49 protein-coding genes, 1 pseudogene and 1 riboswitch (2 of these 51 running past the window's edge) are annotated in these 57,671 nt (G+C 63.9%); of the genes and pseudogenes, 24 read left to right on the top strand and 26 right to left on the bottom strand.

Annotation, left to right across the window (positions count from 1 at the left end; all coding sequences use genetic code 11):
• Together GJB56_RS27530 and GJB56_RS27535 are read right to left on the bottom strand one after the other, a co-directional pair.
• Positions 1-78, bottom strand: partial view of a lysylphosphatidylglycerol synthase transmembrane domain-containing protein gene (locus GJB56_RS27530; protein ID WP_113682188.1) — the beginning only. Its footprint begins 1,029 nt before the window's first position; only the first 78 of its 1,107 coding nucleotides appear in the window; its start codon is at positions 76-78; its stop codon lies off the left edge, out of view.
• Between the two features lie 9 nt (positions 79-87).
• The gene (locus GJB56_RS27535; protein WP_003945952.1) at positions 88-1,566 is read right to left on the bottom strand and encodes an adenylate/guanylate cyclase domain-containing protein; all 1,479 of its coding nucleotides are present in this window, start codon (positions 1,564-1,566) and stop codon (positions 88-90) included.
• A gap of 192 nt (positions 1,567-1,758) precedes the next feature.
• On the opposite strand from GJB56_RS27535, the gene GJB56_RS27540 reads away from it, so the two are divergent.
• Genes GJB56_RS27540 through GJB56_RS27555 form a run of 4 tightly spaced genes read left to right on the top strand, consistent with a single transcriptional unit; the run spans position 1,759 to position 5,551 of the window.
• Complete coding sequence (locus tag GJB56_RS27540; RefSeq protein ID WP_019747101.1) at positions 1,759-2,937, top strand: AI-2E family transporter; 1,179 nt, start codon at positions 1,759-1,761, stop codon at positions 2,935-2,937.
• On the top strand, positions 2,930-4,153 hold the full coding sequence (macS, locus tag GJB56_RS27545; RefSeq protein WP_020906401.1) for a MacS family sensor histidine kinase: 1,224 nt from the start codon (positions 2,930-2,932) through the stop codon (positions 4,151-4,153). The genes GJB56_RS27540 and macS overlap by 8 nt, the downstream gene beginning before the upstream one ends.
• 28 nt (positions 4,154-4,181) lie before the next feature.
• On the top strand, positions 4,182-4,814 hold the full coding sequence (locus GJB56_RS27550; RefSeq protein ID WP_047269712.1) for a response regulator: 633 nt from the start codon (positions 4,182-4,184) through the stop codon (positions 4,812-4,814).
• Positions 4,815-4,831: 17 nt separating this feature from the next.
• Entirely contained in the window at positions 4,832-5,551 is a 720-nt protein-coding gene (locus GJB56_RS27555) for a DUF1707 SHOCT-like domain-containing protein (protein ID WP_029254571.1), read from the top strand.
• 4 nt (positions 5,552-5,555) lie between these two features.
• Here GJB56_RS27555 and GJB56_RS27560 read toward each other — a convergent pair whose 3' ends face one another.
• On the bottom strand, positions 5,556-6,008 hold the full coding sequence (locus GJB56_RS27560) for a MaoC family dehydratase (RefSeq protein WP_021333131.1): 453 nt from the start codon (positions 6,006-6,008) through the stop codon (positions 5,556-5,558).
• Positions 6,009-6,043: 35 nt separating this feature from the next.
• Entirely contained in the window at positions 6,044-6,571 is a 528-nt protein-coding gene (locus GJB56_RS27565) for a cupin domain-containing protein (RefSeq protein WP_021333132.1), read from the bottom strand.
• A 150-nt stretch (positions 6,572-6,721) separates the two neighbouring features.
• On the opposite strand from GJB56_RS27565, the gene GJB56_RS27570 reads away from it, so the two are divergent.
• Together GJB56_RS27570 and GJB56_RS27575 are read left to right on the top strand one after the other, a co-directional pair.
• A complete protein-coding gene (locus GJB56_RS27570) occupies positions 6,722-7,294 on the top strand; it encodes a TetR/AcrR family transcriptional regulator (RefSeq protein WP_019747106.1) in 573 nt (190 codons plus the stop codon).
• A 138-nt stretch (positions 7,295-7,432) separates the two neighbouring features.
• Entirely contained in the window at positions 7,433-9,280 is a 1,848-nt protein-coding gene (locus GJB56_RS27575; RefSeq protein WP_113682189.1) for a DUF2339 domain-containing protein, read from the top strand.
• On the opposite strand, the gene GJB56_RS27580 is transcribed toward GJB56_RS27575, so the two are convergent.
• Genes GJB56_RS27580 through trmB form a run of 3 tightly spaced genes read right to left on the bottom strand, consistent with a single transcriptional unit; the run spans position 9,255 to position 13,649 of the window.
• The gene (locus GJB56_RS27580) at positions 9,255-12,176 is read right to left on the bottom strand and encodes an MMPL family transporter (RefSeq protein WP_021343022.1); all 2,922 of its coding nucleotides are present in this window, start codon (positions 12,174-12,176) and stop codon (positions 9,255-9,257) included. The genes GJB56_RS27575 and GJB56_RS27580 overlap by 26 nt on opposite strands.
• A gap of 10 nt (positions 12,177-12,186) precedes the next feature.
• A complete protein-coding gene (locus GJB56_RS27585; RefSeq protein WP_003945733.1) occupies positions 12,187-12,894 on the bottom strand; it encodes an NYN domain-containing protein in 708 nt (235 codons plus the stop codon).
• Positions 12,891-13,649, bottom strand: a complete 759-nt coding sequence (gene trmB / locus GJB56_RS27590; RefSeq protein WP_019747110.1) for a tRNA (guanosine(46)-N7)-methyltransferase TrmB — start codon at positions 13,647-13,649, stop codon at positions 12,891-12,893. The genes GJB56_RS27585 and trmB overlap by 4 nt, the downstream gene beginning before the upstream one ends.
• Before the next feature lie 199 nt (positions 13,650-13,848).
• Between trmB and GJB56_RS27595 the strand changes: the two genes are divergently transcribed.
• From GJB56_RS27595 to epsC, 6 genes are all read left to right on the top strand, one after another.
• Complete coding sequence (locus GJB56_RS27595) at positions 13,849-14,745, top strand: GTPase domain-containing protein (RefSeq protein ID WP_047889129.1); 897 nt, start codon at positions 13,849-13,851, stop codon at positions 14,743-14,745.
• Positions 14,746-14,926: 181 nt separating this feature from the next.
• Entirely contained in the window at positions 14,927-16,078 is a 1,152-nt protein-coding gene (locus GJB56_RS27600) for a hypothetical protein (protein ID WP_223257925.1), read from the top strand.
• A gap of 133 nt (positions 16,079-16,211) precedes the next feature.
• On the top strand, positions 16,212-16,550 hold the full coding sequence (locus tag GJB56_RS27605) for a DUF6802 family protein (RefSeq protein ID WP_020906411.1): 339 nt from the start codon (positions 16,212-16,214) through the stop codon (positions 16,548-16,550).
• A gap of 277 nt (positions 16,551-16,827) precedes the next feature.
• On the top strand, positions 16,828-18,657 hold the full coding sequence (locus GJB56_RS27610; RefSeq protein WP_029254577.1) for a phosphoenolpyruvate carboxykinase (GTP): 1,830 nt from the start codon (positions 16,828-16,830) through the stop codon (positions 18,655-18,657).
• A gap of 170 nt (positions 18,658-18,827) precedes the next feature.
• Positions 18,828-19,763, top strand: a complete 936-nt coding sequence (cysK, locus tag GJB56_RS27615) for a cysteine synthase A (protein WP_113682190.1) — start codon at positions 18,828-18,830, stop codon at positions 19,761-19,763.
• A 5-nt stretch (positions 19,764-19,768) separates the two neighbouring features.
• Positions 19,769-20,347: a serine O-acetyltransferase EpsC gene (gene epsC / locus GJB56_RS27620; protein ID WP_019747116.1), complete on the top strand. Its 579-nt coding sequence runs from the start codon at positions 19,769-19,771 to the stop codon at positions 20,345-20,347.
• Positions 20,348-20,405: 58 nt separating this feature from the next.
• On the opposite strand, the gene GJB56_RS27625 is transcribed toward epsC, so the two are convergent.
• Genes GJB56_RS27625 through GJB56_RS27635 form a run of 3 tightly spaced genes read right to left on the bottom strand, consistent with a single transcriptional unit; the run spans position 20,406 to position 22,651 of the window.
• The gene (locus GJB56_RS27625) at positions 20,406-20,714 is read right to left on the bottom strand and encodes a hypothetical protein (RefSeq protein ID WP_019747117.1); all 309 of its coding nucleotides are present in this window, start codon (positions 20,712-20,714) and stop codon (positions 20,406-20,408) included.
• Between the two features lie 28 nt (positions 20,715-20,742).
• Complete coding sequence (locus tag GJB56_RS27630; RefSeq protein ID WP_113682191.1) at positions 20,743-21,702, bottom strand: cation diffusion facilitator family transporter; 960 nt, start codon at positions 21,700-21,702, stop codon at positions 20,743-20,745.
• Positions 21,703-21,712: 10 nt separating this feature from the next.
• Positions 21,713-22,651, bottom strand: coding sequence for an alpha/beta hydrolase (locus tag GJB56_RS27635; RefSeq protein WP_113682192.1), 939 nt, complete (start codon positions 22,649-22,651; stop codon positions 21,713-21,715).
• A gap of 148 nt (positions 22,652-22,799) precedes the next feature.
• On the opposite strand from GJB56_RS27635, the gene GJB56_RS27640 reads away from it, so the two are divergent.
• The 5 genes from GJB56_RS27640 (at position 22,800) to GJB56_RS27660 (ending at position 27,160) form a co-directional block, all read left to right on the top strand.
• Positions 22,800-23,312: a TetR/AcrR family transcriptional regulator gene (locus GJB56_RS27640; RefSeq protein ID WP_229756998.1), complete on the top strand. Its 513-nt coding sequence runs from the start codon at positions 22,800-22,802 to the stop codon at positions 23,310-23,312.
• Between the two features lie 16 nt (positions 23,313-23,328).
• Positions 23,329-23,464, top strand: a riboswitch (cobalamin riboswitch).
• A gap of 117 nt (positions 23,465-23,581) precedes the next feature.
• Positions 23,582-24,589, top strand: a complete 1,008-nt coding sequence (locus GJB56_RS27645; protein ID WP_003945625.1) for a FecCD family ABC transporter permease — start codon at positions 23,582-23,584, stop codon at positions 24,587-24,589.
• Positions 24,586-25,404, top strand: coding sequence for an ABC transporter ATP-binding protein (locus GJB56_RS27650; protein WP_019747122.1), 819 nt, complete (start codon positions 24,586-24,588; stop codon positions 25,402-25,404). Before GJB56_RS27645 ends, GJB56_RS27650 begins: the two co-directional genes overlap by 4 nt.
• A gap of 86 nt (positions 25,405-25,490) precedes the next feature.
• A complete protein-coding gene (locus GJB56_RS27655) occupies positions 25,491-26,462 on the top strand; it encodes an ABC transporter substrate-binding protein (RefSeq protein WP_230091089.1) in 972 nt (323 codons plus the stop codon).
• On the top strand, positions 26,459-27,160 hold the full coding sequence (locus tag GJB56_RS27660) for a (2Fe-2S) ferredoxin domain-containing protein (protein ID WP_019747124.1): 702 nt from the start codon (positions 26,459-26,461) through the stop codon (positions 27,158-27,160). The genes GJB56_RS27655 and GJB56_RS27660 overlap by 4 nt, the downstream gene beginning before the upstream one ends.
• 1,144 nt (positions 27,161-28,304) lie before the next feature.
• Here GJB56_RS27660 and GJB56_RS27665 read toward each other — a convergent pair.
• The 5 genes from GJB56_RS27665 to GJB56_RS27685 form a co-directional block, all read right to left on the bottom strand.
• Positions 28,305-29,750 carry an aldehyde dehydrogenase gene (locus GJB56_RS27665; RefSeq protein WP_003945530.1) on the bottom strand — a complete coding sequence of 482 codons (1,446 nt, stop codon included), beginning with the start codon at positions 29,748-29,750 and terminating at the stop codon, positions 28,305-28,307.
• Positions 29,751-29,754: 4 nt separating this feature from the next.
• A complete protein-coding gene (locus GJB56_RS27670) occupies positions 29,755-30,924 on the bottom strand; it encodes a hypothetical protein (RefSeq protein WP_113682194.1) in 1,170 nt (389 codons plus the stop codon).
• 1 nt (position 30,925) lies between these two features.
• Positions 30,926-32,113 (bottom strand): phosphotransferase family protein, encoded by a 1,188-nt coding sequence (locus tag GJB56_RS27675; RefSeq protein WP_113682428.1) that lies wholly within the window; start codon positions 32,111-32,113, stop codon positions 30,926-30,928.
• A gap of 139 nt (positions 32,114-32,252) precedes the next feature.
• Positions 32,253-33,140 carry an ROK family protein gene (locus GJB56_RS27680; RefSeq protein ID WP_113682195.1) on the bottom strand — a complete coding sequence of 296 codons (888 nt, stop codon included), beginning with the start codon at positions 33,138-33,140 and terminating at the stop codon, positions 32,253-32,255.
• A gap of 4 nt (positions 33,141-33,144) precedes the next feature.
• Entirely contained in the window at positions 33,145-33,915 is a 771-nt protein-coding gene (locus GJB56_RS27685; RefSeq protein ID WP_113682429.1) for a class I SAM-dependent methyltransferase, read from the bottom strand.
• A gap of 173 nt (positions 33,916-34,088) precedes the next feature.
• Between GJB56_RS27685 and GJB56_RS27690 the strand changes: the two genes are divergently transcribed.
• On the top strand, positions 34,089-35,303 hold the full coding sequence (locus GJB56_RS27690; protein ID WP_019747129.1) for a glycosyltransferase family 4 protein: 1,215 nt from the start codon (positions 34,089-34,091) through the stop codon (positions 35,301-35,303).
• On the opposite strand, the gene GJB56_RS27695 is transcribed toward GJB56_RS27690, so the two are convergent.
• A complete protein-coding gene (locus GJB56_RS27695; RefSeq protein ID WP_113682196.1) occupies positions 35,250-36,989 on the bottom strand; it encodes a hypothetical protein in 1,740 nt (579 codons plus the stop codon). The genes GJB56_RS27690 and GJB56_RS27695 overlap by 54 nt on opposite strands.
• 33 nt (positions 36,990-37,022) lie before the next feature.
• Here GJB56_RS27695 and GJB56_RS27700 point away from each other — a divergent pair, with 33 nt between their 5' ends.
• Positions 37,023-38,249, top strand: coding sequence for a lipopolysaccharide biosynthesis protein (locus tag GJB56_RS27700; RefSeq protein ID WP_031331334.1), 1,227 nt, complete (start codon positions 37,023-37,025; stop codon positions 38,247-38,249).
• Here the strand turns inward: GJB56_RS27700 and GJB56_RS27705 are convergent.
• Positions 38,230-39,186 (bottom strand): ABC transporter substrate-binding protein, encoded by a 957-nt coding sequence (locus GJB56_RS27705; protein WP_113682197.1) that lies wholly within the window; start codon positions 39,184-39,186, stop codon positions 38,230-38,232. The two genes, GJB56_RS27700 and GJB56_RS27705, sit on opposite strands and share 20 nt — an antisense overlap.
• Before the next feature lie 169 nt (positions 39,187-39,355).
• Complete coding sequence (locus GJB56_RS27710; protein ID WP_019747133.1) at positions 39,356-40,489, bottom strand: DUF3068 domain-containing protein; 1,134 nt, start codon at positions 40,487-40,489, stop codon at positions 39,356-39,358.
• A gap of 288 nt (positions 40,490-40,777) precedes the next feature.
• Here GJB56_RS27710 and GJB56_RS27715 point away from each other — a divergent pair.
• Positions 40,778-41,707, top strand: a pseudogene (locus GJB56_RS27715) (acyltransferase family protein); the annotation flags it as partial.
• Between the two features lie 71 nt (positions 41,708-41,778).
• Here the strand turns inward: GJB56_RS27715 and GJB56_RS32015 are convergent.
• From GJB56_RS32015 to GJB56_RS27735, 4 genes are all read right to left on the bottom strand, one after another.
• A complete protein-coding gene (locus tag GJB56_RS32015) occupies positions 41,779-46,113 on the bottom strand; it encodes an alpha-(1->3)-arabinofuranosyltransferase (protein WP_113682198.1) in 4,335 nt (1,444 codons plus the stop codon).
• Between the two features lie 43 nt (positions 46,114-46,156).
• Positions 46,157-46,330, bottom strand: a complete 174-nt coding sequence (locus GJB56_RS27725; protein WP_003945488.1) for a DUF2613 domain-containing protein — start codon at positions 46,328-46,330, stop codon at positions 46,157-46,159.
• Positions 46,331-46,459: 129 nt separating this feature from the next.
• On the bottom strand, positions 46,460-47,548 hold the full coding sequence (locus GJB56_RS27730) for an isochorismate synthase (protein ID WP_020906430.1): 1,089 nt from the start codon (positions 47,546-47,548) through the stop codon (positions 46,460-46,462).
• A gap of 45 nt (positions 47,549-47,593) precedes the next feature.
• Positions 47,594-48,061, bottom strand: coding sequence for a universal stress protein (locus GJB56_RS27735; protein ID WP_003945900.1), 468 nt, complete (start codon positions 48,059-48,061; stop codon positions 47,594-47,596).
• 101 nt (positions 48,062-48,162) lie between these two features.
• Between GJB56_RS27735 and GJB56_RS27740 the strand changes: the two genes are divergently transcribed.
• Both GJB56_RS27740 and GJB56_RS27745 read left to right on the top strand, forming a co-directional pair.
• Positions 48,163-49,341, top strand: coding sequence for a glycoside hydrolase family 3 N-terminal domain-containing protein (locus tag GJB56_RS27740; RefSeq protein ID WP_021343060.1), 1,179 nt, complete (start codon positions 48,163-48,165; stop codon positions 49,339-49,341).
• Between the two features lie 72 nt (positions 49,342-49,413).
• Positions 49,414-50,013 carry a TetR/AcrR family transcriptional regulator gene (locus GJB56_RS27745; protein WP_113682199.1) on the top strand — a complete coding sequence of 200 codons (600 nt, stop codon included), beginning with the start codon at positions 49,414-49,416 and terminating at the stop codon, positions 50,011-50,013.
• 99 nt (positions 50,014-50,112) lie between these two features.
• On the opposite strand, the gene GJB56_RS27750 is transcribed toward GJB56_RS27745, so the two are convergent.
• Positions 50,113-50,976 (bottom strand): MaoC/PaaZ C-terminal domain-containing protein, encoded by an 864-nt coding sequence (locus GJB56_RS27750; protein WP_021343063.1) that lies wholly within the window; start codon positions 50,974-50,976, stop codon positions 50,113-50,115.
• The gene (locus GJB56_RS27755; protein ID WP_113682200.1) at positions 50,976-52,322 is read right to left on the bottom strand and encodes a 3-oxoacyl-ACP reductase; all 1,347 of its coding nucleotides are present in this window, start codon (positions 52,320-52,322) and stop codon (positions 50,976-50,978) included. The genes GJB56_RS27750 and GJB56_RS27755 overlap by 1 nt, the downstream gene beginning before the upstream one ends.
• 130 nt (positions 52,323-52,452) lie before the next feature.
• Here GJB56_RS27755 and GJB56_RS27760 point away from each other — a divergent pair, with 130 nt between their 5' ends.
• On the top strand, positions 52,453-53,808 hold the full coding sequence (locus tag GJB56_RS27760; protein ID WP_113682201.1) for an acetyl-CoA C-acetyltransferase: 1,356 nt from the start codon (positions 52,453-52,455) through the stop codon (positions 53,806-53,808).
• Between the two features lie 294 nt (positions 53,809-54,102).
• Complete coding sequence (locus GJB56_RS27765) at positions 54,103-56,430, top strand: VanW family protein (RefSeq protein ID WP_113682202.1); 2,328 nt, start codon at positions 54,103-54,105, stop codon at positions 56,428-56,430.
• A 4-nt stretch (positions 56,431-56,434) separates the two neighbouring features.
• Here GJB56_RS27765 and GJB56_RS27770 read toward each other — a convergent pair whose 3' ends face one another.
• Both GJB56_RS27770 and GJB56_RS27775 read right to left on the bottom strand, forming a co-directional pair.
• A complete protein-coding gene (locus GJB56_RS27770) occupies positions 56,435-57,418 on the bottom strand; it encodes an LLM class F420-dependent oxidoreductase (RefSeq protein ID WP_195849569.1) in 984 nt (327 codons plus the stop codon).
• An 85-nt stretch (positions 57,419-57,503) separates the two neighbouring features.
• On the bottom strand, positions 57,504-57,671 hold the end of the coding sequence (locus tag GJB56_RS27775) for a hypothetical protein (RefSeq protein ID WP_019747143.1). It continues 321 nt past the right edge of the window; only the last 168 of its 489 coding nucleotides appear in the window; the start codon falls outside the window, past its right edge — the gene reads right to left on this strand; it ends in the stop codon at positions 57,504-57,506.

Here is a 57,671-nt window from a genome sequence, read left to right on the forward strand (position 1 = left end):
CCCTCTGGCCCGACTGGTCTCGGCCACGGGCGAGCGTGGTCGTCTCAGTCGCCGTGGGGTGTTTCCAGGCTGAGCCATCGACTCACCCTAACCAATTTGATCCGGATCGACCTCTGGATACTTTTCGGGCCACGCCAGATGCGTCAGTCGTCGGCGCCCACGCAGTTGGACTTGCTCGCCGAGTTCCCACTCGGCCTGTTCCTCTTCGTCGGCGAAATACAGCGCGCTCGTCGACGCCAGCACCCGGCTGGGCCGAAGTTTCGCGAGCTCGGTGAGCCGTGATGCTTCGTTGACCGGATCGCCGATCACGGTGTACTCGAAACGTTCGGCAGCACCGATGTTGCCGGCGACCGCGAGCCCCGCGCTCACACCGATACCGACGTCCAGGCCGGTGATGTCGTTGAGCTTGAACCGCAGCTCGCGAGCCGCCGCGAGAGCTGCCGTCGGAGCGTCGGGTCGATCGAGTGGTGCACCGAAGATGGCGAGTGCCGCATCTCCCATGAACTTGTTGACAAAACCGTGGTGGCGATCGATGACGTCGACGACCACACGGAAGAACTCGTTGAGCAGCTCTACCACTTCGCCCGGCGGGCGCTCGGCCGCGGCACCGGTTGACCCGACCATGTCGACGAAGAGAACTGCCACGAATCGAGTTTCGCCGCCCAGCTCGGTACCGAACTTCAGCGCGCGGCGGGCCACGTCCTCGCCGACGTGCTGGCCGAAGAGCTCACGCAGCAGGCGACGCTCGTCGGACTCTTTCATCATGCGGTTGAATCCGACCTGTAGTCGGCCGATCTCACTGCCGTCGAACACCTCGACGCGTACGTCGGTGGCGCCGCGCTGCACTCGCTCGATGGCGCGTCGCAGTTGTCGGATCGGATCGGAGATCTGAGTAGCCGTCAGCATCGACAGTGCAAAGGCCTGCACGATCGCCATGATCGAGATGAGCAGGATCGCCCACGCGAGTGAGTCGGGGGAGAACTCGAGATCGGTCGTGAGCTGCGTCGAGCACAGCAAGATGATGCCTGCGACGGGCATCAGCGTGCCGAGACCCCAGGTCATCGCCAGCCGGGTTCCGACGCCCGGCGCCATGGTCCGATCGAATTCACCCTCACTCAAGGCCTGGGCGGCGACCGGACGCAAAATGCGCTCACCGAGCATGTAGGTGAACCCGAAGGTCGTGGTCGCGGCCATACAGACCGTCACGATCACCGCGATCGCGAGTCCTGGCATCTCGGTGATGGTCAGGAACACGAAGATGATGCCGCCCAGAATCCACAGCACCAGGTGGACGATGGCCTGGCGAAGCGGCGCGTGAAGTGCCGCCATCTGCTCGGACCTCGTCGGAGGACCACCGCGCAGCCGCCAACGGATGACCGACTTCAACATCATTGCCGCCGCGGTGAGGCTGACGGCACCGGCGAATGCCAGGTAAACGCCGAAGATCGCGAAGTTGCGGACACGGTCGGCAACTATCGCGTCGGACTCTTGGATCGGAACGCCGTACCGGACGAAGGCAAAGACCAGCACCGCGCCGATCAGATTGGCTGCGAGCATGGAGAGCATATAGAGGGGCCACCGGCTGCGGATGGTCACCGCTATTGCTCTGTATGAGGCCCGCACAGGGTTCAATTTAGCTGGCAGAGCTCGAAGTGTTGGTACGCGCGTCCGATTATTGGTCCGCTCACCTGTGTCGGCCGGTCCGGTTAGGCTCGCGAGGTGAACGCAAACAGGGGGCGTGCGGAGCGAGCTTCGAGGATGAACAAACCCATCTCCGCCGACGCTCGGGCGGTGCACCCGGGCGTGCGCATCGCGGCGGAATGGTCGTGGCGCCTCATCGTGATCTTTGCCGGGCTACTGGTTCTCGGATATGTGGTTCTGCGCCTCGAGACCGTGCTCATCCCGGTGGGGCTGGCTCTACTGGCATCGGCTCTGTTGATTCCGGTTGTCGATCGGCTACAGGTGTGGGGAGTTCCTCGCTCGGCAGCTGTGATCGTCGTTCTGCTTGCCTCGATCGGACTGGTCGCGGGAATCATGACGTTTGTCGTCGAGCAGTTCATCGACGGGTTGCCCCAGCTCACCGACCAGTTCACGGCCAGCGTCACGCAGATTCAGAACTGGCTCACCAGCGGACCGCTGCATTTCAGTGAGGACCAGATCCGCCAGGCTGGTGATTCGGTCGTCAAGTCGGTGCAATCCAATCGTGAGTCCCTGACCAGCGGCGCCTTGACCACAGCGACGGTCATCGGCGAGATCTTCACCGGGGCATTGCTGACGCTGTTCACTCTCATCTTCTTCCTCTACGGCGGCGACCAGATCTGGCAGTTCGTCACCCGGATCGTTCCCACCGACGCTCGTCGTCGCGTGCGGATCGCCGGTTCTGCAGGTTTCGGGTCGCTGATCGGTTACGTGCGGGCCACGGTCGCGGTTGCCGCCGCCGACGCGATCGGTATCGGTGCCGGCCTGGCGATTCTCGGGGTGCCGCTCGCCCTGCCGCTGGCGTCGTTGGTGTTCATCGGCGCGTTCATCCCGATCGTCGGTGCATTTCTGACCGGTTTTCTCGCGGTGCTTGTCGCTCTGGTCACGAAGGGTTTCCTGACGGCACTGATCGTCCTCGGCATCATCATCGGCGTCATGCAGCTCGAAGCGCACGTGATGCAACCGCTGTTGTTGGGTCGCGCTGTTCGCCTGCATCCGCTGGCAGTCGTTCTCGCCATTACAACGGGCATCGTCCTCGCCGGAATCGTCGGCGGGCTCTTGGCTGTTCCGATCGTCGCGGTCCTGAATACCGCCATTCGTTCCCTCCTCGCCGACGACCCGGACATCGCGTACGCCGAACTGCACGTCGAAGATCCGGAGACCCCACTGTTCCCCGCCGAACCCGACGAGCCGCGCGCCGAGCCTCGCATCGTGAACCCCACTCCTCCCGATGACTGAGCCCACCCGCCGTCGCCGGCTGCACTATCAGCCGACCGTTCGCGAGGCGTCGGGCGTCGACACCGACCCTGATGCCCCGCTGTGGCGGGCGGCGCAGGCATTTCGCCTCGTCACGCTGGTGTACGCGATCAGCTACCAGTTCGCTTCGGCCTCCGACTACACCAACTCCCGGCTCAGCTGGTTCTTCGTCGCTCTGATGGCCGTGTGGACCGGGGTGTCGGCGCTGTTGCTCGGAACTTCCGGTGCTCTGTTCGGTAAGACGCTTCCGAGGTACCAGGTGGTGATCGCCGATCAGGTGGTCGTCATCTTGCTGATGGCGTCGACGAGGCTGGTCTCCGACCACGAGTGGTATCAGAATCACCAGACGCTCCCCACCACGCTGTGGGCCACCAACGCGGTCATCTCCGCGGCAATTCTCGGCGGGCCGTGGCTCGGTATGGCGTCCGGAGTTGTCATCTCGGCGGCCAGCGCGATCATCCGCGACCAGGTCAACCTGGACCTCTGGCGCGATGCGACGGCTCCCGTGCTCGTCTCGGTTGGTCTGGCGTTGGGCTTGGCCACCACCACCGCTCGGCGCTCGCATCGACAACTCGAGCAGGCCGTACGTCTGGCGGCGGCTACCGAAGAGCGCGAACGTTTGGCACGCGAAGTACACGACGGTGTCCTGCAGGTTCTGGCGATGGTGCGCCGGCGAGGAGCCGCACTCGGCGGCGAGGCAGCTGAGCTGGCCGCGCTGGCAGGCGAGCAGGAGGTCGCGTTGAGAATGCTGATTTCCGAGCAGGTTTCGGGTGCCGCGGCAGATGTCGGCGGACAGACAGTGGATCTGTGTCCGCTGCTGACCACGCAGGCCAGCACGTCGGTGTCGGTGTCGACGCCCGCGCACCCCGTCGTGATCGAGCGTGATCGAGCCATCGAACTGGCAGCCATCGTCGACAATGCCCTGTCCAATGTCGGGCTTCACGCCGGTCCTGCGGCGAAGGCGTACGTATTGCTCGAAGATCTGCCGGACGAGGTGATCGTCAGTGTCCGCGACGACGGCGTCGGAATCCCCGAAGGTCGCTTGGCGCAGGCCGAGGCCGAAGGCCGCATGGGAGTATCGAAGTCCATTCTCGGTCGAGTACAGGTGCTCGGCGGAACTGCAGTCCTGCAAACGGGGCCGGGGGAGGGCACCGAATGGGAGATCAACGTTCCGAAGGGGAAGAGTGAGCGTGGCTGACGAAAAGGGCGAGAATCCGGTGACGGTGATGGTCGTCGACGATCACCCGATGTGGCGCGACGGTGTCTCCCGGGACCTCGAAGCCGCGGGCTTCACCGTGAGCGCCACGGCGGAGGGTGTCGAGAGTGCGCGCCGCCGAGCCGCCGCCGTGCAACCGGCCGTGGTTCTGATGGACATGAACCTGCCGGACGGAAACGGTGCCGACGCCACCACCGCGGTGCTCGAGGTTTCGCCGAAGAGCAAGGTACTGGTGCTTTCGGCCTCCGCCGAGCGTGACGACGTCCTCGACGCGGTCAAAGCCGGAGCGTCGGGTTACCTGGTCAAGAGTGCTTCGGTGGCGGAACTTCTCGAGGCCGTGCGAGCGACTTTCGACGGACAAGCCGTCTTCACACCCGGCCTCGCCGGATTGGTGCTCGGCGAGTACCGCCGGATGTCGACGGCACCGGCCGACGATCGCGCACCCGAGCTGCCTCGGCTCACCGACCGTGAGACCGAAGTGCTCCGTCTTGTCGCCAAGGGGCTGAGCGCAAAACAGATCGCCACGAGGCTCTCGCTCAGCCACCGGACCGTCGAAAACCATGTGCAGGCAACGCTTCGGAAGCTTCAGTTGGCCAATCGCGTCGAGCTCACGCGATACGCAATAGAACAAGGTCTCGAATAACGTTTATCCTGGAAATCATGGAGGCCAGGAATCTACGCGTATCCGATGCCGAACGAGAGCACGTCGGCGAGCTGCTGCAGAAAGCTGTCGGTCAAGGGATGCTCTCGCTCGGTGAGTTCACCGAGCGCATGGACACTGCCTTGGCTGCAAAGACGCGAGGTGAGCTCAACTCGGTTCTCGCCGATCTTCCGGGCATCACGCTGATCTCCGACTACGACCCACCCGCGTATCCCAATGCAGGTCAGCCGATGTACCAAGGCCAGCCGTATCCTGCGCCGACGTACCAACCCCAACCGCCGCCGGTTCACCCGAGCCCGCCTTACCGCGCTCCCGTCGGCGCTCCGGTTGTCGGTAACTACGGAACGGCAAATGCTGCCGTGATTCGTGGACGAATGGCGACGGTGACGCGAAACGGCGCATGGATCGTTCCTCCCGCTGTCGTGGTCGATACCAGAATGTCCAGTGTGACTATCGATTTCACGCGCGCTGTGATGCAGACGCAGGTCGTGAACATCTCGATCGACGACTACGCCAGTTCGATTTCACTGATCGTTCCCGAAGAGGCGACGGTGGACATGAACGGTGTCGAGGCAGTCGGAGGAAGCGCGTCGAACAAGGTTCGTTCCGGCCCGCAGATGGGCCCGCTGCATCTGGTGGTGCACGGCAAGGTGCGATTCGGCAGTGTCACCGCGAAGCATCCCTTCGGTACCACGATCCGAAAGATGTTCGGCTCCTGACCTTTCAGTGATACGCGCGGGTCAACATCTCGGCGACGCACACGGGTTTGTCACCGTGTTCTCGTTCGAATGTCTGCGTCACCGTGATCTGGACGCCGCCATTGATCGGTTCGACTTTGCTCAACGTCGCACGCATGCGGACGCGAGAGCCAACCGGAAGCGGAGCAGGCAACCTGACCTTGTCGAATCCGCAGTTGAGAGCAAACGCAAAACCCTCGAGCGAGAACATCGCATACGAGAACATGGGTCCGAGTGAGAGCGTGTAGTTGCCGTGTGCGATCGTTCCACCGAACGGTGACTCCTTCGCGCGATCCTCATCGACGTGGATCCACTGATCGTCGCCGGTGACCCGGGCGAACTCGTCGATGGACTCCTGCGTGACATCGTGCCAGTCGCTGACGCCCAACTCTTGGTTCAGGTTGGCGCTGAGGTCTTCTGCTCCGGTGAGTACAAGCATGAATCTTCCTTTGATCGGTAGGTGCTGGCAGTCGGTCAGTGACTTTCGATGCCGAATCCCACACCGTGCGTCTGTGCGATCTCGGCGGTGGCAACGAGATCGAATTCGATCCCGAAATCTGCTTCTACCCGCGCTGCAACCGATTCCGCGGCGGAACCTGCTTCGGCCAGTAGTTTCGGCATCAGTTCGAACAGGTCTTCCATCCCTCCGGGCGTGATGATTTCGAGAATCCGTGCTGGAGCGTCGTCGGGATTCCACACGGCGTGCCACTGGCCACGCGGTTTGAAGATCATGGCGCCAGTCTCCGCGTAGACGACCTCGTCTCCGACCATCGCTGCGACGCGGCCACTTTGAACCACCGTGTACTCGTCTTCGCGGCTGTGGCGATGGACCGGTGAGGTCATCGAATGCGGAGCGATGCGGTGTTGTACAAGAGAGAATCCTCCCTCGGTTTGTTTGCTTCGAACCATCATCCGGACGCCGGTGGAAGCGAGAGTCCCGGCAAGATCTACGTCCGGCCCGAGGACGGTCGTCGTGGTGTGGTTTGCGGAATTCGGTGACATCGATTTGGTCCTTTGCCGTCGTGAGCGTCGTTGGCTGCGCTCCGGTTTCGATTCTCGAATCATGTACCAATCGGTCTAGTGATGCAAGGTTTTGGCTATTTATGCACTTCAAGTGTTGTCGATATGTGTACTGATCGGTATGTTGAACTTATGTCTACGAGGGATTTGTTGGTCGATGCCGCTGCCGACTTGTTGCAGCGGAAGGGGTACGCGGGAACGGGTGTGTCGGAAGTGCTCTCGGCGAGCGCGACCACCAAGGGGTCCTTGTACTTTCACTTTCCCGGTGGCAAGGAAGAACTCGCAGGCGAGGCTCTGAGGCGACGCGGTGAGGCAATGGCCGATTTCATCCGGCATCTCCTGGAGAGCTCACCCGATGCCGCCACCGCGATCTCGGCATTTGCTGCCGCACTGGCTGCGCGTTTGTCGGATTCGGACTACGAACGTGGATGCGCCCTGGCTACGGCAACACTGGATGCCGCAACCGAATCCGAGGTCATCCGTGGTGCTTGTGCGGACGGGTACAACTCGTGGCTGGGGCTGCTGGCTCAGCGCCTCGAAGCCGACGGTTGGTCCCGCGAAGACGCAGAGTCCGAGGCAATTCTCGCTTTGTCCGCACTCGAGGGCGCGCTTGTCCTCGCTCGGGCGCGTCAGGATCCCGCTCCGCTTCACACTTCGGGTCGGTTGCTCTCCGAACGATTGCGGAATGCAGCGCCTCGGCGATAGTTCCCTGTCGGTCGATGATGCAGTCGGTCGATGGTGCCGTCAGTCGAAGGTGTCCTCAGTTGAATACGAGAACTCCCCCAGGCTGATCGAGTAGTACTACTCATCTGATCGGCTCGGCCACGCAGCAAGCTCGTAGCCATGACCACACCGAGCTCTCCCGCCGTCGATCCGCGACTGGTGACCGCCCTCTCGGCCGAGTGCGACAGCATCGGCCGGCAGTTGCGCCACATGGGCCAGAACCTGTCGATCCTGCAGACTCAGCTGGCCTCGGCTACTGTTCCCCCGCCCATGCCGGTAGTTCCGGCACCCGCAGCTCCGGCGCCACAGATGCCGCCAATGCGTCCTCAGCAGAACGTGCCCACCTGGCAGCCGCCGACGTATCCGGTTGCCGCACCTCGCCAGCCCTGGTGGCAACGCGACGGTGTCATCAGTCGACTCCTGGCCGCGGCCGGTGTTGCCGTCACACTGATCGGCGTCGTGATGCTGCTGGTACTTGCAGCGCAGGCCGGATTCTTCGGACCGCCGCTGCGGGTGCTCGGTGGCGCACTCCTTTCCGGCGCCTTGGTGTTTGCCGGGGTGCGGGTCCACGGACGCCCAGGCGGCAAAGTGGGAGCGATTGCTCTGGCCGCCACAGGTTTTGCGGGAATGTACCTCGACGTCGTCGCTGCCTCGGTTCTCTACGGCTGGGTGACGACGCCGCTCGCGGTGGTGATTGCCTTCGGGATTGCCGCGGCCGGGGTTGCTTTGGCGGTGAAATGGGATTCCGAATCACTGGCACTCATGATCGTTCTGGGCGCAGCGGTGCTGGCTCCCGTGTTGACGTCGGGAATATCGTTGACCCTCATCGGTTTCCTCTTCGCGATCCAGTCGGCGACATTCTCCGCCCAGCTCGGTCGTGACTGGAAGTACCTGGGTATGGCGCGCACCGTACCCGTGGTTCTCGCGCTGCTCGTAGCGGTAGCGTCGAATGCAATCTTCAGCGAATCCGGTAACAGTGCAGTGCAATTGGTGATCAGTGCCGGCGTGGTTGCAATCGTGGGGGCCGGCTGCGCGATGGCCGTGCAGTGGAGGGGTTCGCCCTCGCATGACGGCATAGCAGGGGCGTGGTCCACCGCTACCTTTGTTGTCTCGTCCCTTCCGCTGATGAGCGTCGGGGCCGTGCTCGGGCGCACCGAATCCGCAGTGCTGTACGGAATTGCTGCGGCACTACTACTTTCCGCTGCAGCGGCGGCCAAGCCTTTGCCGACGCAACTGCGATTCGGACTGTGCGCAACCGGCGCTCTCGCATTGTTGCTGTGCTGCTTGTCCGGGGCGACGGAATCTCTGGTCGTACCGCTGGTCCTCACCGTCGGCATGATCTTCCTCGGAGTCTCGCTGTATGCAGGTTCGCGCTTCGTCTTCGCCCTCGGAACCGCCTTTGCGGCAATCGGATCGATCGGATACCTCACGACGGTTCCGCCGGAAGCGTTGACGACTGCCCGTGCCGCATCCATGCAACTCGGTGCGATCACGGCACTCTCGAGCCTGACGGCGATAGGTGCACTGGTGATGCTGGTGTGGGCGATTCACCGACTGAAGTTGATCGCCGATTCGAATGCAGCGGTTCTATGGGCGGCCGCAGGGTTTGGTGTCCTCTACGCGGTGACGTGTGCGCTCGTCTCATCCGGCGTCGAAATCTTCGACAGTGCAACCGGATTTGTTGCCGGGCACAGCGTTGCAACCATCGTCTGGATGCTTGCCGCCACGTCAGCGCTGGTGCTCGGCCTGAACAACCGTCAGCATGCTCGCGTTTTGCTCGGAGCTGGTCTTGCTCTCACCAGCGCGGCAGTGGCCAAGCTGTTCCTCTTCGACCTGGCCACGCTCAGTGGGCTGGTGCGCAGCGCTGCCTTCCTGGTGGTCGGCTTGCTGCTCCTGCTGGTCGGGACTCGTTATGCACGAGCCTTCGCCAAGCAGGAGCAGGTCAGCTCCGCTTCTGGCGAGCGATGAGCTCGCTGACACTGATGGCGCCTGCGTCGTCAGGTCGGTGCCTGCCGGTGGCGTTGTCGTCGCCGTCAGAGGCATCCGAGACTCGGGGCTCGGTGGGACGACGCTCCGGAGCGATCGGTGGAGGCGGCGACTGGGGGGTCGCCTCCACCGAGGTCGGGGCCGAGCCGTTTGTTGCAGCGCCATTTGTTGCAGCGCCATTTGTTGCAGAACCGTTGGTAGCACCGTTTGCAGAGCCATTCCGGCTCGAGCCGTTGGTACCTGAACCGCTGCTTGCCGAACCGTTAGTACGCGAAGGCGTCCGCACCACCGGCAGCGGCCGTGAGGCCGGGGGAGTCTGTTCCCGAGCCCGCAGGTCCGACAACCAACTCTCGATGGGACGCTCGGCCGGCGCAGCGGGCGTCGGGTTTCTCCGCTTGTCGGTGGTGTTCGGTTGCGGTCGGTACGAAGGATTGGGGACCGGTGCCTCGATCAAGTTCTGGGGCGCGCTGGCTGCACTCCCGATATCGAGACGACGTCGCGGTGCCGGCTTCTCCGCGGCAGGTGTATCCGTGTTCGGTGCCTTGATCGTCATTTCGCTGAGCGGAATGGGCTCGGTGAGGGGATCAGGAACGCGAGGTCCGCTTTCCGGCTGTGCAGCCGGGGCAGGCGGCGGCATGACCCGCGAGGCCGCTTCGATCTTGCGCGGCTGACCCGGTCCGGCGATCGCACCGACGGGCGCGATCTGCGGGACGTTTGCGAGCACGAGCTCGTTGTCGAGGATCGGCTCACCCAGCCCGATCTTCTGCTGGATCCGCTTCATCCAGGCCGGGGCCCACCAGCAGTCGTCGCCGAGCAGTTTCATGGTCGCGGGGACCAGGAACATTCGGATCAGTGTGGCGTCGATGATCAGCGCGGAGATCATGCCGTACGAGATGTACTTCATCATCACCAGATCGGACAGGCCGAATGCACCGGTGACCACGATCAGAATCAGTGCGGCAGCGGTGATGATCCGGCCGGTATGTGCCGTGCCGATTCGGATGGATTCGGTAGTACTCGCGCCCTGCGCTCGCGCTTCGACCATGCGGGAGAGCAGGAACACTTCGTAGTCGGTCGACAGGCCGTAGACGATCGCGATGATCAACACCAGGACGGGAGACATGATCGGTCCCGGCGTGAAGTTCAACAGACCGGAACCGTGGCCGTCGATGAAGATCCAGGTCAAGATTCCGAGCGTCGAACCCAGGCCGAGCGCGCTCATCAACGCAGCCTTGATGGGCAGGACGAGCGAACCGAACGTCAAGAACATCAGCAGCGTCGTCAGCAGGATGACGGATACGACCATCAGCGGCAGACGGTCGAGCAACGCATCGACGCTGTCCTGCTCGATGGCCGGAGTACCGCCGACGAGCACAGTTGTGCCCTCGGGCCAATCCGCGGATCGCAGATAGTCGATGGTGGGACGTGCCTCGTTGCGCTCGGTCAGACCGGCTTTGAGGACGTTGACACCGTCCTTGGTCGCAACCTCCGGGGTGAACTTCTCGACCAGACCCGGCGCAGCGTTTGCGGTCTTGGAAATCTGACCGAGAGTGGTGTTGTCCGCTCCCTCGATGACGAGTCGAACGGGCTCGGTGCGATTGCCCGGGAAGAGTTCGTCGAACTGCGCCTGCGCGACACGCGTGGGGCTGTCCGGGGGCAGGTACGTCTCGTTGATACCGCCGAACTTGATGCCCGTCAGCGGAATGATCATCAGCAGTAGAGCCGCGACGATCGGGACCGCGACCTTGAGCGGATGCTGCATGACCCAGCGGGTGAGCTTGCCCCAGAAACCGTTCTCGATTTCCTCGTTGGTCTTGGTCTGGCGCAGTTTCTTGAAGGTCAGCGCGTCGATCCGTTTGCCGAGAATGCCGAGAATCGCGGGAAGAATCGTGATGGACGAGATCGCGGCAAGCATGACGGCCGCAATGGCGCCGTAGGCCACCGATTTGAGGAAGCCCTGCGGGAACAACAGCAGACCGCCGAGGCTGACGGCAACCATGGTCGCCGAGAACATGACCGTTCTACCCGCCGTCATGACCGTTCGGCGTACTGCGGTCGGGGTGTCGTACCCCTCGGCTATCTCTTCTCGGAAACGGCTGACGATGAACAGTCCGTAGTCGATCGCGAGACCCAGGCCGACCAGAGAGACCACGGGCGCAACAAACGCGTTGACCTCGGTGAAGTTGGTGATCAGTCGAATGATGCCGTTGGCGCCGATGACGGTCAGACCGCCGACGATCAACGGGAGGGCTGCAGCGACGACGCCACCGAAGACGAAGAACAGCAGGACACCGACGGCGGGAATCGCGAGCATTTCCATGCGCTTGATGTCGTTGGCCATCGTGTCGTTGAGCGAATTCGCGACAGGTTGCAGGCCGGCGAGTTGCACGTCGACGCCGTCGATGTAGAACTGCGACTCGACGTCGCGGAAGTTGTTGGACACCGCGGTGTCGTTGTCGCCGGCGATCGCGATGCTGGTGACCGCGTGTTGCTTGGTCTTGTCCGCCAGGGCCGCCACCGAGAGACCGTTGTCGACCTTGAAGTACGAGCCGTTGATCTTCATGATCTGGTCGGGGTTGTCGGCGACGAGCCGCTGCAGATTGTCGATGACCTTCGCTTGGAACTCGGGGTCGTCGACGGTCTTGCCCTCCGGCGCCGTGTACAGCGCCAGAACGTCACCCGTCGTGCTGCGTCCGAACGTGCCGTCAGCGAGTTTTGCAGCCTCTACCGATTCCGACCCCGGATCGTCCCAGCCGCTCTGGCTGAGATGATCCTGCAGGCTCAGGCCGTACGCAGCGAGCCCGAGGAGCCCCGCCACCATGACAGCGATGACGGTGAAGCGGGCTCGATAGACGATGCTTCCCCAGCTGGCGAACACTGATCAACTCCTACTCGGCAACACTTTTTCGCCCGATGAGCAGGGCAGAAAGCGGTCGGAACGGCTGCAACCAGGCGCCCTCGTCGGGCAGGGTGTCCAGGCTTACCCGTGGCAGAGGCTCACGGAAGACACCTGGGATGTCCTCGAGATCGACGAAGTCCAAGATATCGGACGACACAGCCCAGCTGGCGTGTTCACGGAACCCGAGAACCTGGACCGGGATACCGGTTGCTGCGATGTCCTCGAGAGGTTCGCGGAACGCTTGGCCGTCGGCTGACGCGACCATGATTCCGGCGAGGCCCTCGCCGTACCGGAGCGCGATGTGCTCGAGCATGTCCGAATCGACATCGCTGTCTTCATCGACCTTCGGCTTGGCGAACACCGCGAAACCCACGTTACGCAAGGCTTCGACCCAAGGACGAACGACGTCGGCGCTGCCGGACGCGATGTTGGTGAAGACGGTCGCCTCAGGCTCGAGCGTGCCGCTGTTCTGTGCGGACAGTTCGGCGGTGCGAGAGAGCAGCCAACGACCCAAAGCGTCGAATCGTGGCCGGTAGGCGGCGGTAGGCCGGCCACCGAGGATGGCGCCGAGGCCCATGTCGAGGTTGGGGGCGTCCCAGACCAGAAGCACCCGCTTGGGGTGGCGGGAGTCACGACCGAAGTCGAGAGGAGATTCCGACGACGTCACGTCGTCGGATAGCTGTTCGCTGACGCTCATGCTCTGATCTTCCCCCATATAAGCTCGGTGATTGCACTACCGACCTTATGGGCTTTGTCCTCGAACTTGGTGACCGGACGCTCGTGGGTCATCGGAGACTCCCAGTCGAGTGCGGTCAGCAGTGGCTCGGCATTGCCGGCTTCTTCGATCCATTCGGCGTACTCGGCGTGATCGGTTGCCACGTGCAGGACTCCGCCGGGCTTGAGGCGGTTGGCGATCAGCGCGAACGTCGGCCCCTGCAGGAGGCGACGCTTGTGATGGCGGGCCTTGGGCCACGGGTCCGGGAAGAACACCCGGACGCCCGTCAGGGACTCGGGGGCGACCATGTTCTCGAGTACGTCCATCGCGTCACCGCGTAGTACGCGGACGTTGGGAATCTCTTCACGCTCGACCTGCTGGAGAAGCTGCGCGAGCCCCGGGCGGTACACCTCGATCGCGATCAGGTTCACGTGCGGTTCCGCCTTGGCCATAGCGGCCGTCGCGGTGCCGGTACCCGAACCGATCTCGATGATCAGGGGTGCCTCGCGTCCGAACCAGGCGTTCGCGTCGAGCGGTGTGTCCGAGACGTCGGCGCCGATGAGCGGCCACTGACGGTCCCAAGCCTGCTGCTGCGCGTCGGTCAGCGCACCCCGGCGAGAGCGAAAGCTGGTCACTCTCGGATGGAGACGGGACCCCTTGGCGTGGTCCGTCTGCCCCGTGTCAGGGGTCTGCGGTGCATGCTGATCGGCTTCGTTCACGAACCCATTGTCACGCATGACCCCCGTTTAGCGCAGACGGGTCTGAAGTTTGAGTTGAGACTTTCTGCGGAAAGTCCTGAAACAGCCGACTTCGGACAGCCAGCGAAAGAGTGGTGTCACCTGCCGTCCTTGCCGAGAACCTGACAGAATCTCACCGACACGATGGGGACGTGGGGTGGGGATGAACACAGGATTTGCATGCAGTAATTGGTCACGAATGTTGCCCGCAGAATCGATCGACGACGCCTGCGCGGAGCCGATCGACCACTTGCGCGCTCTGGCATATCGGCTGACGTCGATCGATTCGGGAGCCGCAGAGGCGGTTCACTCGGTGCTCGGATCGCTGAGCGCGCCGCTCGAATTGGTGGTCGCCGGGCGAGCCGGGGTGGGGCGGTCGTCGTTGGCGCGGATCCTGGGGCGCGACGACCGGTTCTCGCGCAGAGTCGTCGGCGCACCGGTTGTGGTGACCGAGTCGCGCGCGTTCGACGTCCCGGGAACGTCGAACCCCGATCTGGGTCGTCGTTGCGTTGTCTACGTGGTGGTCGACGCGGTCCGCGACGTCGACGGCCGAGCCATTGCCCGAGTTTCCGATCGTGTGGTCGTCGCTGCGAACAAGGCTGACTTGTTCGGGCCGCGCTGGGACGAGGCGCTGGGACGGGCCGCGGAGATCTCGGAGACCGTCGGCGTGCCCACGGTTCCGGTGGAGACACTGACCGGGCGCGGCGTCGAAGAATTGTTCGAGGCTCTCGGACCTGTTCTGGAGGCGCAGTGGTGGGGCCGGGTCGAGCAGATCGGCCCGGCGCTGAGGCGGTCTGCCTCGCGCAGCGCTGCGGGCAGGGACGAGATCGAGTTGTATCTGAGTTCGGACTCCGCGGTGCTGTTCTGCGCCGCGGCGGCGATGATGAGCCCCGAAATTCGAGCCCTGCGTCAAGGCGAGCCTCCCGATCCTCGTACCGCCGACGACGCGGGCACATGCAGCCGGTGGTGGGGCGAGCTCGTGGACGAGTCGGAACAGGCTCCGCAACAAAGGGTCTCACTGATTCGCCGCGGGTATGTGCGTCGGTGGGCGCAGCTCGGGGGCGATCGCTCCGCTCCGGCGGTGACCGATGGATAGCGTTTCGGTACTTCCGGATTCGGTGCTGCGCGTGGTGCAGCGATGGAATCCGGCATCCGATCCGGGTCGCCAGGTCGCCGCCGAAACATCCAGTGGCACTGGAATTTACGTTGTCGGCCCACCGAGGTGTGGACGGGAAGACGTCGCCCGGATGTTCAATGCTTCTGATGACTGTTCGACAGTGACACGCGAGGTGGACGCCGACGTCGTACTTCTGGTCGTCGACGCCGCCAGTGTGATCGGACGCGAGGATCTTCTACTTCTCGACGACGCTGCAGAGAGCGGGATTCCGGTGGTGGTCGCGCTGACCCGCATCGACGTCTACCGAGACTGGCAGGCTGTGCGCCGGCGTGATGCCGAGATTCTTGCTTCGCACTGCACCGCTTTTGCTCAGGTCCCGGTGGTTCCGATTGCGCCTGGTCAAGAGCAGTCGCTCGTTGCCGTCGTGAGCCGGGCGGCACGGGAGAGGGAAGCAGGCGGTTCGGATTCCGGTGTCATCGCGCAGACGCGCCGGATGATCGAGATAGAGATCCGGAATCTGCGTGACAGCGTTTCTGGTGCCGAACTGCGGGCCGAGCGATCACAGTTGCTCGCAGACCGTGACGGCCGGCGAGGCGAACGCCTGGTGCAGGTGCGAAGCCGACTGCAACGAGCGCGCGGGGATCTGTCACAACAAATCGCCGAGGCAACCCGGGCGACGGTCGCCGGGGCACGTGCCTGGGTCGATGCGGCCTCGCGAGCCGAATTGGGCAGCGTGCCGACGCGACTGCAGCACGAGGTCGACCATCACACCCGGGTGTTCGATGCCGCGATGGCGGCAGCGGTGGAAGTGGCGGGCACGACCGGATACATGCCTTCCCCACGGATTCCGGAGGGCCCGCCGCGCCGTCAGCGCGGAAACGAGGACCGGGTGACAATTCTTGTCGGCGCGTCCGCGGGTCTCGGCCTCGGCCGTATCGCGGTGACTCCGCTGGAAATGATTCCGGCCTTGGAGTTCGCAAGTATCCCCGTGACGTTGGTTCTGGGTGGCGCCGCGGCGTGGTGGTTGGCGCGAACTCGCGGGCTGACGGCGGATCGTGCCTACTCCAGGTCGTGGATCGTCGAATCGATGTCGACGGTTCGCGCACAGTGGGAGCAGCGAGTCCAGAGCGTTCTGCTCGAGGCCGAGGCGGATCTGGGAGCGGCGATCATGGCGGAGAGCCGCGAGCAGGTGGCGTCGGCGCAGGCCCGAATCGTGGAGATCGACGGTGAACTTCGTGAGCTTGCCGCGGCCAGATCAGGGCAACTGGCGTCGTGCGAGCGCGACCTCGCCGTTTTGAACGCCGCCTACTGACATTCCGCGAGTGCAGAGTTCTCCACAGCGCCGCAATTTCGGCCTCGACTGATCGTCGGGGTCTGGTAATACTGAGCGGACGGTTTCGGTAGGGGTTGCCGAAGCGGTAGGTCACCATCCAGTAGGGGGAGTAATGGACGCATTTCTGATCACGGCCGGACACATCGACGGGCACGAAGCCGAAGCGCTCGATCCTGGGCGTATCGAGCCCGAGACCTTCGGGCCCTCGTCGGGACCGGTCGATGCCGGCGACCTGAACTTCGAGGCCTTCGACTTGGACGGTGACGGAACGGTCGACAGCCGTGTCGTCCACTCCGACGACGACGTCGTGATCGTGTCCGATTTCGATCGCGACGGTAGCGCCGATCGCCTCACGATGATCGAGTCGGACGGCGACTACTCGGCCTGGGAATGCAGTCGAGACGACGAAGGCGCCCTCGTGTGGCAGAAAATCGATGCCGGAGCGCTCTGAAAAGGTTCCGTTTATGTGCTCTGAGCGCCGGGTAGGCACCTGAACACACCAACTGAATCGTTTCTGTGACATTTCTGACCGCACCCGATTACCTGCAGGTGAACAGCCAGCGTTAACCTCAATACATAGGACACCCGGCGTCCGTGAAATCCACGTGAGTGGATGACGCGGCTGGACCCCGTCGAGAGGGGGACACCGGGATCGACTGGTATCGGGGCGCTGCAGTTTGCATCCGGTGTCACGAGAACCCGGTTCCGGCTCACCCCAGGAGAGTTTGATGACCTCAGCGACCATTCCCGGTCTCAATGGAACTGACGGCACGCCCCCCACGCAGCACAAGGAACTGCTTGCATGGGTGCAAGAGGTTGCCGAACTCACCCAGCCTGATCGTGTCGTCTTCGCAGACGGCTCGGACGAAGAATGGGACCGACTGACAACGAAGTTGGTCGAGGCAGGAACCTTCACCCGCCTCAACGACGAGAAGAAGCCGAACTCTTTCCTCGGCAACTCCGATCCGTCCGATGTCGCGCGAGTCGAATCGCGTACGTACATCTGCTCGAAGGAAGAAATCGACGCAGGTCCCACCAACAACTGGATGGATCCGGCGGAGATGCGCACCCTCATGGGTGACCTGTACCGCGGTTGCATGCGTGGACGCACCATGTACGTCGTGCCGTTCTGCATGGGCCCCCTCGACGCCGAGGATCCGAAGCTGGGCGTCGAGCTCACCGATTCCGAGTACGTCGTCGTCTCCATGCGCGTCATGACCCGCATGGGCAGCAAGGTTCTCGACAAGCTCGGCACCGACGGATTCTTCGTCAAGGCGCTGCACTCCCTCGGCGCTCCGCTGGCCGATGGCCAGGAAGATGTCGCGTGGCCGTGCAACGACACCAAGTACATCACCCACTTCCCCGAGGATCGTGAGATCTGGAGCTTCGGTTCCGGCTACGGCGGAAACGCTCTCCTGGGCAAGAAGTGCTACTCGCTTCGTATCGCTTCGGCAATGGCGCACGACGAGGGCTGGCTGGCCGAGCACATGCTCATCCTCAAGCTCATCTCGCCCGAGGACAAGGCCTACTACATCGCGGCGGCATTCCCCTCCGCTTGTGGCAAGACCAACCTCGCGATGATCCAGCCGACCATCCCCGGATGGCGCGCCGAGACCCTCGGTGACGACATTGCCTGGATGCGTTTCGGTGAGGACGGACAGCTCTACGCCGTCAACCCGGAATTCGGTTTCTTCGGCGTGGCTCCCGGCACCAACTGGTCGTCGAACCCCAACGCCATGCGCACCATCGACCAGGGCAACACGGTCTTCACCAACGTCGCTCTGACCGACGACGGTGACGTCTGGTGGGAAGGCCTCGAAGGCGACCCGCAGCACCTGATCGACTGGAAGGGCAACGAGTGGACGCCCGAGTCGGGCACCCATGCGGCTCATCCCAACTCGCGTTACTGCACTCCGATGTCGCAGTGCCCGATCATGGCTCCCGAGTGGGACGACCCGAAGGGCGTGCCGATCTCGGCAATCCTGTTCGGTGGACGCCGCAAGACGACGGTTCCGCTGGTCACCGAGGCTCGCGACTGGCAGCACGGCGTCTTCATGGGTGCAACGGTCGGCTCCGAGCAGACCGCAGCAGCCGAAGGCCAGGTCGGTACGGTTCGCCGCGATCCGATGGCAATGCTGCCGTTCCTCGGCTACAACGTCGGTGACTACTTCCAGCACTGGATCGACCTCGGCAAGTCCGCGGACGCGTCCAAGCTCCCCAAGGTCTTCTACGTCAACTGGTTCCGCCGTGGCGACGACGGACGCTTCCTGTGGCCAGGCTTCGGCGAGAACTCTCGCGTCCTGAAGTGGATCGTCGAGCGCATCGAGCACAAGGCTGCCGGCATCGACACCCCGATCGGCGTCGTTCCCACCGGATCGGCACTCGACATCGAAGGCCTGGACGTGTCGGACGCCGACATCACCGAGGCCCTCGCGGTCAACATCGACGAGTGGAAGGCCGAGATCCCGCTCATCGAAGAGTGGTTCGACTTCGTCGGCGAGAAGCTGCCGACCGGCATTCGTGACGAGTTCGAAGCTCTGAAGCAGCGGTTGGCCTGATAAACCGCCCCCGTATGTAGTGGCCTGATGCCGCATTGGTTCAATTTGATGAACCGATGCGGCATCGGTCGTCTGTATGCCCTTGCCTGTAGCCGTTATGCAGTTCAGCCGTAAAGCAGTGATCAGCGAATCGAGCGGGTCGACACACTCGATCCTCAGGAGGACCAGATATGAGCGGGATCTACAACAACGTGACCGAATTGGTCGGGCGCACCCCGATCGTGCGGCTCAACCGTCTGACCGAGGGCCTGGACGCACAGGTCGCCGTCAAGCTCGAGTTCTACAACCCGGCCAACAGCGTCAAGGACCGGATCGGCGTGGCAATCATCGACGCCGCCGAGAAGTCCGGTGCACTCAAGCCCGGCGGAACCATCGTCGAGGGCACCAGTGGTAACACCGGTATCGCACTCGCCATGGTCGGTGCTGCTCGCGGCTACAAGGTCATCCTGACCATGCCGGAGACCATGTCCACCGAGCGTCGCGTGATGCTGCGTGCTTACGGCGCCGAGATCGTGCTGACCCCGGGCTCCGAGGGCATGGCCGGTGCAGTCGCCAAGGCCAAGGAAATCGTCGAGCAGACCGAGAACGCTGTCTCGGCCAGCCAGTTCGCCAACCCGGCCAACCCGGCCATCCACGAGGCAACGACGGGCGAAGAGGTCTGGGCTGACACCGACGGCGCCGTCGGCATCTTCGTGTCCGGCATCGGCACCGGCGGCACCATCACCGGCGTCGGACGCACCCTTCGCAAGTACAAGCCCGAGGTCAAGATCGTGGGCGTCGAGCCCATCGACTCGCCGATCCTCAACGGTGGCCAGCCCGGTCCCCACAAGATCCAGGGAATCGGCGCGAACTTCGTGCCCGACGTCCTCGATCGCGAGATCTACGACGAGATCATCGACGTCTCGTTCCCCGATTCCATCGAGGTCGCTCGCGCACTCGGAACCCAGGAAGGCATCCTGGGCGGCATCTCGTCCGGTGCCATCGTCTGGGCCGCACTCGAGTTGGCGAAGCGTCCGGAAAACGCCGGCAAGCTGATCGTGGCTGTCGTGTGTGACTTCGGCGAGCGTTACATCTCCACCCCGCTGTTCGAACACATCCGGGACTGAGACTTGTGAGTATCCTCGGGACAATTCGCGAGGACCTGCAGGCTGCGCGCGGTCAGGATCCTGCCGCGCGCAGCAATGTGGAGAACGCGCTCGTTTATTCAGGGCTGCATGCCATTTGGGCGCATCGGGTTGCGCATCGCATGTGGGTCGTCCCTGCGCTACGCGGCCCGGCGCGAGTGCTCTCGCAGCTGACACGCTTCGTTACCGGCATCGAGATTCACCCCGGTGCCACCATCGGTCGACGGTTCTTCATCGACCACGGCATGGGCGTCGTGATCGGGGAGACGGCCGAGGTCGGTAACGACGTGATGCTCTATCACGGCGTCACCCTGGGTGGTCGCTCGCTCGAGCAGGTCAAGCGTCACCCGACGCTGGGAGACCGGGTCACCGTCGGCGCTGGTGCCAAGATCCTCGGACCTGTCGTCATCGGTGAAGGTAGCGCTATCGGCGCCAATGCCGTTGTCACCAGAGATGTTCCGGCCGAATCCATCGCGACGGGTATCCCGGCGGTGGCGCGGCCACGGACCACCAAGGAAAAACTGGTGGACCCGAACAGTTACATCGATCCTGCGATGTACATCTGAAGCATTCCTTCTTCGATGGCCACCCTCGTGTAGACGGCGGGTGGCCATCGGCGTCTGTTCAGGCTCGCGTCAGGTGCCACCCGCGACGTCCCAGTACGACGGCCGTCGCTGCGCCCAGTGCCGCCCCGATCAGGGGATAGCAAGCGAGAATTAGCCACTGGGGCGAGTTGTCTGGAAGCGCCATGTAGGAGATGTCCAGGCTCGACTCGTAGTCGCGACTCATCTGCACACCCCGGATCGGTTCGTAGGCACCCTGATAGACGATGGTCTTGTCTTGACTGGTCATCACGTCGATCAGACTGCCCACCAGGGGAATTCCCCCGACGACAAATCCCAGAACCGCCAGAATCACGATCAGTGCGCGCATCGAACGAGCCTATCGCCCGGCCGGAAGTTCAGACTGCGATCGACGGTTCTTCGGGCGTCGAGAGGGTCAGGATCGCCCGCACGACGCGTGGACTCTGCTCGAGTGAGCGTTCGAGTTCGCGCAACGTGTGGGCCACTCGGGATTCCGCGTAGTCACCGACCAGATCGACGCTAGCCACCAGGTAGACCTGCCGCGGCCCGAGGTATTCCATGCGTAGGAACGTGATTCGGTTGATCTCGGGTAGTTGGGTGAGAGCTTCGACGGCTGCTGCCCGCAGCGTCGGTGAGGCCTCTTCGCCGACCAGGAATCGGCGGTTGCGGTCGATCAGGATGATCGCGATGACTCCGAGAAGTATGCCGACGAAGATGGAGCCGAGGGCGTCGGGGATCGGTGAACCGGTGATCTGGTGCAGTAGGACGCCGACGAATGCGATGACCAAACCGATCAGTGCTGCAGCATCTTCGGCGAACACGGCCCGGGTCGTCGGGTCGGATGTGTTGAGCGCCTGGGCCATGACGTCGCGGTTCACGGCGGACGCTTCGGTTCGGAGTTGCTTGTACGCCTGCCGGAACGAGATGCCTTCGAGGATGAACGAGACGCCGAGGACTGCGTAGGCGACACCGAAGTCGGTGGCCGGTTCGGAATGGAACAGTTCCTGGATGCCGTGGGTGATCGACACACCTGCGCCGAGCGCGAAGAGTCCGAGGGCGGCGAACATCGACCAGATGTAGGCCTCCCGGCCGTACCCGAGTGGCTGGTCTCGGTCGGGAACCCTTTTCGCGCGGCGGTTCGCGATCAGCAGCAGCACTTCGTTGCCGGTATCGGCCCAGGAGTGGGTGGCCTCGGCGACCATCGATGCAGATCCGGTGACGATGGCGGCCGCCGTCTTGGCCCCGGCGATCAGCGCGTTAGCCGCAAACGCCAGTACGACTGTCGTGGTGCTCTCGTCGCCGTTTCCCGTCGGCTCGGCCTTGGGTTCGATGCTCACGAACTTCAGGCTAGGCGGGTGGCGACGGTTTCGTGCGGTGACGCTCGGCGACGGAGCGCAGCAGTGTGTCGACGGCGTCGTGGAACTGCGTCAGGCCCGGCTCTTCGACGGGGAAGTGCCCGCACCCGTCCAGCATCACGAATTCGGTGGGTGCGTTGATGCGGCGGAGGAACTGCAGGCTCAGTTCGGGTGGCGTCCATCGGTCGTCGGCCGGGTGGGTGAGCAGAACGGGCGTCGTCCGAAATGCTTCGGGTGCGGTGTGCTCGAACGAGAAGTAGCTGCTGAGGAATCCGAGTGGCACCCGAACACCGCCACCGCGCGGATCGGTTGCGCACAGCGTCGCGAGTTCACGGTTGCTGCTCATGTTCGCGACATCGGCGACCCAACGGATGGGCACGCGGATACGGCCCACCAGTCGTTCGGTGCGGCGCATCAGGGGAGCGCCGTAGACACCCATCGGGCCGAACCGCGCCGCGGCAGCTCTGGCCGACGGATGCGAGGGATCGAGCAGACAGGTGGCGACGACGGCGTCGGCCAGACCGGTCCGCGCGGCTACCTCGTAGGCCAGCAGACCGCCGATGCTGGCGCCCAACAACACCAGCGGCCGATCGTCGGCTGCCTTCTCGGCCCGGACGAGATCGCAGAGGAGATCGACCCACTGCTCGTACCGGACGCCGGCGGGATCGGCTACGACGGTGTCGCCGTACAGCGGAAGATCGGGGAAGAGGACTTCGGCTCCGAGTTTCACGCCGATCCCGGCGAACGGCCACAACGCGCCCGAGTAGCCGCCGGCGCCGTGGATGCCGAGAACACGAACCGGTGCGTCTGGAGCCACTGCCCGTGCGACGTGGACGGTGTTGCCGTTCCACTCCCACCACGTCGGGGTCGGCGCCGGCATGTGGTCGGTGTACCGGTCGGGCATAAACTTCGAGTAATCGGCGCTGGTCACCTACACAATTCTCGGTATCGGCGTCGCGGCTGACAACTCGCATCGGAGGACCGTGTCGACTCGGCGGAAAAGGCCCTCCCAGCAGCGGTCGAGGGCTACCTACGACGCGATCCTGGAGGCAGCTACTCGCGTTTTCGCTTCGGAAGCCATGGCAGCGACCACCAACCGGATCGCTGACGAAGCAGGGGTGTCGGTGGGCTCGCTCTACCAGTATTTCAGCGACAAGTACGAGATCCTTGCGGAGTTGGCGAACCGTCACGTGAGTGCTGCGCGGGAGAGTTTTGCGCTCTGCCTTGCCGACATCGTCGAGCGCGAACTCTCCCTGGACGAGGCCGTGAGAATGTTGGTGGAGTGCGCGGTCGAAGTGAACAGTAAGCCGCGAGAGTTCTTTCACCTGCTCTACGATCAGGTTCCACGTACGCGTGAGCTCATCGAGCAGGTCGAAGGAATGAATCGGCAACTGGTACTGGGTTTTTCGGAGTACCTCCAGAGCTACGGTTTCAGTGCGGAGGATGCGTTGTTGACGTCGCGGCTGACCGTGACTGCCGTGGACAGTCAGGTGCATCGGGTTGTGCTGGAATCGGATTCACCCGAAGAACTTCGAGTGCGAACGGAAGCCGTCGTGCGGCAGGCGAGATCGATGATCGCGTCGGAATCCTGATCCGGTGTGCGGAATGGTGACCACAGTCCGTTATGGTTCTGACGTCATCATCGAGGTAATGGGAAGTCGGTGCAATTCCGGCGCGGTCCCGCCACTGTGAGGTCGTCCCTGCGTCGACCGTAGCCAGATACCACCCTCGTTGACGTTGTGTCATGCCACGAGGATGGATCGGTCACACCATGAATGCTGTTGGCGGAGCTCTGTCTCCACCTACCCACCTGCCTTCGCCGAAGGCTGGTGCGCCTCGAGGACGGCTCAGTCCGGGTATCGTGCTGCCCGCTCTGCTGGTCGTCACCGTGCTCTCTGCTGTGTGCGCGTTGGCATTCGGATCCGAGATGCTCCCCGTGTCCACTGTGGTGGACGTGGTGCACTCGCGCTTCGGAGGCCCACCCGTCACGCGTTCCGAACTTGCGATCGTGTGGGGGATCAGAGCACCGCGGGTACTGCTCGGTCTGGCCGTCGGCGCTGGTCTTGCCGTCGCCGGCGCGGTGGTGCAAACCCTCGTCCGTAACGCTCTTGCCGATCCCCACCTGCTGGGAGTGTCGTCCGGCGCGAGTGTCGGTGCCACTGCCGTCATCACCACCGGACTGTTCGCCGGCGCGGGAGTGTGGGCGCTCAGTTTCGGCGCGATGATCGGGGCGTTGGGAGCTGCGATTCTCGTCTTCACCATCGCGACGCTGCAAGGCGGTATCACTCCACTGCGATTGGTTCTGACCGGCACCGTTACCGCATCCGCCCTGTCGGCGATCGCGAGTTTTCTGGTGCTGCGTACCAATGATTCCCAGGCCGCGCAGTCCGTATTGTTCTGGCTCCTGGGAAGTTTGGCCGGGGCATCCTGGGACAAGTTGTGGGCGCCGGTCATCGTTGTGTTCCTGCTGACGGCAGCGGTGTTCGCCCTGCACGGTTGGCTGGATGCGCTGGCGGCCGGACCGGACGTCGCGGCTTCGCTCGGTATTCCCATCCGAACCCTGCGAAACGTGCTGTTCGGTGTGCTGGCAGCGTTGGTCGGCACGATGGTTGCAGTGTCCGGCGCGATTGCCTTCGTAGGCTTGGTCATACCGCACGTCACACGCATGCTTGTCGGAGCCAGACATCGAGTGGTGTTGCCGGCGGCAGCGCTGATCGGCGCGTCGTTCCTGGTGTGGGTCGACGTCGTGGCGCGGACCTCGTTGCGGCCGACCGAGATCCCGCTGAGCGTGGTGACCGGGGTGATCGGTGCCCCGCTGTTTCTCCTGCTTCTCGGCCGTCGGCGCTACCGATTCGGTGGCAGTTCGTGAGCGCCCGCGCCCTGGCGGTGACCGCGTCCGGAGTCGTCGTCCGCATCGACCGCCGAACCGTCGTCAAGGGCGTCGACATCGCGGCGGACGCCGGTGCAGTAGTAGGCGTCGTCGGTCCGAACGGATCGGGCAAGTCGACTTTGTTGCGTGCGCTTGCCGGTCTCGGACCGATCGCCGACGGTGACGTACGCGTCGGCGGCGAGTCCGTGCACGCGATGTCCGCGCGTTCGCGGGCCAAAGCCATTTCTTTTGTGGCGCAGGAAGAGCAGAGTCCCGCCGATTTGTTGGTTCACGAGTACGTGACTCTGGGGCGCACGCCACATACAAAGCCCTGGAGTGTCGGCGGAAAGCACGAGAATGCCGTCGTTGATCGTGCTCTGGGCGAGGTCGGAATGATCGAGCACAGGCTCTCTTCGATGGACACGCTTTCCGGCGGCGAGCGTCGGCGGGTATTTCTCGCCCGAGGTCTCGCGCAGGACGCCGGCGTGCTCATCCTCGACGAGCCGACCAATCATCTCGACATCCGGCATCAACTCGAACTGCTCGATCTGGTCCGGTCGTTGGACCGGACGGTGATCATGGCACTGCACGACCTCGATTTGGCTGCGGCAGTGTGCGATCGGGTGCTCGTGCTCGCGGATGGAGTTGCCAGGGCGTTCGGACATCCATCCGACGTACTCACCACCTCGGTGGTGGCAACTGTCTTCGGTGTCGAGACTTTCGAGCTCGTGAACCCCGCGACAGGCCGTTCACACCTCGTATTCGAATCACGAAATTCTCAACTACAACAATCATTTTCGGAGAGTGCACTTTGATACATGTCAAGACTCGAGCGTCGTTCGGTGCGGTTGTAGCCGCGACAGCGTTGTTGACAGTTGCCGGCTGCTCGGCAACTGCACCGGTGGACGAAGCTGCAGACAAGACTTCGGTGACATTGGAGAACTGCGGGACCGAAAGCACTTTCCAGCTTCCGATCGAGAACGTCGTTGCGACAAGCAATGCGGCCAATATCGGCACCATTCTCCGAGTCGGCGGTTTGGATCGTCTCGCGGCCGTCGTGTTGAACACGAACAACGACGCGGTCATGGAGTCGATGTTCGGCCCTGGAATTGCGGACGTCCCACACCTGGACGGAACGATCACGATGGAGACGATTCTGGGTAAGCAGGCGGACCTGGTGGTCGGCTCCTACAGTGGCTTGTTCAAGGGAGCCTCCGGTGTGACGCCGGAATCGCTGCAGAGCAACAACATCGATGCATATGTGATCTCCGATAGTTGTCGGCAGAGTGCCGCAGTGGATTCCGCGCTCGGCACGATGGGTCCGTGGGATGCCCTTCGTGCGGACGTGACCAATTACGGAAAGCTGTTCGGAACCGAGGACACTGCCGCCGAGGCACTGACCGAATTGGATTCACGTTTGGCACGTCTGGAGTCCGCGCCAGATGCCGGCGACAAGCCGAAGGTCTTGATCTACGACAGCGGTGAAGAAGATCTGTACACCAGCGGAGGCAACGGAGCCCCCAACGGAATCATCGACGTCGCCGGGGGAACCAACGTGTTCGCCGACGTCGACAACACCTGGTTCAAAGCGAGCTGGGAGACCGTCGCGAAGTCAGAACCCGACGTCATCGTGATCATGGATTACAAGAAGAGCGCTGACGAAGTACAGGGCAAGATCGACGCGATCAAGAGCCGAGAAGGCCTACGCGATCTCGACGCCGTCAAGCAGAACCGCTTCGTCGTACTCCCGCTCGCGATGTTCACCAGCGGATTCCCCAACGTCTACGGCGCGGAAGAGCTGCGCGCGAAGATCGAAGAGTTCGGACTTGCTCCGTCGAGCGGGATCGACTGGACAACCGCGCCGTCGGCATGAGTGTCGACAGTGGTTCGAATCGGGTGATCGTCGTACTGCGGCCGACCGTCAGCGGCCTCGACGAGTCGGCCGCGCGACGGATGTTCGACGCTGTTCGGGCCGGCACCGACGCCGACGTTCGTATTGCGTACCTCGATGTCGCGTCGCCGAGCCTTCACGAGGAACTCGATCGAGCGCATACCGATGACGTGGGCAAGGTCGTGTTGATTCCAGTTGCGGTGCCGAGGGATCGGTACCTGCTCACGTGGACCAGCAAGGCGGTTGCGAACTGGCGCGAAACCCGGATCGGTGCCGAACTGGAAGTCTCGCTCCACGAATCGGAAACGCTCGAAGCTGCCGTGGCCGCGCAGGTGATCGATGAACTCGGCGCGGCAGGAAAGCCGATCACTGCCAGTCCGGCGTCGTATCGCAGTCCGGCTTGGTCCGTGATCGAGCAGCACGATACACATCTGTTGGTGTGCAAGGGGCCCCGCTGCATGGCGTACGGAGCAGGGCCTCTCCACCGGGCCATGAGTGCGGCGGCCAAAGGCACTTCGGCAAAGGTGACGGGAACCGGTTGTCTGAGCCCGTGCAACCTGGGCCCGTTGGTGATCGCGAACCCCGGCGGTACCTGGTTCGGGCACGTGGACGCCGGTGATGCCGAGGCCTTGGTGTCCGGTCGCGAGGATCGATTGGCGGATAACGTTCTGGACCGGTAGATACCGGGTCGGTGAAAGCAAAGAACCCGCTGGGCGCGAAGTGCGCTCAGCGGGTTCTGTCCATCAGTGAGACGGTCAATTCGATTCAAGTGGTCGAATATTTCTTGCGGACCCGGTCAGCCTGAATTGATTTCTCTTGAATGCAACCAGGACCCTGTGGCGATTGTCCGTCAATCAGACGACTGCCATGAGTATCGAGATTGGGTAGAAATATTCAGACCAATGCGAATTCGAGGAGTGAACCATGGGATACGACAATAGGTGCCGGGATTGCCAGCACGGCAAATGTTCGGTCTGCAACGGGGAGGGGAAGGTGTGGGGAACCTTTGGAAATTGCACGAGGTGCCACGGGCAAGGCGGTAGCCCATGCGCGCAGCACCGATGAGTCAATGCTGGTCAGGCTAGCGCATTAGGTTCGGTGAACGTCGATGTCAACGCTATGAGAGTTGGCCGCCGAGTGCCTGAATCCGGCGAAAAATATTCGTTATCAATCGGTCGAGAGGATATTCAATGGACATGGTAGTAGTCGGATTCATTGCATTCATCTCCTATGCTGTAATCGGTCGGGCAATAGGGACGTCTTACTGGAGAAGGAAACACGGAGTGTATCGCTCCTTTTTCTCGACAGAGGCGATATTTACAGGAATGTTCGGATTTCTAGCAGTTGGTCTCACGTGGCCCGTTTCCATATTCATCCCTGCAGTTCGAGCGCCCGAGCTTTGCACGCACGGCAGTCATATCCTGGAACGGGATTCTGCGCGTCGCGAGTATGAGCAGATGGAGGATGCGCTTCGTCGGGAGCGTGGACTGGCCTGAATGGTGCCTCGATTACGTTTGAAGCCCGCCGATTGACCAATCGGCGGGCTTCAAACATTCATGTCTCAGGAACCGAAGGGAAGGGTTCCCGGCGGGATCTGGTATCCACTGCTGCCGACGGAGGCGCTGCCCCAGAGTGCGAGGAAAGCGTTGATGGCGTTGGTGAGCATATGAATGTCCTTTGTGAGATGACTGATTCGTTTTCGACGGTACCGGGTGGATCTGTGGATTCGCTGGGAGTTGGCACCCATTTCATGGGGCTGGCACCCGTTCCGGCAGGTCGGAACGGGTGCCAACTGTCAGCAAAGGGTGCCAACTCCCGGGTGGGTCAGCCCACGTAGCCGGGCGGCATGAGTACGGACTTGGTCTCGCAGAAGGCTTCGAGGCCCTCAGGTCCGTTCTCGCGTCCGATACCGGAGTTCTTGTAACCACCGAACGGTGATCCGGGATCGAAGGCGTACCAGTTGATCGCGTAGGTACCAGTGCGGATCTGCGCGGCAACTTCGAGTCCGTGATCGATGTCGGTGGTCCACACCGATCCGGCGAGGCCGTAATCCGAATCGTTGGCGATCTTGATGGCCTCGTCCTCGGAGTCGTACGGGATCACCGAGAGGACGGGTCCGAAGATCTCCTCGCGTGCGATGGTCATCGAGTTGTCCACGTCGGCGAAGATCGTCGGCTCGACGTACCAGCCCTTGTCCAGGCCGGCGGGACGTCCACCACCGAGTACGACGCGCGCGCCTTCTTCCTTGCCCTTGGCGATGTAGCCCTCGACGCGCTCGCGCTGCTTCTCGGAGATCAGCGGACCGAGTTGTGCTGCGGGATCGGACGGATCGCCGACGGTCATGAAGCCTGCCGCGGTCTTCATTCCCTCGATGACCTCGTCGTAACGCGAACGGGGAGCGAGGATTCGGGTCTGAGCGACACAGGCCTGGCCGGTGTTCATCAGGCCGGACATGACGAGCATCGGCATTCCGGCGGCGATGTCGGCGTCCTCGAGGATGATCGCGGCGGACTTGCCACCCAGTTCGAGGGAGCAGCGCTTGAGGTTCTGCGCGGCGATGGCACCGATCTTGCGGCCGACGGCACTGGATCCGGTGAACGTGATCTTGTCGATGCCCGCATGAGAGACCAGGTATTCGCCGGTCTCGGCTCCGCCGGGGAGCACGGAGATGACGCCTTCGGGAACGCCTGCCTCGGTGAAGATCTCGGCGATCACGTGGACGGAGAGAGGGGATTCGGGTGCGGGCTTGAGCAGTACGGTGCAGCCGGCGAGCAGCGCGGGGGCCAGCTTGTTGATCGCCAGGAACAGCGGGACGTTCCAGGCCAGCACGGCGGCGACGACGCCGACGGGCTCACGGGTCACCTTGGTCTGCCCGAACGCACCGGTGCGCTTCTCTTCCCACGCGAACTTGTCGGCCAGCTCGGCGTAGTAGCCCAGCGTCGCCATCGACGGGGTCTGCTGCATCATGCCGACCATGGCGGGCGGCTGGCCCATCTCGTTGGAGATGAGCTGGTTGATTTCCGCGCTGCGCTCTTCGATCAGCTTGGCGGCCTTGGCGAGGATCGCGCCGCGCTCGGCGGGGGTGGTGCGTGACCACGGTCCCTCGAACGCCGCGCGGGCTGCGGACACAGCCGCGTCGATGTCTGCCGGTGCTGCGATGGGACAGCTGCCGACGCGCTCCTCCGTTGCGGGAGAGAACACTTCGAGTACCTGGTCGGTGGCCGGGGCCACCCATGCTCCACCGATGTAGAGCTTGTCGTAGTCAGTCATCAATTCATTCCTCGGTGTTGTCGGTCGCCGCGAGGGCATACGCGTCGTCTGCCTGTGCGGTGTCGGTGAAACTGGTGAATCCGTATTTCTCGTGCGGTCCGATGGCGGCTACCTCGAAAAGACCGGTGCCGGTGTTGGTGTTCGTGCCTTCGGTGAGCGTGAAGGACGCGAGGTTGTCGACGGGGGAGAACATGCGTTGGAACGGTTCGATCTCGTGGACCTTGTGGCGGAGCCCTTGTACGACGAGTTCGCCCTGCCACATTCCGTGACGCCAGTCCTGTTCGAGCCCGTAGCCGGTGCCGATTCCGATGTAGTTGGCCAGCAGCAGTTCGCAGGCGACAGTGAGGACTTCACCGCCTGGCTGGTGGAAGGTGATGGTCGCTCCGGTGACGTCGCGGGTGTCGGGGCAGAACGTCAGTTCGTGTTCGGGTCGGCCGAGCCATTCGTTGTCCCTGGCTTCGTCCGGCCACACTCGCATGGCTTCTTCGACGATGCGCCTGCCCTGCTCGTCTTCCTGCATGATCACCGAGATCGTGAACTCGTCGAACTGCATGACCGCGTAGATCCAGAAGAAGTTCTGGATTCCGTCGACGGCGCGTCTGCCTTGCGGTTCGGCTTCACCGACCGGACGCACACCCCACGAGCGGTCGCGGTTACCTCGCCACGTCTTCGGGTCGATCGCGAAGTCCTCCCCGTCGACGGTGAGCGATCCGGTCCACGTGCCGGTCTGCAGGAAGCGTGAGGTGTCGAACGTGACTCGTTCGAGTTGACGGCGAAAGTGCTTGGGCTCGAGCGCCGCCGGGATGGTGGCATCGAAGGTGATGTCGAAGGAGAGATCGTATTCGCTGCCCGGTTCGAGTACGACGCGGAGCTTCTGCAGTCCCTCGAGCACTTCGACGCGCAAAGGTCCGACGGTGGTGTCGGTACGGTCGGCACCCAGCGCCTTCGACATGCGAGCAACGATGTGGTCGTCACCGCGGCGAAGCACAGCGAATGCGTCCATGACACCGAGGTTGGGGTACTGGCCGAGTCCGACGATGAGGAACACGTCAGGGGATTCGGTGGGGTAGCAATTGAAGTAGTAACGGTCGTAGAAGTTTCGATCCGAGGTGGCTACGTGACGGATCGGTTCGGCGATCTGGTGAACGGGATAGTCGTCCATCGGTGAGAGCATGTCAGGCCAACCTCTCCCAGTAGGTGCCGTCGAGCATCGCGGCGAGCGAAGTGCGGTGCATGATCATGTCGTCGGGGTCTTCGGGTCGCTGTGACTGGCCGAAAGCTATGGCGCGGGCCTGGATTCGCCACATGATGACCGCCTGACGCAGTGCGGCATAGGTAACGTAGAACTCCAGATCGTGTGGGGCGTGGCCGGTGATCTCGGCGTAGGTCTGCGCGAGATCCGGCAGTCGAAGGAAGTCGGGAAGACCGGGTAGGTTCGCCAGTCCGGCGATGTCCTCGAAGAACCTGTGCAGGAATGCCATCCAGCCCAGATCCATCTCTCGCGGGCCGAGAGTTGCCATTTCCCAGTCGAGTACGGCTACCGGCGCGAAGTCCTGGTACATGACGTTGCCGATGCGCGAGTCGCCCCAACAGAGCACCGCCGGAGAATCGTCCGCGGGATTGTTCTCATCGATCCAGTCGAGGGCACGTTCGATGAGCGGTGATCTGATGCCGTCGGAGACCACCCACTCGTAGTACGCGCGCTGCTCGGCGATGTGCGCCGTGAATGCGTCTCGTGCAGTCGTTCCCGAATTCGGGAGTCGGAGGAAGTCGAAACGCTCGCACGGCTTGTCGATGGCGTGCAATTGAGCCAGGACGTCGACCGAGCTGCGCTGGAGGGTTTTTCGCTGCTCGGGGGACGCTTCGGTGACCCACGATCCGAAGTTGTACGGCATGACGTCTGGCGGCACGTCGCCGGAGATTCGTTCCATCACGAAGAACGGCGCACCCAACGCGTCCGGGTCGGATTCTGACCAGTACACCGCGGGTACGGGCACCGCCGAGTGCTCGCGCACCTGAGCCATGGTGCGGAACTGGGATTCGAGGTCGTAGGTCGGAAACACCGGCATGGTCGATTCCGTCGGTGCCACCCGAGCGACCAAGGGATGATGATCGCCGTCCCAGGTGGCGTCGAAGAGGATGGTTTCGCTGGACATGCCGTTGGCTGCGGGCAAGGTGACGTCGGCGACGGTCACAGTGGATCCGCTCGGCACCTTGCCGGCCATCCACCGTTCCAGGCGCTCACGGAGGTCTTCGGTGTCGCGGAGGGAATCGCTCGGTCGGGCGACCTGGGCGTGATGCTCGGTTTCATCGGTCGAAGAAGCAGTCGAGGCAACGTCAGATGAGGAAGCGTCTGGGCTCACGGTCACCTCCTTCCCGTAGGCGTCACGTGCAATGCCCGTAACGGTGTGAGTCAGAACACTAAAACACGTTACAGAAATTGGGAACAGGTGGCACCCGTTTAGTGGGACTCCCTGCGGATTTATCGGGGAAGAACGCGTGTCAGATAACGGCGGTGAGCGCGAGCAAGCCCGCACCGGTCAGAGTTCCGGCGCCACCCAGCTCGGCGGGAACGATCCGGAGCCCGGCGATGAACGACAAACGGGCATGTCGGGCAGCCGCGTCGAGCATCGGTTCCCACAGCGGTGCACCCGACTGGGCGAAACCGCCGCCGATCACCGCGAGGTCCACGTCCAGGAGGGCAGCCGCCGAGGCGATGCCACCACCGAGCGCCGTCCCTGCGCGGTGAAGCGCGTCCACGGCGATCGCGTCGCCGCTGCGTGCACCCTCGGCTAGTTCACGGCCGGTGTTTCCCGACCAGCCCTGGCTACGAGCCCATCGCACCGCGGACGGTCCACTGGCCACCGTCTCGAGGCAGCCGACGCCCCCGCAGCTGCACGGTTCGGAAGATCCTGGAGCGACGAGGTGGCCGATGTGACCGGCGTTCCCCGTGCGACCCCGAGCAATCTCACCGCCGAGGACGATTCCTCCGCCGATTCCCGTCGAGACGACCAGGCTCAGGAGGTTCGGGGTTCCGCGTCCGGCGCCGTGGTGGAACTCCGCCAATGCCGCTGCGGCTCCGTCCATGGCGAGGGCAGTTCCGGCATCGGGAAAGACGCTGCGGACGCCCGCTACGAGCTCGAATCCCTGTGCCCACTCGGTGATGTTGATGGGGGCCACGACGCCGGCGACGGTGTCCACCGGCCCGGCGCAAGCGATGCCCACACCGTCGACGTCGCGGCCGTCTGCGACTCGTTCGAGCAGCGCCGCACACGCTCCCCACGGGTCGGTCTGCGGCGTCGGCACACTGTCGAACACGGGAACGCGGCCGTCCTCGGACACGACGCCGGCCGCCATCTTGGTGCCACCGATATCGAGTGCGAGGCGCATGTCGCTATCGCTTTTCGAGAACCACGACGAGGTTGCTCACCAGGAACTCCCGAAGACCGGGGACTCGGACCATCCACCACGCCCACGACGGGTGGTAGCGCGGGATCGCGGCGAGCAACGTGCCCTGGCTGGTTCCACGGGCCCAGCGTAGGCCGTCGGTGGCGCCGACTTTGAACAACGACACCCCGAATCTGTTCTTCGGTTCGTGTCCGGTCTTGCGGAGGTACCGCTCGGCTGCGTACTCGCCCCCCAGCGCGTGCCACGGTCCGGTTTCGTGGCCGCCGAACGGACCCCACCACAGGGTGTACGAGAGAACCATCAAGCCGCCCGGCTTGGTCACGCGCAGCATTTCCTCGGCCATCAGCCAGGGCTCGCTGACGTGTTCGGCCACGTTGGAGGAGAAGCAGATGTCCACGGACGAGTCCAGGAACGGCAGTGCCAAACCGGATCCACGCACCGCGCCGCCCACGGTCAGACCCGCGGCGTGCATCTCCGACGGATCGGGTTCGACGGGAATGTAGCGGGCACCTGCGGCTTGAAAGACCTCCGCGAAATAGCCCGGACCACCGCCGACGTCGAGGACAGTGAGACCGTCGAGGGATCGTCCGGTGTGACCTTCGTGCAGGTCCGAGATCAACTCGACGGAGTCGCGCGCAAGCGCGCCGTAGAAGATGTCGGGCGCGGACTGCTCGTGGCGGAAGTCGCTGAGCAGGCCGAACGAGCGTTTCAGGGTTGCCCGTCGGCCGAAAATGCGGGTCACTGCGGGCTTGGTCACGGGTAGCAACTTTAGCCACTGGGTCGCCCGGTCCACGAACACCGTCAGGAGCGCGGCAATACGGACGCTCGAACAGTTAGGGTGTTCGGCAGGGTTACCGGCCGGTCAGGCGGGGCATCCCGCAGGATCGCCCGAACCGGGGTGGCCACCGACCGACTCAGGGAGTAACGCACGTGCGCGAGGTTCTGTTGCTCTGCTGGCGCGATACCGGGCATCCCCAGGGCGGTGGAAGCGAGCGTTACCTCGAGCAGGTCGGATCCCAGTTGGCCGAGCGCGGTATCAAGGTGACGCTGCGGACGGCGTCGTACCCCGGGGCGCCCGCGTCGGAGGTTCGAGACGGCATCACGATCAGCCGGGCCGGTGGACGTTTCAGCGTGTACCCCCGCGCTCTGGCCGCCATTGCCGCCGGACGTCTGGGTTTCGGATCGCTCAAGGGCATTCGCCCCGACGCGGTGATCGACACCCAGAACGGCATCCCCTTCTTCTCGAAGACCGTGGCGGGTGCGCCGGTCACGCTTCTGGTCCATCACTGCCATCGTGAACAATGGCCGGTGGCAGGCAAGCTCGTCGGCCGGATCGGCTGGTGGGTCGAATCGCGATTGTCACCGCGCACCCATCGACGTAGTCAGTATCTGACGGTGTCGCTTCCTTCGGCCGAAGAATTGGTGGACCTCGGTGTCGAGCGCGAACGAATTGCCGTGGTGCGCAACGGTGCCGATCGGCTCCCCGTCGGCGTCGACGCAGGTGGATCGATCACCAGGGCCGAGCGTCCCACCATCTCGGTTCTCTCACGACTGGTGCCGCACAAGCAGATCGAGGACGCACTCGAGGCCGTCGCAGCCCTGCGTCCGACGCTTCCGGACATCCATCTCGACGTCATCGGTGGTGGTTGGTGGGAGCAGAACCTGCGAGATCGCGCCGCCGAGTTGGGAATCGGTGACGCCGTCTCGTTCTACGGTCACGTCGACGAGGCTCGTAAACATGAACTCCTTGCGCAGTCGTGGATTCACCTCATGCCTTCGCGGAAGGAAGGGTGGGGCCTGGCGGTCATCGAGGCTGCGCAGCACGGTGTTCCGACGATCGGTTACCGCAGTTCCAAGGGCTTGACCGATTCGATCGTCGACGGAGTGACCGGGCTGTTGGTCGGCGGTGAGCACGCCGGCGACGGCGACATCGCTGATCTGACGCAGGCGGCAGGCACCCTGCTCCGCGACCACGAACTCCGCACGGTGCTCGGTGAGAAAGCTCGGGTGTGGTCGGGCGAGTTCTCCTGGGAGCAGACCGGCACCGGAGTGCTCGAGGTGCTGACCGCGCACAAGGACGGTCGGTGGGTCTCAGGACTGGCCGCGCCTCGCGAGTCGAATTCGGTTCTGGTTCAGTCCGACTGAGATCAGCGCGATCACGCCCATCAGTATCCAGGCGAGATGCGCAGCGATGACGGCAGTTCGGGCACCGGTCGACGCTTCCTGCGCGGCAACATCTCCGGGTACCCGGTAGAGCTCGAGATCGTTGTCGGCAAAGACCTGTTCCAATCCGTCGAGTGTCGCTGCCGCCTTGCCGAGCTGGCCTGGTGTCTCACGTTCGATCAGTACCCATCCGACTCCGAGATCGGCTAACTGCGTAGGACTCCCGCCGGCAAGCAGCAGATCCTCGACCTGGGTGGCCCGGGTTCCTTCACCGCCGACAGCACCACCGGCAACCACCAGTTGGCCGGTCTGCAGAACGTCGAGCGGTAGGAAGCGTGGTGCTGGATCGAGTACCGGCGCATCACCGCTGTAGGGGAAGGCGCGGAACATCCCAGCGGGAAGCACTGCAACGTCACCGGTTTCGTCTCGTAGTTGCTCGGCCACCACGGCCCAGGACCCGGGATAGTGCACGGGTTTCAACGCGCCGCCGACACCCCACACCAGATCCGGTAGCGCCACGATCGTCACCACGACGGCGGCGATCGAGAATGTCGGGCGGGGAAGGGAGAACCGATTGCCTGCCCACATCACCGCGGCGGCGGCAGCGAGTGCGTAGAACGGTACGGCCAGCGCGACCCACTTCTGGGCGTCACGCAGTAGACCGGCGCCGGTGAACACCTCGACCGACCATCGGCCGACGTCGAGCCCCCACGGAGTAGCGCCCAGGGTCGGAGCGAGCACCGCGAACAGGGCCAGCGCGCCGAGTCCACTGACAACGGGGTTCCGGCGTCGGCGCCATAGAGCGGGCACACCGGCAAACACCACGACAAGCAGAAGAACTGTTCCGACCAACGCGAAGAGTGTTGTGCGCGTGGATGGTACCGCTGCCGAGTTCCAGATACCGCCTAGCCCGGCGAGGCTGCCGAGCGTCGCGAGTCCCGGTTCTGCTCGGGCGGCAAAGGCGGCGACTCCCGCCGGATCGGAACCGTCGCCTGCTGCTCCGGATACGAAGGTGGCGACCAACCACGGCGAGGCGGCGACGAGGAACAGCCCGATAGCGCCGCAGACACGCCGCATGGCCGAGGTTCGGCCTCCTGGGGTGGCAACCACCACCAGCGCGGCCGTCAGAGCGAGCAGAGCGCCGGTAGGTGTCAGGCCCGCGAATGCCAGTGACGCGGCCAACGCCCACCAGGACCCGGGCGTGGCTCGGCGAACTCCGATTCCGGCACACACGATCCACGGCAGTGCGGCATAACCGGTCAGCAGGCTCCAATGTCCTTGCAACAGGCGCTCGGCCACGTAGGGGTTCCAGAGCATCACCGTCGACGCGACCTGTTGTGGACCGAGACCGGCCGTCGGCAGCAGGACGGCGACCATGCGCGCCGCACCCCAACCGGCGAGCCAGAGCGCCACGAGCAGGATGAACTTGACCACCAGTCCGCCGTCGATCACGGTGCTCAACGCTGCGATCAGCGCGTCCTGGGGAACGGCGCGGGCTGCGGCGTCGGTGAGTCCGAGGGCGGAGTCGGTCAAGTACGAGCGCGGCGTGCTGACGGCGTCGCGCAGCAGGAGGTAGCCGGGGCCGAGCAGCGGTCCGAGGATCAACAGTGCCAGCGCCAGGCTGTACGCCGCAGGCAGGTAACGGCGGTATCCGGCTTGCACTGTCATGACGCGCACGATACGTGGTGCATCATTACTGCCATGCCTCGCCAACCACTCGATCGCGCCGCCGCGGCCGGGGTCGGCATGGTTTTGGTGGGATCGATGACGGCCAATGTCGCGTCGTACCTGTTGGCATGGTTGGCCAGCCGATGGTTGGGTCCGGTCGGCTACGGCGAGTTCGCGAGTCTGCTTGCCGCCCAGTTGGTACTTGCGGTTCCGGCTTTGGCGTTGCAGACGGTGGTCGCCCGCGAGGCGGTGCGTGGCAAGAGCACAGATGCGTTGCGGTCGTTGGGGTATCGATGCACCGCGATCGTCGCCGTCCTCGCGGTTGCGCTCGCTCCGGCGATGGCGTGGCTGCTCGACACCGGAATCGTGGCGTCGTTCTCGGCATTGGTGACCGCGCCCATGTTGGTTCTACTGGCAACGGAGCAGGGGTTGTTGCAGGGTCACGGTCGATTCGGCACTCTCAGCGCCGTGCTGGCCGGAGCCGGGGTGATGAAAGTCCTTCCGGCAGTAATCGTTCTGGCTTTCGGCGGCGGGGCAGGCGCGGCATTGGTCGCGGGCGCGGCCGGAACTGCGTTGCTGGTGGCGATAGTCCGAGTGGTCGACCGAACCGTCTCGGTGAGCGAGGACCGTGCGGTGCGGATCGGCGTCGTCTCCGTGCTCGCGGCGTCACAGGTCCAGCTCGCGCTGATCGCGTTGTCTTCGCTGGACCTGCTGATCGTCCGCGTCGTCCTCAGTGAGTACGACGCCGGTGTCTACGCACTCGGCGCCGTCGCGACGAAGGTGGCGTTCTGGCTGCCACAGGCAGTGGGCGTCGTGCTGTACCCGAAGATGGCGAATCCGGCGCACTCGGCGCAAGCGGTTCGCTCGGCGTTGGCGGTGCTCGTCGGTATCGGCGCCGTGTTGGTTCTGGGGGCGGCGGTTGCCGGCCCGCTGGTGCCGATGCTCGTGGGCGACGCGTACGCCGCCGTGGCTCCGATGCTGTGGGCCTTCGCCCTGCACGGTGCAGCGCTGGCGGTACTCCAGGGTGCCTTGCTGTCCGCAATCGCGTCAGAACGCACGCGAGTGGCCCTTCTGGCGTGGGCAGGACTGGTTGTGGAGGCGACGGTCATGCTGGTGTGGGCGAAGACGCCGGGAGAGTTGATCGGCGTCGCCGTGGTGGTTGCGTCGACGACGGCCTTGGCGGTGTCCGTCGCCGCAGTGCGAAGTGCCGACCGCGCCCGGCCGGCACCTCACAGCGACGTCAGTTCTCCAGACGCGTGAACAAATCGTCGAAGTAGTCGAGCGTACGCATCGCGGTGTAGACGGATCCGTAGTTGATGTTCCCGCCCGTGTAGACGACGTTGTCGCCTTGTACTGCGCGGATACGGTTCCACATCGCGCGGTCGTCGGTGACGGGATCCACGCCGGAAGCGGTGGTGACGATCATTCCGTCGGCCGAGTCGAGGGAAGTCACCAGATTTTCGGTGGAGATCTCCTTCTGTCCCTCGACCGGCCACTGGAGCTGGACGCCGAGGTCTTCGGCCACCTGCGTGGAGATGCCCTTGCGGTTGACGCCGTTGACCTTCTGATTCACGTAGTTCAGCAGCACGATCTGCTTGCTCGCCAAACTCCGGGCGTGGCGTTCCTTCAATCCGGCTGCCTTGTCCTCGTACGCTCCGATGACCTGACGGACTTCGGGGTTCTCGGTGCGATTCAGCCAACTTGCCAACTGGTCGATGTTCTCGCGCCACGGACGGGTGAAGTCCATCGGAAGCACAGGAGCTGTCTGGCTCAACTGCTGCAGCGGCCACATGTCGGAGGCCTCACCGATGTCGGTGCAGATGATCAGGTCCGGTTCCAGCGCGAGAATTGCCTCGACGTTGACCGGTGCTTCGAACACCTGCGCCGTGGGATCGGCTGGAACCCACGGCTCGGCGGCGTCGAAGCTGTATGCGATGACCGGCAGGCCCATCGCAACGGCTGGTTCGAGGTCGAGTCGGGAGTCGATGGCGACGACGCGCTTCGGTGTCACCGGAATGTCGTAGGTTCCGAGCGAGGTCGTGACCGTGCGCATCCCGGACGCATCGCCCTCGGTACCGGCGGGCCTTGCGCAACCGGCGGCGAACAGCCCGGAGAATGCAGCACTGCCGACAACAAATCTCCGACGTGTCAGATCGCTGACACAGATGTGCGAACCCAGAACTGTTGATGCGGGCATGTGGCTCCTCGTGTTCGGGGTGGTCTGGACTTCCAGAAAACGCTAAGCCCGCGACCACGTGGAGGGAACGACCCGTTGCGCCAATCCGTACGCCGATCCGGCAACAAACTCCCGAAACGCAGCAGAGCGCCCCTTCCGTGTGGAAGGGGCGCTCTGCTTACTGCCTGAATCAGTCCTTACGCAGATCCGGACGCGGAATCACCTGAGTGTCGTCCGAGGTCCAGTCGTGCTCACCCGGAGCCGGCTCGGGCGAACCCTGGCCGCTGGGATTCTGGTTCGTTCCGCCGTGTGCAGCGCGGGCCGGAGTTCCGCCCTTGCCGCCGCGAAGGCCGAGGAAGATACCGGCGATCAGCGCGATGACTCCGAGGACACCTGCCACGATCGGGACGGTGCGGCCGAACAGCGAGAGCTTGTCCATGCCGTCACGCGCCTGCTGGACCTGGTACTCGATGGTCGCCTCGTCGAAGGGCAGCGTGACCTTGAGAACCTCGACGTCGACGGCATCCTTGTTGCGGCCGTAGTACTGGTGCAACTGCTCCTGGCCCTTGACGACGACACCGGTCTTGGGCTCGACCCACAGGTCACGGACGTTGGTGTACCAACGCGTCATCGTGATCGGGGTTGCGCCGCCGGGAACGCCCCAGGTGTCAGCGGGAAGGCTCAGCTTGTTGGTGGGGGAGTTGACGACCTTCGACAGGTCGACGGGATCGATCGTCTGCTGGAAGTGGTACACCTTCAGACCGTTGATCTCGGTCTCTTCGACGAAGTCGATGTCCTTCGTGGCGCGAGCGTTCAGGTCGAAGTAGGGGTAGCTCTTCTGTTCCGTGTTGAACGGGAACTTGTACTGCAGACCGTCGCGGGAAACTTCTTCGGCGGGCTGGTCGCTGGACGTCTGGACGGTTCCGACCGGATCGTTGGTCGGCATCGAGCTGACGCGATCGAGCGTGACGCGGTCCAGGGTTGCGGTCAGCAGTCCGGTATCGCCCTGCTTGTCGGTACGACGGACCGTCTGGCCGGCTTCGACGGTGATGATGTCGGCGTCGGACGGGTCCTGCGTGGTGACGTAGCGCTGAGCGACGATCGGCACGTTGGTGTCGACCTGTGCCTTTCCGCCGAGGAGGGCCGCTGAGTTGAGGACGCTACCGGTGCCTGTGGCGACAGTGGTCACCTCGAGGTCGAGTGGCGTCTTCTCCAGCTTGCCTACCGTGTAGGTAGGAATGAGGATGGCGATGGCCAAAAGGAAGGCACCGAGGCCCACCAGAATGCAAGGAAGTATCCGGCTCGGCCCTGAGCGTTCCGCCATGCTGTGACTCCTAACCCGTTAAGTCTTTCGAGGTTCCCCAACCGGCACAATATGAGCTGCGCAGATCGCATGGGGCCCCCGATGGACACCATGTGTGGCAGAACACTAACAGTCCACCGGCCCGGTTTGTCGCATGAGGGCATGAATTGGCCAGGCATTTTGTTGTGAGTCCCTGGTGGTTTCCCTCAATCGGCCTGGGGTGCACACTTATCCGTGATGATCAGTTCCACGAATTCCTCTCAGACGGTCCCGCCACAGGCTCGGGGCTTCGTTCCGGCTTTGGACGGTATGCGTGGATTGGCCGCGCTCGGCGTCCTCGTCACCCATGTCGCGTTCCAGACCGGTGAAGCGCAGTCCGGTGCGATCGGGCGCGCGTTCGGTCGACTCGATCTCGCTGTAGCGGTGTTCTTTGCCTTGTCCGGATTTCTCCTGTGGCGCCCCCACGCGGCAAAGGCTCGCGGAATCGGGCAGCCGCAGTCGACCGTCCGGTACTGGATCTCCCGCGCGACGCGCATTCTGCCGGCGTACTGGGTGGCAGTGGTCCTGATCCTGCTGTTCCTGCCCGGTGCCGGCGGGGGCTACCAAGTGTGGTTGGCGAATCTCGGGTTGGCGCAGGTCTTCGTGCCGTTGACACTCACCGAGGGCCTCACGCAGATGTGGAGCCTGTCGGTCGAGGTGGCGTTCTATGTTCTGCTGCCGCTTTTCGCGTATCTGATGGTCCGACTACGAGGAAACTCGGTCCGGTTCCGGCTGCCGCTTCTGCTCGGGGTGTCGGTCTTGGCCTTGACGTGGGCATTCATTCCGATTCCGACGCCGGACGCTATCCACCACGACAACTGGTTGCCGGGCTACCTGCCGTGGTTCGGCGCCGGCATGGTGCTGGCCGAGCTGGCAGTGGGCCCGTCGACATGGGTGCATCGCCTCGCGCACCGTCGGGTACTCCTGACCCTGATTGCCTTTATCGCCTTCGTTCTCTCGTGCACCGATCTGGCCGGGCCCGAAGGTCTGGTGCGGCCTGAGCCGTGGCAGTACGCGATCAAGATTGCACTCGGTGCGATCATCAGCTTCTCGTTGATCGCGCCACTGGTTCTGCGCGATCAATCGCAGCATCGGTTCCTGGCCAGTCCTTTGGCGCTGGCAATCGGACGCTGGTCCTACGGCCTGTTCATCTGGCACCTGGCCGTACTGAACGCTGTGTTCCCCGTATTCGGCATAGTTCCGTTCTCGGGCAGCTTCTTCTACGTCCTGGCCCTCACGGTCGTCCTGAGCGTCGCTGTGGCCTCGGCCAGTTACGCCTTGGTGGAGGAACCGGCGCGCGTCGCGGTCACGCGGTGGGAGAAGCGCCGCCACATCGGTGAACCGGCGAAGGGCAACGCGGCCAACCCGGTCACGACCAAGGCCACCAACATCGAGAACTGAATCGCGAACGAGTCGCCCACATAGCCGCCCGGCGCCCGCCACGGTCCGGTCGAGAGCAGCGTGATGCCGATCATCGCGGCCACGCCGGCGGTGCCGACGAGAATGCGTGCGGTCCGAGCCGGGCCGAAGATTCGCAGCGCGGCAAGTCCGAGGATCGAGCACACAACTGCGATCGCCGCTCCCACTCCGCCGCCGATGACGGTGGCCGCCGCGAGCATGCCCACCCATCCTGCCGCGACGCTGCGCCACGGTCGGGGTGGTGTGAGGGGCTTGGGCTCTCGGCGCGTGGGGACAAGAGCCGCGAACAACAGCGGGATCAGCAACACGAGCCCGCCGAAGATGCCGAGACGGTACCAACGGTCGCTGGGGAAGTCGATGGTGACGGTTCCCGCGGTGCCTGCCGGCACGATCCAGCCCTGCTGCCAACCGTTCACGACCACCGGCGTCAGCTCGGAACCGTCCGGCGCCGTGGCGATCCAACCGATGCTGGTGCTCTCGGGATTGACGATCAGCTGATCGGCGGACGAGCTCGTGACGGTGAGTTCGCGGTGATTCGCCGTCCACGCGGTCGATTCGAGCGGTGTATTCCGTTGCGCGGCTGAAGGACCGACCGCCGTCAGATCGAGATTGTCGACCGAGAACGCGGGGCCTGGTTCGACGACCACTTCAGGCTGTCCCGCCGGCAAAGTCGCCGAAGCGTCCAAACCGCACACACGTGCCTCGACGGGTGCGCCGGTCCGAAGTTGCGTCGCCGTCGCCGTGATCGAGGTGGGGAATTGCTGTCCGGCAACCGAAATGGTCGGGCCGTCGCCACAGGTGACGGTGACGGTGCGGTTGTCGAATGATTCTGCGCCCTGCACTCCGGAACCGGCGATCGGGGTTCCGTCGGCACCGACGACGCCGACCTCGGCGAGGCCGGTGGGCTGCGCCTGGGCGAAGCCGAGCGCCGTCTGATCGAGGACCGGTTCCCAAGCGGTGATGCTCAGGACGATCTTGTCGGTGACGAAGGGGGCGAGGGTAACTCGACTGGTTCGAGGCGTGTCGTCCGAGGGTTCGGGCAGCTCTCGCACCTGCGGCCCGTTGCCGAGATTCACCGCGACACTGGTCGGCAGCGACGGCAGAGTGCCAAGTCCCCGCGTGATGTCCAGGCCGGTGACCAGGGTGGGCTCGGGAAGATTGAGAGTCAGCGTCGGTTTCGGGCCGCCCGGTTCTGTGGTGCTCTGCGGCGCCGACCACGTGGTGCGTGCGTCGCCGTCGGTGGCAGCGAAGGCAGATCCGCGTGTGTCGCCGATGTCGCTCGAACCCGAAGCCGTGATTCGGCCGGGGACGGAAAGCAGGTCTTCGAGGGCGTTGCCCTGACGCGCTCGGACAGTCAGTGTCGGTGCAACGACTGTGTTTTCGGGCACCGTGAGCGTGCGCTGGAAGCGGCTCGGCTCTTCGGGTATCGCCATGAATGCATTGCTGCACCGCACGCGGTCCGTCGAATCGGCGCAGGCGTTGCGGCCGGGGAACTCCTGGCTCAGGTTCCACGTGTTCACAGATGCGCCCGTCGGCGTACTCGGCAGGACGGTGTCGAAACGGATCGGTACGGTCTTCGGCGCGCTGCGATCGGAGAAGTCTTCGACGGAGAGTTCGCTGATGCCGAACTGTGTTCCAGGCGATCCGTTTTCGGTGTGAGTCGCTGTGACGCGTACCCACGGAGTGTTGCCACCCGGAATCGAGACGGTGATGGGCTCACCGGGACGCTCCACTTTCACCGCCGTGCTGCCGTTCGGTGTCGAGACCTCGAGCCATTTGACGGGAGCTCCGATTGCCGCGGCACTGGTGGTCAGATGAAGCAATCCACTGGAAATCGGTGTGTCGAAGTCGATCTGCAACCACTGGCCCAGTGCGCGCTCGATGCCGTTGCTGAACCAGCCGGTGGCCGGATCGCCGTCGACCGTCGACGCGGGACTGCTCGACGGTGAAGTGCCGCCCAGCTGGGTGGCATCTGAGGCGGCGCTGGAAACGGTGATCGAAGCTCCGCTCCAACGGCCTTCCACGAGAAGCGTGTTCGCAACCGGATAGTCGGGCACCAGATTGTAGGTACGACGAGCGTCGTCGGGGGTGCGCAGGGCGGAACTGTGGTTGTCGACCTGACCGAAATCGGTTTCTCGATCGCGCGGTGTGTCGGTGACGGTGACAGAATCGACGGGCAGTCCCGCAGCTTCGGCGTCGGCGGCGAGAATCATCGGCCCGGTCCCCGGAACCAGCCCGCTTTCGTGAAGTCGTACAGACGATTCCGGCCCACCTTGTACACGCGGAACCTGGTTCAGGTCGACGGAGTACGGGCCACTGACCGCCGGGGTGCCGTCGGGCGGGGTAACCTCGAAGATTTCGATGGCCGGGTAACCGGGACGCAGATCGCTGTCCGCGACCAGCCCTTCGATCGGTTCGGGGCTGTCGTCTTCACCGAAGTGGGCGACTCGCTCGATCCCCGGCGAGCCTTCGACTGCCTGGTGCACGAGTATCGGCCTGGCCGAGCGCGACGTTTCGCCGTCGAGGTCGTTGCGCATCACCAGGTAGTGGATGCCCTGCCCAAGCAAGGTCTGCGCGAGGCCGTCCGACGGCCGTCCGTCGGCGATGAGACGTTGCACGGAATCGAGCGCTCGGATTGCGCCGGGAGGGGTCAGCGGGACCGAGTCACGCACCGCCCACGGCGTACTCGCCAAAGCCTGAAGCGGTTCGTCACGCGTCAGACCCCAGACTTGGCTGCCGAAGGGCGCTCCCGGGACGACCAGGGCACGTTCGGCTTCCGATCCGGGGGAGGTGTTGTCCTCGAGCCACTGCGCTGCTTCGTTCCAGTACGAGGGAACGTCCGGATACGCACCGCGGGGAGCGAGCTTTCCCGTCCAGGCCAAGGCAGTCGAGAGGGTGAGGGCAACGAGGATCAGGCTGGTCAGTGCGACCATTGGTTCGCGCTCGGGATGGGCGAACGCGCGGCGCCATCGGGCGAGTGGAACCGATCCCGGTAGTGGCACTTTGGCCAGCAGGTGTGCGAGTCCGAGCACCAGCGGCAGACGGACCAACGGCTCGAGCTTGTGGACGTTGCGCAGCGGCGCGCCCGCCGAGTCGAGGAACAGGCGTACCGACTCCGACACCGGCGAGCTGAGTTCACCAACGTATCCCGCGGCCAGGCCGGTGATACCGACGAACAGGATGAGTGTCAGCCGGCCGCGAGCAGGCATGGACCGCATGCAGAGCCCGGCGAGGCCGGCGGCGGCAACCAGACCGGTGGCGACAACTGCTGCGGGCTGGGTGACCAGGACGGCGCCGGCAATGCGTTCGGGGGAGACGAACGGGGTCCAACTGTCCGTGCCGCGAAGTATCTCGGCCAGCGACGCCCACTGTGTGGTGACACCGGCGGACTCGATGTAGTCGAGGAACGGTGGGCTGATCTTGCCGAGCAGAAGTAGCGGCACGATCCACCAGAGCGTGCCGAGAGCGACGAACAGCGCCCACCACGCGGTGAACGTCAGCCATGTTCGGTTGGGTTTGTGCGAGAGCCACCAGATGATCGCGACCAGGCAGGCCGCGGCGGTGGCGACGGCATTGATCGAACCCATGAGCGCGACGGCAAGCGCGGATTGTGCGGCCAACCGCCTCAACCCCCGTGAGCGGTTAGGGAGTCCAGGGACTCGTTTTCCACGCACAGGGCCGAAGGCCAAAATCACCGGCAACAACACCCACGGCGCCAGCATCATCGGCAGGGTTTCCGAGGAAATCGAACCGAGCGTGGTCAGCACGCGGGGAGAAAGAACAAAGGCAACCGCTGCGATGACGCGCGAACTACGGCTGCCGATACCGAGAGCCTCGGCAACTCGGATGATGCCCCAGAATCCTGCGATCAGAAGCAGCGCCCACCAGATGCGCTGGGTGATCCACGGCGGAATGTTCGCCAACTCGCCGAGCGCGAAGAACGGCCCGTGCGGAAAGAAATATCCGTAGGCCTGGTTCTGAACCTGGCCGAGCGGGGCCTGACTACTCCACTGATGCGACGCGCGTTCGAGAAAACCGAACGGATTCTGCGTCAGGTCGTACTTGGTGTCAGCGGTGATCAGACCCGGCGATTGCAGAAAAGTGAGAAGAAACGCTACGACGGAGGCGCCGAACAGCCACCGCTTCGACAGGGGCTCTGCCGACGGGGCGGTGTCTACCGAAGACACCGCTGCGTCGGCGGAAGAACGGGAACTCGCGAGGCCTGCGCTCTCAGCGGCTGCCGTACTCAACCTGGTTCAGCACGGAAGAATCTGCGTTTCCGCTGCGGTCGATCTCGGGACGAGTGTTGTCCGACGCGGCGGCCGTGACACCGAAGATGACGCCGGCACCCAGAACGGCACCGATGACAGCGCTGGCCACACCGGGGACAAGGAACTTCGTCATCGCGGATCTCCCAATTGGTCGTTAGTCGGTCGTTCGCGGTCGGACGGACTTACCGGCCCGTACGAACTGCTCGGGTCAAGGTATCACCCGCACTCGAGAATCCGGACGATTACCCTCGTGACGTGCTGGTCAGTCGAGGGTTTCGGCACCAAGCGCGGTCAACAGAGTGCGCAGTTTCGTAGATGTCTCGTCGAGTTCGTCCTGCGGATCCGATTCGGCGACAATTCCACCACCCGCGCTGGCCCAGGCGTTGCGGCCGTCTGCACTGATCTCGGCGCAGCGGATGGCAACCACCCAATCGCCGTCACCGGCCTCGTCGCACCATCCCACGGCGCCGCCGTAGAAACGGCGAGGCTCCTCGGTCTCGCGGATGACTTTCAGTGCCGCGTCGGTGGGTGTTCCGCACAGCGCGGGCGTCGGATGCAGAGCGATGGCGAGGTCGAGCGCAGTGGTGTCGTTTCGCAGCGTGCCGCGGATCGGGCTGGCCAAGTGCCAGACCTCGTGAGTATTGGTCAGTTCGGGAGTTACCGGCACCGACAGATCGCTGCACATCGGTTGCAGGACCTCGCGGATCCACGCCGTCACGAAGGCGTGCTCGGCCAGATTCTTCGTCGAATGCAGAAGGCTTTCGCCTGCCTCGCGGTCTTGATCGGCGTCGGCGGATCGCTTTGTGGTCCCGGCCAACGGGCGACACGTCACGACGCGCCCGCGTCGACTGACCAATACTTCGGGCGTCGCGCCGACCAGGCTGTGGCCCTCGAATTCGGCTCCCGCAGCAGAGAGGTCGACGGCAAAGGTGTTGGCGACGGGATTGAGCGCCGCCATGCGTGCGGCGAGCGCGGTCGGGGAGATCGGGGTCTGCGTGCGAAGTTCCACAGTGCGAGCCGCGACAACCTTGTCGATCTCTCCGCTGCGGAGGCGTCCGATCAACTTTTCCACCCGACGAAGATGCTCCGACGACGACGGGATCTCCCGGTCAACCCGGGTCGTGGGCAGGGCCTGGGGATCGCACGGTTGCCACGGCCGCGACGTGATCGTCGCCTCGGCAGGTTCGTACAACGCCGTTGCGGCAGCCGGGTCGAAGGGGAGCGCTCCGACGATCAGCTTTGTCGTACCTGCCGACAGAGCGTGGGTGGCCGCGTCGGAGCTGTCGAAGCTGCGTCGTACGCCGCGGGTGACCACGCTGTGATCGGGGCGCGAGAGAACAAAACCGTCCATGGTGGCTTCGACACTAGTCGGCCACGGATCAGGAATGCGCGAAGGTCACTTCCCTGGAGGGACGATCAACACCGGCCGATGACTGTGACGCAGAACATGATCCGCGACGCTGCTCTGCAGTAGCGACCGCAAACCCGTAGTGCCACGGGTGCCGGTCACGATGATGTCGACGTCCAATTCGTCTGCGGTTTCGCAGATTGCAGACCAGATCGCGGATCGGCACTCGGCGCTTCTGCCTTCGACGGTCAGGCCTGCGGCCTCGGCCAGTGCGACGCCCTCGGCGAGGGTGACTTTGGCGTCGGTGTACGCGATGTCCTCGACGTCGTCGTCGGGAACCCACTCCGGTTGCATCACCCCGGACAGGCCGGACATGCGAGCGGCCTGGCGAACCATCGGCTCCCAGGCAGTGACGAGAACAGCACGATTGGCGGAGAGGAAACGCCCCGCATAGTCGACTGCACGCTTGGCGTTGTCGGAACCGTCGTACGCGATGAGCATCAGACCTTGTGGCATCACGACCTCCTCGTCAGCGGGGGAATCGGTTCTCTTCCAGGCTACCGTCCCGATGTGCCCGTGAGGGAGTGTATGGGTACCGGGTCCGTTACGGTCGAGGTATGCGGATCAAGTTTCTGAAGGCTGCGACGACCATTGCTTTATGCGGAGGGTTGGTTGCGGGATGCTCGGGCGAAAACGGGACCGCCGATCCGGTTTCGAGCGCCCCGACCAGCACCACCTCCGAGATCACGTCGACGCCTGCGGCATCCAGCTCCGCGCCCGTCGCCGCGTCGTGCGGTAGTGACCTTGTGGCTTCACTGTCCCTGCGTCAGAAACTTGCCCAGCTGCTCAACGTCGGCGTCACCGGGACCGACGACGCGTTGTCGATAGTGCAGAACGAGGAGATCGGTGGCATCTTCGTCGGAAGTTGGACCGATCAGTCGATGCTCACCAATCGCGAAGTGCCGCAGGTTGCTTCGGCGTCGAAGTTGCCGTTGATGGTGACGATCGACGAAGAAGGTGGGCGAGTTTCCCGCGTCGCGGACATCCTCGGGCCCGATCCGTCGGCCAGAGAAACGGCGCAGACCATGACAGTGGAACAGACGTACCAGATGGCGCTCGAGCGTGGACGCGGGTTGAAGGATCTCGGGATCACCGTCAACTACGCCCCCGACGTCGACGTCAGCAGCCAACCCGACGACTCCGTGATCGGGGACCGCTCGTACTCCGACGACCCCCAGACCGTGGTTGCCTACGCCGGTGCGTACGCGCAGGGTATGCGAGATGCCGGAATCTTCCCGGTGATCAAGCACTTTCCCGGGCATGGCAGCGCGTCGGGTGACTCGCACCGGGGCGAGGTGACAACGCCGCCGCTACAGGATCTGATCGCGTCGGACCTGATTCCCTTCCGTGAACTGTCGGGGACCGGAGTCGGCGTCATGATGGGTCACCTCGAGGTTCCCGGTCTGACCGAGCCCGGTACCCCTGCCAGCATCAGCCCCGCAGCCGTCGCGTTGCTTCGCGACGGAGTGGGTTACGGCGCAGCGCCGTTCACCGGCCCGGTATTCACCGACGACCTCAGCGGAATGCAGGCGATCACCGACCGATACGATATTGCCGACGCGGTTCAGGCTGCGCTGGTGGCTGGAGTCGATCAGGCATTGTGGCTGACAACCGACGACGTTCCGCGGGTGCTCGACCATCTCGAGCAGGCCGTCGCGTCCGGTGAGCTTCCGCAGGCGCGGGTCGATCAGGCCGTGGTCACAGTTGCCACTGCCAAAGGTGCCGTGACCTGCTGAGTCGAAGTCAGGATTCGACGCACAATCTTACCGTAGAGTAAGATCGACATTTACCCTGTGGTTGGAGGAAGCATGGCCGGCGGTACCAAGCGACTGCCACGCGCAGTGCGTGAGCAGCAGATGCTCGACGCGGCTGTGGACGTGTTCTCCGACAGGGGGTTTCACGAAACTTCGATGGACACCATCGCAGCCAAAGCCGAGATCTCGAAGCCGATGCTGTACCTGTACTACGGCTCGAAGGAAGAGCTGTTCGCGGCGTGCATTCATCGTGAAGGGCTCCGCTTCCTCGAAGCGCTCGCCCCGGCCGGCGCGCCGAACCTGACTCCGCGTGAACAATTGCGCGCCGCTCTCGAGGGCTTCCTCGGGTTCGTGGGCGCAAACCGCAAGTCGTGGATGGTGCTCTACCGTCAGGCCGTCGGGCAGCGGGCTTTTGCGGGAACCGTGCAGTCCAGCCGCGATCGGTTGATCGAGTTGACTGCGCATCTGCTCGAGTCCAGCACCAAGGATCCTGATGCCGCGCACGATTACGGGATCATCGCCATCGCGCTCGTCGGCGCCGGTGAGGCGGTAGCCGACCGGGTCGCGGGTGGGGAAATCGAGGTGGATGCCGCAGCGGATCTACTCGAATCCCTCGCGTGGCGCGGTCTGTCGGGCAAGAAGAAGTCCGAATAGCCCCCAAACCAATCTGAGCGAACGTACCTTTCAGCGCATCCAAGGCGCCGAAAGGTACGTTCGCTCAATTGGGGTGGGTCGAAACCCGACAAACTCAGGTCAGCGCAGCGTCGCAGTGACGTGCGGGTAACCCTTCTTCGGGTGACGCAGTGACAGATCCCAGCCGTCGTCGGTGCGATCAGCGTAGGCATTCAGCGTCGCCGGTAGCAGAATCGGCTTGCCGAAACGCACGCTGTAGGTGACCTTGTCCGCGACGGACCCCTCGACGGTCCGCAGAACTGCCGCGGCACTCCACATTCCGTGAGCAATGGTCTTCGGGAAACCGAAAGCCTTGGCGCCCAGAGACGAGACGTGAATCGGATTACGGTCGCCGGAGACAGCGGCGTACTTGCTGATCGTGGTCTGGTCGACGCGGATGGTGCTCATCGGCATCGGCGGGACCTCGTCGGCCTTGGGCTCCGGACCTGGCTGGCCGGACAGGGAGGTCTTCTGCTGGTTCAGGAAGCTCGAGGTCTGTCGCCAGACCAGTTCCCGTCCCACCCGAATTTCGGTGATCACGTCGATCAGCAGGCCCTTGCGGTGCTCACGCAGGTTCTCGGCATGCACCGATAGGTCAAGCGGTTCGCTGACGGAGATGGGCCGCAGCGATTCGATGACGTTCTCGGCGTGAACGGAGCCGACGGCGGCGAAGGGGAAGTCCTTCGACACCATCAGCTTCATCACGGTCGGGAAGGCCAAGGTGAAGGGATACGTGATCGGCAGAGTGTCGCCGAATCGCAGTCCGGTCACGCGGCAGTACGCCGCCAGATTGTCGGTGTCGACCGTCAGTCCGGTGAGGGTGAAGGTCTGCTGTGGCACCGAGCGCGAGTTGGACTTGTTCCACGGCAACAATCCCAGTACCGCCCGGGAGTAGATGTCGATGGTCTTCGGCTGCTCGGTGAGCGCGACGGTCTTTGTTGCCATCATGCGCCCAGGAGGCTCTGGCCGCAGACGCGAACGACCTGTCCCGTAACGGCATTGGAGGCCGGGCTGGCGAAGTATGCGACGGTCTCGGCGACGTCGACGGTCTCGCCGCCCTGCAGGAGCGAGCTCATGCGGCGGCCGGCTTCGCGGGTGGCGAAGGGGATGGCTGCGGTCATGGCGGTCTCGATGAAGCCCGGTGCGACGGCGTTGATGGTGATGTTCTTCTTCGCCAGGACGGGAGCTTCGGCGTGTACGAGGCCGATGACGCCGGCCTTGGAGGTGCCGTAGTTGGTCTGGCCGCGGTTGCCCGCGATGCCGGCGATGGAGGAGACGTCGACGACGCGGCCGCCTTCCTTGAGGGCGCCCTTCTCGACGAGGTGCTCGGTGATCTTCTGCGGTGCAAGAAGATTGACGTTCATGACCATGTTCCAGCGGCCCTCGTCCATGTTGGCGAGGGTCTTGTCGCGGGTGATGCCGGCGTTGTGGACGATGATGTCGGCTCCGCCGTGACGCTCGAGGAGGTGAGCTGCGAGGACCTCGGCTGCGTCGGCCGCCGTGACGTCGAGGGCGAGGGACGTGCCGCCGACCTTGTTCGCGGTCTCGGACAGTGCTTCGCCGGCGGCCGGGATGTCAGCGCAGACCACGTGTGCGCCGTCGCGGGCAAGCACCTCGGCGATGGTGGCACCGATGCCGCGGGCTGCGCCGGTGACGACGGCAACCTTGCCTTCGAGCGGCTTGTCCCAGCTTGCGGGCGCGACGGAATCTTCACCACCGACGACGATGACCTGGCCGTCGACGAAGGCGGACTTCGCCGAAAGGAGAAAGCGCAGAGTCGATTCCACGCCGGACAGTCCGGTGGACGCCTTGGGGGAGACGTAGACCAGCTGAGCGGTGGAGCCGCGCTTGATCTCCTTGCCGACGCTGCGGGTGAAGCCTTCGAGCGCGCGCTGCGCGACATGCTCGTCGACGCTCGACGTTTCTTCCGGCGTCGTGCCGAGAACGACGACGCGAGCCGACGGTGCGAGGTTGCGGATCACGGGCTGGAAGAACTCGAACAGCTGCTCGAGCTCGCTGACCTGAGTGATTCCGGTGGCGTCGAACACGAGTCCGCCGAAGCTGCTGTCGTGTGCCTGAGCCGCGGGGTAGTCGGAGAGCAGTACGCGAAGTGGTTCTGCGAGCCGACCCTTGCCGCCGATGAGGACAGGTCCGGCGAGTGCGGGTTCCCCTGCTTTGTAGCGACGCAGGTTCTCGGGCCTGGGCAGGCCGGCCTTCGACGCGATGAATGCGCCGGGGGCGGACGAGAGGAACTGTGAATAGAGGTCGGGAGCTCCCTTGCTGGCTGCCACGGTCCTACCTTCTGTTGTGTTTCGGGTTGTCTCTCACCGGGCAATCGGAAGAATGCGGCGATAGACAAGTAACTTACTACTGAGTAAGAATAGTCTTCAACAGGTAATCGCACCATCCTTGGAGACGCAAGTGACAAGCAAAGCCCGTTCAAACGCAAAGCCCGCCGCACCGCGCACCGCACCGGCCGCAGCCGCTGCGAAGTCCGCAGGTCAGCGCCGTCCGGTTGCGATCGTCGGCGGAAATCGCATTCCGTTCGCACGCTCGGACAAGGCGTACGCACAGGCGTCCAACCAGGACATGTTCACTGCGACGCTCGACGGTCTGGTGAGCCGATTCAATCTGCAGGGCGAGAAGCTCGGCATGGTCGTCGGCGGTGCGGTGCTCAAGCACAGCCGTGATTTCAATCTCATTCGCGAGTCCGTTCTCGGCAGCGCGCTGAGCCCGTACACGTCGGCGTACGACCTTCAGCAGGCGTGTGGCACGGGACTGCAGTCGATCATCGCCGTCGGCGACGCCATTTCGGCCGGCCGCATCGATTCGGGCATCGGCGGCGGCACGGACACCACGTCCGACGCCCCGATCGGCGTCAACGATCAGGCGCGCGAGTTCCTGCTCTCCCTCAATCGCGCGAAGTCCACGGGCGACCGCATCAAGCTGCTCGGCAACGTCCGTGCGGGCATGCTCGGCCTCGAAATTCCGCGCAACGGCGAGCCTCGCACCGGCAAGTCGATGGGTGACCACGCTGCGATCACCGCCAAGGAATTCGGCATCAAGCGCGAGGACCAGGACGAACTTGCCGCTGCCAGCCACAAGAACATGGCGGCCGCCTACGACCGCGGTTTCTTCGACGACCTCGTCACCCCGTTCCTCGGCCTGACCCGCGACGACAACCTCCGTCCCGGTTCGACCGTCGAGAAGCTGTCGACGCTCAAGCCCGTCTTCGGTACCAAGCTCGGCGACGCGACGATGACGGCAGGCAACTCGACGCCGCTCACCGACGGCGCTTCTGCAGTCCTCCTCTCCACCGACGAGTGGGCAGCCGAGCGCAATCTTCCGGTTCTGGCGCACCTCGTCGATTCCGAAACCGCTGCCGTCGACTACGTCCACGGCAAAGACGGGTTGCTCATGGCTCCCACGTACGCGATTCCGCGTTTGCTGGCCCGCAACGGTCTGACCTTGCAGGACTTCGATTACTACGAGATCCACGAAGCCTTCGCTTCGGTGGTTGTGGCAACCCTGCAGGCCTTCGAGTCCGACGAGTACTGCAAGGAACGCCTCGGCCTCGACGGCGCGTTGGGATCGATCGACCGAAGCAAGCTCAATGTCAACGGATCGTCCTTGGCTGCAGGTCACCCGTTCGCGGCAACCGGCGGACGTATTGTGGCTTCCCTCGCAAAGATGCTCGCGGAGAAGGGTTCGGGCCGCGGTCTGATCTCGATCTGTGCGGCCGGCGGCCAGGGTGTCACGGCGATCATCGAGCGGTAACCGCTCCACAATCTCCCCACGCGACTGAAAACTGCGCTCACCTGCAGTGATCGTGGCGAGGGGATGCGTAATCGGGGATCCGGCCACGAGGGGTGGCCGGATCCCCGAACTCTTTGCAAACTTTTTCGCGCAGGCGTGTAACGCTGCAGAATAGCTACCGATATTCATGACAGCCCCGTGTTGCTGCCTGACCCCCGACCTGGCAGCAACACGGGGCTCTCGTATGTCCGGATATCCTGTATTGAGTTGTCGGTGAGCGCCGCAGCGACGGTTGATGCAGCGAGGAGCCAACAGGTGAGTGACGAAGAGGGTCCGTCCGTCGAGAAGACGAACAGCGAGGACTCGTCCCTCCCGGAACAGGAACTCGAGTCGGTCGAGGAACCTCAGGCGGTCGAGGAACCTCAGGTGGTCGAAGAGACCGAGTCGGTCGAGGAACCCAAGACCCCTGAGGACACCGAGGCGGTTGTCGAGGCTGAATCAGTAGAACCTGAACCAGCCGAAGCACCAAGGCCTGTCGACGAAGACGCAATCGATTCCACAGAAGCGATAGTCGACGAAGCAGTAATCGAGCCGACCGACGTCGAGACAACATTCGACGAGCCGACAATCGACGAGCCGACAATCGTCGAGCCCACAATCGACGAGCCGACAATCGACGAATCGGCAAACGAGGTCACCACCGTCATCCCAGTCGTCCCAGCGGAGGATGCGCCGCCGACGGAAGTAGTCGACTCGGCTCCGGCGACAGAAGCCATCGACGAGCAGACAGAGCAGTTCGAGCCCCCGGCAGTGGTGGTTCCCCCGAAGCCGCCGCGTCCCGAGTTCGTGCAGCAGTACGACACCCAGCAATTCGAACCCATCCAGCAGCAGTACGAGCCTGTTGTCCGCGAACCAGAGGCAGTTGCACCACCAGCACCGCAACAACAGCCAGAAGCGCCCGCTCCGGCTTCTTCCCGTAAGTGGGTCAAACCAGCGATAGCACTCGGCGCCATCTTTGCCGTCGCAGTGATTGCCTACGGAGTGGACATCTTCACGTCGTCGGGGAAGACACCACGCGGCACCCAGGTCGCCGGGGTGGACATCGGTGATCTCACGCCTGCCGACGCAGAGGCCACGCTGCGCGCCGAACTCGGCCCAAGGCTCGTCGAACCGGTAGCGGTACATGCCGGCGGCGTCGATTCCGAGATCGTTCCCGCATCTGCGGGTGTGGACGTCGACTGGTCGGCGACGCTCTCGGGCGTGAACGCTCAGCCGATCAACCCGATCACCCGCATCACGTCGTTCTTCGGCTCCCGCGAGGTGCCCGTGGTGTCGACGGTCGACCAGGGTGCGTTGGATGCCTCGATGTCGCAACTTGCGGCGAACAGCGATCGTGCGCCCGTCGAAGGCGCAGTCGTGTTCGAGAGTGGGAAGGCGACGGGTGTTTCACCTGCCGCCGGGCAGGCTCTCGAAACGCAGCAGGCGGGCGCAACCTTCGCCGCGGAGTGGTCTGACGGTGGCGTCGTCGATCTTCCGGTCGACGAGGTGCCGGTGACGGTCACTCAGGCCGGTGTCGATCGCGCACTGCAGGAGATTGCCATTCCGGCTGCCTCGGGTGATGTCGTGGTCAACGGCCGTGACGGCAAGGTTGCGACGCTCGGCGTCGACCAGATCGGTGAGGTTCTGACCTTCACCCCTGACGGCTCGGGTGGGCTGACTCCGCAGTACAACACGGATGCTGCGATCAAGATTCTGACTCCGCAGTTGGTATCGACTGAAGTACAACCCAAGGACGCGTCGTTCACCTTCGCCGGTGGTAAGCCGTCGGTTGTGCCGGGTGTTGTCGGTGATCTGATCAACTGGCCGGACACGGTCAAGGAACTTCCGGTTCTGCTGGGCAGCACGGCTTCTCGGGCAACGCCCGCCGTGTACGGACCGGTCCCGCCGGCGTTGACCACCGAAGCCGCGGATGCCCTCGGCATCAACGAGGTGATCGGCGAATTCACCACCGGTGGTTTCGAATACGCGTCTGGTGTGAATATCGGCCTGGCCGCATCGGAGATCGACGGGGCCGTGATCAAGCCAGGGGATACGTTCTCGCTCAACGAGTACACGGGTCCGCGCGGTGCGGCTCAGGGATACGTCGAGTCGGGGATCATCAACAATGGTCGCCCGGACAAGGCTGTCGGCGGCGGTATCAGCCAGCTCGCGACGACGCTCTACAACGCGACGTATTTCGCAGGCATGGACGACGTCGCGCACACCGAGCACAGTTACTACATCTCGCGGTACCCCGAGGCGCGTGAGGCGACCATCTTCGATGGAGCGATCGACTTGCAGTTCCGTAATCCGGCGAAGACCGGCGTGATGATCGAGACGATTGCGACGTCGTCGAACATCACCGTTCGGATCTGGGGAACCAAAACCGTCGATGTCGCTTCGACGACCGGCCCGCGTACGTCGCCGACGTCGCCGAACACCGTGACGTTGCCGGAGGGGCCTGGTTGTGTGGCTTCGAGCGGTGCGCCCGGATTCACGGTCAGCGACACCCGCGTGATCACCGACCACGCAAGTGGCGCCGAGATTTCCTCGAACACCCGGACCGTCAAGTACGACCCGGTGCCGATCGTGAAGTGCGAGTAGGGACCTACTTGCCGACGAGTGGGCCGAGGGTGCGGCCCGCGAGGTCGACGATGCCTGGCTCTTCGCCGTTGGTGATCAGGTTGATCACGACGCCGTCGATGCCGTGGTCGAGGATGCGCGTCTGAACCTGCTCGGCGACGTCGTCCGGGCTGCCGACGAAATGGCGCTCGGTGGCCTTGGCGACCACGTCTTGCGGCGCCGTGGTGATGTCGAGGCCACGCTCCGCGAGAAACATTCGCTGATGCGCGCGAGCCTTGTCGCCGTCCTCGTCGATCATCATGAACGTGAGGAAGCTGGTCTCGAGGGTTGCGGGATCGCGACCGGCTTCGTCGCAGCGTGCCGCAAGTGCTTCCATCTTGCGGGGCAGTTCCGACGGGTCGCAGATGATGTTGAGGTGATCCGCGAAGCGAGCGGCGAGGCCGAACGTCTTCTTCTCACCGCCGCCGCCGAGCAGGATCGGCAGGTCGTCGCGGACGCGAGGCTCGTTGATGGCGTCCTTGACGTGGTACCACTTGCCGTCGAAGGTTGGGCGCTCACCGCGGAGCATCGGCGCGATGATCTGGAGTGCTTCGTCGAGCTTCTGGAAGCGCTCGGTGAACGTTCCGAACTCGTATCCGAACGAATTGTGTTCGAGTTCGAACCAACCTGCGCCGATGCCCAGGATGGCCCGACCGCCGCTCACCACGTCGAGGGTGGTGACGGTCTTGGCGAGCATGGGCGGATTGCGGTAGGTGTTTCCCGTGACCAGTGCAGACAACTGGATGGTCTCGGTGGCCGTCGCCAGCGCGGAGAGCGCGGAGTAGGCCTCGAGCATCGGGGCGTCCGGCGCTCCGATTCCGGGGAGTTGGTAGAAGTGATCCATCACGAATGCAGTGTCGAAGCCTGCGGCTTCGGCTTCGCGGGCCTGCGCTATGACGGTGGGGAAGAGGTCCTTGACCGGACCGCCGTAGCTGAAGTTGGGCATCTGGTATCCGAGGCGAGTGCTCACCGTTTCGACGTTACTCGCGATCGGTTGACCCGGCACGATTTTACCAACTCTATGGATTCCGTTGTGCTGGGCAGACTTCCGGAATTCAGAGAAGTTCTTCGGCCGCTTCGCGTCGCTTGGCGCGCTGCTGGTGAAGCTTGACTGCCGCGATTGCGACGCCGCCACCGACGATTCCGCCGACGAGAGCGCCGACCCACGTGGACGATTCTTCGTACGAATCGAATTTGAGGCGCGCCATGATGCCGACTGCGGC

Source organism: Rhodococcus sp. AQ5-07 (genome assembly GCF_009707305.1).
GTDB lineage: Bacteria > Actinomycetota > Actinomycetes > Mycobacteriales > Mycobacteriaceae > Rhodococcus_F > Rhodococcus_F erythropolis.

Excerpts from the sequence above, each read along its gene's own strand:
- GJB56_RS27660 (WP_019747124.1), top strand. The coding sequence starts at position 26,459 with ATGAGTGTCGACAGTGGTTCGAATCGGGTGATCGTCGTACTGCGGCCG.
- GJB56_RS27670 (WP_113682194.1), bottom strand. The coding sequence starts at position 30,924 with ATGCTCTCACCGATGGACGACTATCCCGTTCACCAGATCGCCGAACCG.
- GJB56_RS27730 (WP_020906430.1), bottom strand. The coding sequence starts at position 47,548 with ATGGACGGTTTTGTTCTCTCGCGCCCCGATCACAGCGTGGTCACCCGC.
- GJB56_RS27695 (WP_113682196.1), bottom strand. The coding sequence starts at position 36,989 with ATGACAGTGCAAGCCGGATACCGCCGTTACCTGCCTGCGGCGTACAGC.
- GJB56_RS27610 (WP_029254577.1), top strand. The coding sequence starts at position 16,828 with ATGACCTCAGCGACCATTCCCGGTCTCAATGGAACTGACGGCACGCCC.
- GJB56_RS27710 (WP_019747133.1), bottom strand. The coding sequence starts at position 40,489 with ATGGCGGAACGCTCAGGGCCGAGCCGGATACTTCCTTGCATTCTGGTG.
- cysK (WP_113682190.1), top strand. The coding sequence starts at position 18,828 with ATGAGCGGGATCTACAACAACGTGACCGAATTGGTCGGGCGCACCCCG.
- GJB56_RS27535 (WP_003945952.1), bottom strand. The coding sequence starts at position 1,566 with ATGCTCTCCATGCTCGCAGCCAATCTGATCGGCGCGGTGCTGGTCTTT.
- macS (WP_020906401.1), top strand. The coding sequence starts at position 2,930 with ATGACTGAGCCCACCCGCCGTCGCCGGCTGCACTATCAGCCGACCGTT.
- GJB56_RS27700 (WP_031331334.1), top strand. The coding sequence starts at position 37,023 with ATGCCTCGCCAACCACTCGATCGCGCCGCCGCGGCCGGGGTCGGCATG.
- GJB56_RS27550 (WP_047269712.1), top strand. The coding sequence starts at position 4,182 with ATGGTCGTCGACGATCACCCGATGTGGCGCGACGGTGTCTCCCGGGAC.
- GJB56_RS27575 (WP_113682189.1), top strand. The coding sequence starts at position 7,433 with ATGACCACACCGAGCTCTCCCGCCGTCGATCCGCGACTGGTGACCGCC.
- GJB56_RS27740 (WP_021343060.1), top strand. The coding sequence starts at position 48,163 with ATGCGGATCAAGTTTCTGAAGGCTGCGACGACCATTGCTTTATGCGGA.
- GJB56_RS27540 (WP_019747101.1), top strand. The coding sequence starts at position 1,759 with ATGAACAAACCCATCTCCGCCGACGCTCGGGCGGTGCACCCGGGCGTG.
- GJB56_RS27705 (WP_113682197.1), bottom strand. The coding sequence starts at position 39,186 with ATGCCCGCATCAACAGTTCTGGGTTCGCACATCTGTGTCAGCGATCTG.
- GJB56_RS27750 (WP_021343063.1), bottom strand. The coding sequence starts at position 50,976 with ATGGCAACAAAGACCGTCGCGCTCACCGAGCAGCCGAAGACCATCGAC.
- GJB56_RS27565 (WP_021333132.1), bottom strand. The coding sequence starts at position 6,571 with ATGTCACCGAATTCCGCAAACCACACCACGACGACCGTCCTCGGGCCG.
- GJB56_RS27735 (WP_003945900.1), bottom strand. The coding sequence starts at position 48,061 with ATGCCACAAGGTCTGATGCTCATCGCGTACGACGGTTCCGACAACGCC.
- trmB (WP_019747110.1), bottom strand. The coding sequence starts at position 13,649 with ATGCGTGACAATGGGTTCGTGAACGAAGCCGATCAGCATGCACCGCAG.
- GJB56_RS27745 (WP_113682199.1), top strand. The coding sequence starts at position 49,414 with ATGGCCGGCGGTACCAAGCGACTGCCACGCGCAGTGCGTGAGCAGCAG.
- GJB56_RS27665 (WP_003945530.1), bottom strand. The coding sequence starts at position 29,750 with ATGACTGACTACGACAAGCTCTACATCGGTGGAGCATGGGTGGCCCCG.
- GJB56_RS27625 (WP_019747117.1), bottom strand. The coding sequence starts at position 20,714 with ATGCGCGCACTGATCGTGATTCTGGCGGTTCTGGGATTTGTCGTCGGG.
- GJB56_RS27585 (WP_003945733.1), bottom strand. The coding sequence starts at position 12,894 with ATGAGCGTCAGCGAACAGCTATCCGACGACGTGACGTCGTCGGAATCT.
- GJB56_RS27595 (WP_047889129.1), top strand. The coding sequence starts at position 13,849 with ATGTTGCCCGCAGAATCGATCGACGACGCCTGCGCGGAGCCGATCGAC.
- GJB56_RS27560 (WP_021333131.1), bottom strand. The coding sequence starts at position 6,008 with ATGCTTGTACTCACCGGAGCAGAAGACCTCAGCGCCAACCTGAACCAA.
- GJB56_RS27725 (WP_003945488.1), bottom strand. The coding sequence starts at position 46,330 with ATGACGAAGTTCCTTGTCCCCGGTGTGGCCAGCGCTGTCATCGGTGCC.
- GJB56_RS27605 (WP_020906411.1), top strand. The coding sequence starts at position 16,212 with ATGGACGCATTTCTGATCACGGCCGGACACATCGACGGGCACGAAGCC.
- GJB56_RS27555 (WP_029254571.1), top strand. The coding sequence starts at position 4,832 with ATGGAGGCCAGGAATCTACGCGTATCCGATGCCGAACGAGAGCACGTC.
- GJB56_RS27570 (WP_019747106.1), top strand. The coding sequence starts at position 6,722 with ATGTCTACGAGGGATTTGTTGGTCGATGCCGCTGCCGACTTGTTGCAG.
- GJB56_RS27640 (WP_229756998.1), top strand. The coding sequence starts at position 22,800 with ATGGCAGCGACCACCAACCGGATCGCTGACGAAGCAGGGGTGTCGGTG.
- GJB56_RS27680 (WP_113682195.1), bottom strand. The coding sequence starts at position 33,140 with ATGCGCCTCGCACTCGATATCGGTGGCACCAAGATGGCGGCCGGCGTC.